Origin of the sequence: Bacillus cereus group sp. N24 (assembly GCF_016483345.1) — a bacterium.
GTDB lineage: Bacteria > Bacillota > Bacilli > Bacillales > Bacillaceae_G > Bacillus_A > Bacillus_A toyonensis.
On record NZ_JAEHCA010000005.1, the window covers coordinates 230,333 to 288,003 of the forward strand.

The window sequence follows — 57,671 nt, forward strand, 5'->3', positions numbered from 1 at the left end:
TAGAAAGTGTGAAGTACGCTTTTGAACAATTCGGTGATGATATTGCTTGTGTAATTGTAGAACCAGTAGCAGGGAATATGGGGGTTGTTCCTCCGCAACCAGGATTTTTAGAAGGGCTTCGTGAAGTAACAGAACAAAACGGTGCACTGCTTATTTTTGATGAAGTAATGACAGGATTCCGTGTTGCTTATAACTGTGGACAAGGTTACTACGGTGTAACACCTGATTTAACTTGTTTAGGTAAAGTAATTGGTGGTGGCTTACCAGTAGGGGCGTACGGTGGTAAAGCAGAAATTATGCGTCAAGTTGCGCCGAGCGGACCGATTTATCAAGCTGGTACTTTATCAGGTAACCCACTTGCAATGGCAGCAGGTTATGAAACGTTAGTACAATTAACGCCAGAATCATATGTAGAGTTTGAGCGTAAAGCAGAAATGTTAGAAGCGGGACTACGTAAAGCGGCTGAAAAACATGGTATTCCTCATCATATTAACCGTGCAGGCTCTATGATTGGTATTTTCTTTACAGATGAGCCGGTTATTAATTACGATACAGCGAAATCTTCAAACTTAGAATTCTTCGCGGCTTACTATCGTGAAATGGTAGAACAAGGTGTATTCTTGCCACCATCTCAATTTGAAGGTTTGTTCTTATCGACAGCACATAGTGATGCAGATATTGAAGCGACGATTGCAGCGGCTGAAATTGCAATGTCAAAGTTACAAGCATAATATATTAGAGAAAATCGCTCTCCATAAGGGGAGCGATTTTTTTTATTCATAAAGTGGGCTTTACATACATAAATCTGTAATGACATATAGTTTGGGAGGGGGAAAAGAAGTGACAACAGATCATTCGTTACGATTTTCATTAAAAGAATCTGTTTGGTTCCAAAAAGGACAGGAAGTCGAAGAACTTTTGTCAATTTCGTTAGATCCAGACGTTGAGATAGAAGAGCTTGATCATGAAGTTATCGTGAGAGGGCAGTTAGATTTAACGGGGGAGTATGTTGCAAGGCAAGATGATTCGGCCTATTCATTAAGAGAACTATCGCCAGCAAAGTCAATTGATTATGTAGAAACAAGGGAAGATGGGGTGAATGAACTTGTTCATTCCTTTCCACTTGAAATATCAATTCCAAGAAATCGAGTGAAAGTAATTGAAGAATTATATGTATCAATTGAGGAATTTGATTATGAATTGAAGGAAAATGGTTGCTTACAATTATTAGCGGATATATCTATTACAGGTTTATGTGATGAGGAAAGAATCGAGGATGAAGAGGAAGAAACGGCGTATGCTGAGTTAGAAGATGATTCAGCTGAAGAGGATGAAAATAGACCCGCGCCGCATGTAGCGGAACCAACCTATAAAGAATCGGATGAATGGGAAGATTACGCATTTGAACCGTTCCAGCTAGAAGAAAGAAAAGAGCAAGAAGAAGCGGAAGAGGAATTGGCAGAACATGAATTTGCGGAGCGTGAAGAGGAGCAAGAAACGACGCTGCAATTTGAATTGTTTGGACGAAAAGATTATCAAAAAGAAAAGGCGAAAAAGCAGGAAGAGCAAGAAGAAGCATACTCACAGCGAGATGAAAATGCGCTTTATTTAACACAATTATTTACGAAAGAACCGGAAGAAGAATTTACGAAGTTAAGAATGTATTTCGTGCAAGAAGGGGATACAATTGAATCTGTTGCAGAACGTTATGACACGTCTGTACAAAACTTATACCGTGTTAATCAAACAGAAGATATATATTTAACTACGGGACAAATTATTTATATTCCCGTTTCAAAAGCAAAGGCGAAATAAGGGGGTGAGTGCTTTCACTCCCCTATTGTCCTAGAGGCTATGTTTTGAATAGAAAGGGTTATTCGTATGGATATTGAATTACGAAATCGCTATGAACCCATTGTAAGGCAATATAGATTGGATACGCAGCATATGGAAGAGCACGGAAGTGTAACGAAAATTTACACGAATCAAGGTCCATATGCGCTAAAGAAAATAGAAGATAGAAAGTTAGAGCGGAATAACTTTCTACATCATATTCAATATTTGAAGGAGAAAGGTTTTTCAAATTATGTACCTATATACCATGCGACGGATGGGAATTATATTTTAAGTGACGGGACTTATAATTATTATTTAATGCCTTGGTTAGAACGTGCGGAAGGAAACGGCGAGGATAATGATCAATACCATAAAATGTTTCAAACACTTGGAACGTTGCACCAAAAAACGGTGAAAGAAGAAACATATACAGAAGAGGATTTAGAAAAACATTACACAAGTATATCCGATCGTTGGGAAAATGATGGTGAGATGTTAGAAGAGTTTCTTGTAGAATCTGAAGCGAAGTGGTATATGTCTCCGTTTGAATTACAATATTGTACGTACTATCATCATGTAATGAGGGCGCGTGAATTTGCAACGAAGCAATTAAATGAGTGGAACGATGCGATGAAAGAAAAAGATAAAACACGCATTACTTTTGTGCATGGTAACGTGTCACTTAATCATTTTTTATTTGACTATGAACGGAATGGCTATTTTATTAGTTTAGAAAAATCGAAGTTTGCAACGCCTGTGCAAGATATTGTAGGGTTTTATTCGCGGTCTTTAAACACATATCCAATTGCGCGAAGTGATCGTTTTGAATGGTATCAAATGTACCAAAAAAACTTCCCGTTTACGAAAGAAGAGCAACTGCTTATGTATGCTTACATGACTTATCCATCGCAATTTATTCGGCAAATTGAGTCTTATAAAAAAAGAAGGCAGAGTCGCAATAAGGAAAATGAGATTCGCGGAGTAAAGAGCTTGCAACAATCACATTGGCTCGTTAGCAATGTAGAATATTTCCTGTCACAATTACAAGCTGCCCAGCAAGGGAACGGATAAAGTGAAACTTTAATCAGTGGCGGGGGTATTACCGCCCGTAAATAGAGGGGTAAAGAAGATAAGTGGAGGATGCTACTTATCTTTTTTATATTCGCCCGGAAAGTGATAGTCTTAAATTTATCTTGACGAATAAGGTTTCGTTTTTTACACTATTGTATATAATAATTAACAATCATATAAATGCCTTGAAGGGGAAGAGTATAACATGAAACGTCTTCAGAGAGGAGAATCATTAGCTGGGAGATTCTCTAGATAGTTATGTTAGAAGGTAGCCCTGGAGCATCTTTTCTGAACGGAATAGTTCTCATTAGGAAAAGACGGATTTGTCCGTTATCAAATTAAGAGTATAAGCAAATTCTGAATTTGTTTGTAAATAAAGGTGGTACCGCGATGTCCCTCGTCCTTTTTTGGATGAGGGGCATTTTTTATTTTAAGGAGGGAAAATAATGTCAAACACGGAAAAGAATTTACCAACTAAATATGATCATATGTCCGTTGAAGAAGGCCTTTATCAATGGTGGCTTGAAGGCAAATATTTCGAAGCAACAGGAGACGAGAAGAAACAACCGTATACAATTGTAATTCCACCTCCGAACGTAACTGGTAAGTTACACTTAGGTCATGCTTGGGATACAACTCTTCAAGATATTTTAACTCGTACGAAGCGTATGCAAGGATACGATGTATTATGGCTTCCAGGAATGGACCATGCGGGTATCGCAACACAAGCGAAAGTAGAAGGAAAACTTCGTGAAGAAGGTATTTCACGTTACGATCTTGGCCGTGAGAAATTCCTTGAAAAAGCTTGGGAGTGGAAAGAAGAGTACGCTTCTCACATTCGTCAACAATGGGGGAAAGTTGGTTTAGGACTAGATTATTCTCGTGAACGTTTCACATTAGACGAAGGTTTATCTGATGCAGTTAATAAAGTATTCGTTCAATTATACGAAAAAGGCTTAATTTACCGCGGTGAATATATTATTAACTGGGACCCAGCAACACGTACAGCTCTTTCTGATATCGAAGTAATTCATAAAGAGGTTCAAGGTGCATTCTACCATATGAACTATCCGTTAACAGATGGTTCTGGTCACATTCGTCTTGCAACTACTCGTCCAGAAACGATGCTTGGTGATACAGCTGTAGCAGTTCATCCAGAAGACGATCGTTACAAACATTTAATCGGAAAAACAGTTACCCTTCCAATCGTAGGCCGTGAGATTCCGATTATTGCCGATGAGTACGTAGAAAAAGACTTTGGAACAGGCGTTGTAAAAATTACACCAGCTCATGACCCGAATGACTTTGAAGTAGGTAACCGTCATGACTTACCACGCATCTTAGTAATGAACGAAGATGGAACGATGAACGAAAAAGCTGGTAAGTATAACGGTATGGACCGTTTCGAATGCCGTAAAGCGTTAGTGAAAGACTTACAAGAAGCGGACGTATTAGTAGAGATTGAGCCTCATATGCATTCAGTAGGTCATAGTGAGCGTAGCGGTGCAGTTGTTGAGCCTTATTTATCAACACAATGGTTCGTAAAAATGGCTCCACTTGCAGAAAAAGCAGTAGCACTTCAACAAAAAGAAGAAGAAAAAGTAACGTTCGTACCAGAGCGTTTTGAAAACACATACTTACGCTGGATGGAAAACATTCATGACTGGTGTATTTCTCGTCAATTATGGTGGGGACACCGCATTCCAGCTTGGTATCATAAAGAAACTGGTGAAGTATACGTAGGTACTGAAGCGCCAGCGGATATTGAAAACTGGAATCAAGATAACGACGTACTTGATACATGGTTTAGCTCAGCGTTATGGCCGTTCTCAACACTTGGTTGGCCAAATGAAGAGGCAATAGACTTTAAAAAGTTCTATTCAACAGATGCTTTAGTAACTGGTTATGACATCATCTTCTTCTGGGTATCTCGTATGATTTTCCAAGGTTTAGAGTTTACAGGAGAGCGTCCATTTAAAGATGTATTAATTCACGGTTTAGTTCGTGATGAACAGGGACGTAAAATGAGTAAATCTCTTGGTAACGGTATCGACCCGATGGATGTTATCGAGAAGTACGGTGCAGATGCAATGCGTTACTTCTTATCAACAGGAAGTGCACCAGGCCAAGATTTACGTTTCAGCATGGAAAAAGTAGAATCTACTTGGAACTTCATTAATAAAATTTGGAACGCATCACGTTTCGTATTAATGAACATGGATGATATGAAGTATGAAGAAATCGATTTAACTGGTGAAAAATCAGTTGCAGATAAGTGGATTTTAACTCGCTTAAACGAAACGATCGAAAGTGTAACACGTAACATGGATAAATATGAGTTCGGTGAAGCTGGTCGTTCATTATACAACTTCATTTGGGATGATTTCTGTGACTGGTACATTGAGATGGCGAAACTTCCACTATACGGTGAAGATGAAGCAGCTAAGAAAACAACTCGTTCTATTTTAGCTTACGTATTAGACCAAACGATGCGTCTATTACACCCATTCATGCCGTTCGTAACAGAGAAGATTTGGCAACATTTACCGCATGAAGGCGAGTCTATTACAGTAGCGGCTTGGCCAACAGTTCGCGAAGATTTACAAGATAAAGAAGCGGCAGCAGAAATGCACCTTCTAGTTGATATCATTCGCTCTGTTCGTAACATCCGTGCAGAAGTAAATACGCCAATGAGCAAAAAAGTTCAAATGCAAATTAAAGCAAAAGATGAGGCTATCCTTGCTCAACTTACGAAAAACAGCTCTTACATTGAGCGTTTCTGTAACCCAAGTGAATTAACAATTCAAACGAATTTACAAGCGCCAGAAAAAGCGATGACTGCAATCGTATCAGGTGCAGAGTTATTCTTACCGTTAGCTGATCTTATCAACCTTGACGAAGAGAGAGCACGTCTTGAAAAAGAACTTGAGAAGTTCGATAAAGAGGTAGAACGTGTACAGAAGAAACTTTCAAACCAAGGCTTCGTAGCGAAAGCTCCTGCGGCAGTTATTGACGGAGAGCGTGCGAAAGAGCAAGATTACCTAGAAAAACGCGAAGCAGTTCGCCAACGTCTAGCAGATCTTGAGAAATAAAGTGTATTTTAGAGACTCACTATATTGGTGAGTCTCTTTTCTTTGCGTATAATAGAATGATGAAGGTTGTCTTTTGAAAGGGGAAAACATACGTGATACATACATACGAAGAAGCGATAGGGTGGATTCATAGTCGATTGAAGTTTGGTATTAAACCAGGATTAGAAAGAATGAGCTGGATGCTAGAAGAACTCGGAAATCCAGAGCGTCATATAAAATGTGTTCATCTTGCTGGTACAAATGGAAAAGGTTCAACTTTAACGTATATGCGCTACATGCTAGAAGGCGCAAAATATAAGGTTGGAACATTTACCTCTCCTTACATTGAAACATTTAATGAGCGTATTAGTGTGAACGGAACGCCAATTGCAGATGAAGAGATTGCGGAACTTGTAAACATGGTAAAGCCAGTCGTTGAAAAACTAGACGAGACGGATTTAGGGGAAGCGACTGAGTTTGAGATTATTACTGTCATGGCAATTTGTTATTTCGGTAAAATCAATTTCTGTGATGTTGTTTTATTTGAAACAGGGCTTGGAGGGCGCTTTGACTCTACGAATGTTATTCATCCTGTTCTCACAATTATTACAAATATCGGTCACGATCATATGCATATTTTAGGGGATACACTAGGAGAAATTGCGTATGAGAAGGCAGGAATTATTAAGTCGGGTGTTCCGGTTATTACAGGCGTGCAAGATGATGAAGCATTGCAAGTCATTCAAAAGGTTGCAAAGGAAAATCATGCAAACTTATATGAACTGGGCAAACATTTTACAGCGTTACATAAACAGTCTAACGAAGATGGGGAACGTTTTGATTTTGCTTGTCCTTTCGCATCTTTTGAAGATGTTCGAATATCAATGAAAGGTGTTCACCAAGTAGGAAATGCCTCACTAGCACTTATGGCAATTATGTATTTAAAAACATATGTATCATTTTTAATTGAGGAAGAGGAAATAAGGGCTGGATTACATGAAGCGTATTGGATTGGCCGATTTGAAAAGCTGAAAAGTAATCCTGATATTATAATAGATGGTGCTCATAATCCAGAAGGTATTGAGAGTCTTGTGAAAACAGTAGAGGCACATTATAAAGATAAAAATATAATAGTTTTATTTACTGCGCTTGGTGATAAACAGTTGCATAACATGGTAGGTCAATTAGAAACAATTGCCGATGAAATTATTTTTACAACATTCGCCTTTGATCGTGCCATTTCTGCTGACAAACTTGCAGCGCATTCGCAAAAAGAATCAAAAATAGTCTTTGAAGATTGGAAAGAAGCAATTGATACAAAGGTTGAAATGATAGGGGGAAATGATGTCTTTATCATAACGGGTTCTCTATATTTCATTTCTGAAGTTAGAAAATATATTCGCGAGAAAAACTAGATAGCCTTTGCTATCTAGTTTTTTTGTTCTACAAATGAAGTCAAATGCATACATATAAGATAATTATATAGGGTTATTTGGCGAATTCCTCTGACAAATATCTCGTTTTTTTGTGGAATGAATATGATATGATGCGGACAACGACAAGAGGTGAGGTGTGAGTGTATGGACAAGCAATCACGAACGATCTCAGTGAAGGTAAATGGAACAGAAGCGAAGTATGAAGAGAAGAAGAAAGATGAGTTTGAATGGATGGTAGTGGAAAGTGAAAGACCGAAAAACGTTGTTCCGTTTCAAAAAAAGAAATCAGCGCCCATGGAAAAATACAGAAAGAAGTGGAGTAATACATTAATTGTAATTGTTGCAACTGCAATTATAATTGGTACGGCGTTTGGAATGGGAATGCTGCAGTTACTTACAGGACAAGGGACAACAGGGGAAAGTACGGTAACGGCTTCGAAGCAGACTGGAAATGAAGAATCAAAGGTGGATGGAACGGCAGAACAAACACCAGTATCAAAAGAGGAAAAACAAAAAGCCCAGACAGGAACGTCATTAGAGCCAATGAAATTATTTTTTGTTCAAGGTGGGCTTTATTCTTCCAAAGAAACGGGACAGGCCGCTCTTGAAGAATGGAAAGGTAACGGAGGGGTCGCTGCTTTGAAACCGAACGGTGATAAGTATGCACTAATTGTTGGTATTGCTAGCGATGAACAGGCTATAAATCAATTAATGACGCAGTATAAAAATGATGATGTCTCCGTTTTAAAAAAGAACTGGGATATTACGGATAAAGCGTTGCTTAAAGATGATAAAGAAATAGGAGCGTTCTTAACAAAAGTACAGCCATTATATACTCATTTAGCAAAATATGCTTCTAGCGTACAAGCTGGTGGGAAAAGTAATGCAAAAGATATAGAAGTAATTGAGAAAGAATGGAAAGCAATTGAAAAAGTAGGGGAAAGTATGAAGCAGGAGGAGGTAAAAAAGCTGTATATGTATACGTCAATAGCTGTGCAAACAGTGAAGGACGGAAAGAGCGATAAAGAATCTTTGGCGAAATTAAATCAAGTTGTTATTGATGGTATACTTTCGTATGAAAAAATTGTTTCACAAAAAGTGAAATGATAAGATAATGAAATGACGAAGAAAGAAGTATAGATACTTCTTTCTTTTCTTTTAAATTTAGAGCAAAGTGCTTTCTCTATAGCTGGAATATAATCGTATGCAGTAAAGAAATATTATTTTGTTTAGAGAAAATAATATTTCTTTCATTTGTGGATAAACTATTCCTTTGATACGATTGATGTAAATTGTTCTGCTTCATGTGAGAAAGGAAGGAGAAAATATGAGAAAAATTATTTTAGCTTCAGGATCACCTCGGAGGAAGGAATTGCTGGAGTTAGCTGGCGTACCATTTGAAATCGTTGTAAGTGAAGTAGAAGAAACGATTGGTGCGTATTCATCACCTCCTGATATTGTTATGTCCCTTGCCTTGCAAAAAGCATCTGCGGTAGCAGAAAATAATAGTGATCACATTGTGTTAGGTGCAGACACAATCGTTACATATGAGTCGCGTATTCTTGGAAAGCCTTCTAATGAGGTTGAGGCGAAAGAAATGTTACAATTATTATCAGGAAAAACACACGAAGTATATACAGGTGTGGCAATTATATCGAAAGAAAAAACGGTCACTTTTTATGAGCGTACAGAAGTTACGTTTTGGGAATTAACAGAAGAGGAAATTGACGTATATGTTGCATCGAAAGAACCTCTTGATAAAGCAGGAAGTTATGGTATTCAAGGAAAAGGGTCTATTTTTGTTCAACATATTCAAGGAGATTACTACAGTGTAGTCGGCTTACCAATTGCACGTCTTGTTCGGGAATTAAAACAATTTGATATTGATGTAACCCATGCGTAAAATCGCATGGGGTTTTCTTTGAGAGAACAGGTAAAAGGGGTGGAGAGATGAACGGTATTCGTGATGTTGTCAGAGAAGAACAGCCACGGGAGCGTTTATTATTAGAAGGAACAGGGAGTTTATCAAATCGGGAGCTTCTTGCAGTGTTACTCAGAACAGGTTCTAAAGAAGAGACAGTTTTAAAGTTGTCAGATAAAATTTTACATCACTTTGATGGTTTACGTATGTTGAAAGATGCAACGTTAGAAGAATTAATTAGTATTCATGGTGTTGGGATTGCAAAGGCATCTCAGCTTATGGCTGCTTTTGAACTAGGTAGAAGAATGGTACGTTTAGAGTATCAAAATCGATATAGCATTCGAAGCCCAGAAGATTGTGCGAAATACATGATGGAAGAACTGCGCTTTTTACAACAAGAGCATTTTGTTTGTTTATATTTAAATACAAAAAATCAAGTTATACATAGGCAAACGATATTCATTGGAAGTCTAAACACGTCAATTGTACACCCAAGAGAAGTCTTTAAAGAAGCGTTCCGCCGTGCAGCAGCCTCTATCATATGTCTTCATAACCATCCCTCAGGAGATCCTACGCCGAGCCGAGAAGATATTGAAGTAACAAAACGTTTAGTAGAATGCGGCCAGATTATCGGAATTGAAGTGCTTGATCATATTATAATAGGTGACCATAAATTCGTGAGTTTAAAGGAAAAAGGTCATATTTAAGACTATGCTTTTTACTTATTTTGTTTTATAATGTGATTTATGAGTTTTTTGTAGAAAATTATCTGCAAAAAGGATATAGATATAAAAAACGTACTGTTTTTATAATATAAAATAAGAAAAAAATGAGTCCGTGAAAACAAGAAAGGAAGATAAAAAATATGTTTGGATTTGGTGGCTTTACTCGCGATCTTGGAATAGATTTAGGAACTGCGAACACGCTTGTATATGTAAAAGGAAAAGGTGTAGTTTTACGTGAACCTTCAGTAGTAGCATTACAAACTGATACGAAACAAATCGTTGCTGTAGGTAGCGATGCAAAACAAATGATTGGTCGTACACCAGGAAACGTAGTAGCACTTCGTCCGATGAAAGATGGTGTAATTGCTGATTACGAAACAACAGCAACAATGATGAAATATTACATTCAACAAGCTCAAAAATCAAACGGCTTCTTCTCACGTAAACCGTATGTAATGGTATGTGTACCGTCTGGTATTACAGCTGTTGAAAGACGTGCAGTAATTGATGCGACTCGTCAAGCGGGTGCTCGTGATGCATATCCAATCGAAGAACCATTTGCAGCAGCAATTGGTGCGAACTTACCTGTTTGGGAACCAACTGGTAGTATGGTTGTTGATATCGGTGGTGGTACAACAGAAGTTGCAATCATCTCATTAGGTGGTATCGTAACAAGTCAATCAGTTCGTGTTGCTGGTGATGATATGGATGATTCAATCATTCAGTACATTAAGAAAAGCTATAACTTAATGATTGGTGAAAGAACAGCAGAGGCATTAAAATTAGAAATCGGTTCTGCAGGCGAGCCAGAAGGTATCGAGCCTATGGAAATTCGTGGTCGTGATTTAGTAAGTGGTTTACCAAAAACAGTACTAATTCAACCAGAAGAAATTGCGGATGCATTAAAGGATACAGTAGATGCAATTGTAGAATCAGTTAAAAATACGTTGGAAAAAACTCCACCTGAATTAGCGGCAGATATTATGGACCGCGGTATTGTATTAACAGGCGGTGGTGCATTACTACGTAACTTAGATAAAGTGATTAGTGAAGAAACAAATATGCCAGTTCTTGTTGCAGAAGATCCATTAGATTGCGTAGCAATTGGAACAGGAAAAGCATTAGATAATATCGATCTTTTCAAAACGGCTGCTCGATAATATTGCAAAATAAAAATCAATGGAATTAAGAGGGTGTGAACGTGCCACAGTTTTTCTTAAACAAAAGATTAATTGTTTTGTTAGTTAGTATTATTCTTCTCGTGGCATTGATTGGAATCTCATTGAAAGAACGGAACAGTTTAACATGGCCAGAGCAGTTTGTTAAAGACACTGTCGGTGTTGTAGAACGTGTATTCCAAAAGCCAGCGAAATATGTAGCTGGATTCTTTGAAAATGTAGAGGATGTAAAGCGCACGTATGAAGAGAATAAAGAATTAAAAGCAAAAATAGATAACTATGCGAGTTTATCAGTTAAAATGAAGCAATTAGAGGACGACAACAATAAATTAAGACAGCTAACTGAAAAAAAAGAGTTGCCGAGCGATTTTTCTGAAATTCCAGCTACTGTTGTTTCTCGCAATCCAGATAAATGGTACGATTTAATTGGAATTGATAAAGGAGCACAACAAGGGATTAAAAAGGATATGGCTGTTATGACTTCAAAAGGTTTAGTTGGACGCGTGAAAAGTGTATCTCAGTTTACATCATCAGTAGAGTTGTTAAGTTCTATGAGTCGAACAAATCGTGTTTCTGCTGTTGTACATGGAAATGAAAATATCTTCGGATTAATCGAAGGTTATGACAAAGAAAAAAAATTGTTACTTTTCACAAAGATTGGTTCTGATGCACCAGTAGCTAAAGGTCAAATGGTTGTAACGTCTGGACTTGGTGGGGAGATTTTCCCGAAAGGTCTTGAGATTGGGGAAATCGTTGATGTTCAACCAGATGCATACGGCTTAACAAAAACAGCTTATGTAAAACCTGCCGCTGATTTAAATGACGTAGAGCATATTATAGTAGCTAAACGTGATATGAAATCAGCGCCATTAGAATAGGAGGAGGAGAAGAGATGATGAAGATTTTAAAAAGAGCAGCTCTTCCTCTTTTGCTCCTTTTTGTTTTTCTATTTGAAAATATGTTTGCTACTATTGTTCCAACAGAAGTTTTTTGGAAAGACAGTATAGCAGCGCCGCATTTCTTTATCATTGTGTTATGTTTTGTTACTGTGTACTATGGTCCGGTCCAAGGGATTTATTACGGGCTATTATTTGGTTTCTTATTTGATACCGTATACACAGAACTTGTCGGTATATATATATTTGCTTATCCGATTTTAGCTTATTTAGTTTATAGTGTGATGAAGGTACTACAATTGAATTTATTCATTGTTGTGTCTATCGTATTAGCTAGCATTGCAGCATTAGAATATTATGTGTATGGATTTTTAACTTTGTTAGGACGTACTCATATGTCGGCGTATGTCTTTTTCACGGATCGTCTCCTTTCTACTTTATTGCTGAATGGAATTTTCATATTGATAGTTTGTTTCCCACTGAGACGATATTTAGTGCGTCTTTCAAGAGCGATGGAAGAAAAAGAAAAAAGGATTTTCTAATTTTATGTCGAATTGAATCGGTGGGGTGAACTTTAGTGGAAGAAAAAAAGCAACAAAATGTAACGATAAAAGGGACAAAAGACGGGATAACGCTTCATTTAGATGACTGCTGTTCATTCTCTGAATTACTGAAAGAATTGGACGAAAAACTATCTACACATTACTATGATGGCGATGGGCGTTCTTTAATTGAAGTGCATGTGAAAGTGGGAAATCGTTATTTAACAGAAGTCCACCAAGAAGAGCTTCGTACGTTAATTCGTAATAAAAAGAATCTTGTTGTGGATTCAATTGAAAGTGATGTTATAACTAAATCGGAAGCAATAGCATGGAAAGAAGAAACAGAGATTGTCCCTATTTCCAAAATTGTTCGCTCTGGACAGGTTTTACATGTAAAAGGAAATTTATTGTTAATTGGAGATGTTAATCCAGGCGGAACGGTTATCGCTGGGGGGAATATTTTTGTCGTAGGATCATTAAGAGGGATTGCACATGCTGGGTATTATGGGGATTCAGAGGCTGTAATCGCTGCATCTGTTATGAACCCGATGCAACTTCGAATTAGTGATGTGGCAATGCGGGCTCCGGAAGAGAAAGAAGACGGAGCGGAGACGGCAGAATGTGCGTATATTAATGAGGACAATCACATTGTTGTCGATCGCCTGCAACTTCTCACTCATCTTAGACCTAATTTAACAAAGTTAGAAAGGGGAATTGTATAGCTGTGGGAGAGGCAATAGTAATTACATCTGGAAAGGGCGGAGTAGGTAAAACTACAACGTCTGCGAACATTGGTACAGCCCTAGCCTTATCTGGAAAGAAAGTGTGCTTAATTGACACAGATATTGGTCTTCGAAATTTAGACGTAGTAATGGGGCTGGAAAATCGTATTGTATTTGATCTTGTTGATGTCGTTGAAGGGCGTTGTCGTTTACCTCAGGCTCTTATTAAAGATAAACGTTTTGATGATCTTTATTTATTACCTGCAGCACAAACGAGTGATAAATCAGCGGTAACACCTGAACAAATGGATGAATTAATACAAGTATTACGTCAAGATTATGATTACATATTAATTGATTGTCCTGCGGGGATTGAGCAAGGATTTAAAAATGCGGTAGCTGGTGCGGATAAAGCAATCGTTGTTACGACGCCAGAAGTATCCTCAATGCGTGATGCAGATCGTATTATTGGGCTTTTAGAAAAAGAGGATATTGAACCACCGAAACTTGTTATTAACCGTGTGCGTAGTCATATGCTTCATGAACAGGATATGTTAGATGTTGATGAAATCGTACGTACATTATCAATCGAGCTTCTTGGTGTTGTTGAAGACGATGATGAAGTTATTCGTGCTACAAATACAGGTGAACCTGTAGCGTTGCAACCTAGTGGAAAAGCAGCGTTAGCTTATCGTAATATTGCAAGACGCTTGTTGGGTGAGAATGTACCATTACAAGCATTTGAACAAGAAAAGGTATCGGTATTTACAAAGATGAAAAACTTCTTTGGCATCCGTTAAGAGCACTTCGCACATATGCGAAGTGCTTTCTTTTTTTCTTCATACGAATATCTTTCTTTCCTAGCTCATACATATGTACAAACTGTATACAACTGTTTCTATTTAAATAAGGTTAGCGAAAGAAGGGAGACAGTATGAAGAATAGAAGTGTAGAAGAAATTAAAAAGCGGATTGCGAAAAGGAAGGCAGAGCAAGAAAGAATGGAGGAAGAGCAGTATTTTGCCGGGGGGAATTTTGATAGTGAAGGGGTATTTATTGAAGAGGGAGAAAAGGAAATTCATCCTTTGTTTCGAAAGGAAGTCTTTTTTTTCAAAGTTTTATTATCAGCAATCTTAGTTCTTTCAATTGCTATTTTGTATAAGAATGCGCCCTCTTCTTTCGATGGTGCTAAAGCTGTTACAGAAAAAGTGATGAAAGAGGAGTTTCAGTTTGCTACTGTAGCGAAATGGTATGAAAAACAGTTTGGAAAACCTCTCGTCTTCTATTCGCCTAACGAGAAAAAGGAAGGGACTATTCAGCAAAAAGACTATGCAATTCCTGCTTCAGGAAAGGTAATGCAAGGATTTCAAAAAAATGGCCAAGGTGTATTTGTCCAAACGGCTACAAATGCAACAGTTGAGTCAGTAAATGAAGGATTAGTTGTTTTTGCGGGTAAGAAAGAGGAACTTGGAAATACAGTTCAAATTCAACATGCAGATGGCACGGAGTCGTGGTATGCAAATTTAAATGATATGTCAGTAAAGTTATATGATTACGTTTCAAAGAAACAAAAAATTGGAACGGTGAGTAATGATGCAAATAATAAAAATGGGAAATTTTATTTCGCAATAAAAAAGAATGAAAAATTTGTTGATCCGATTCAGGTGATTTCATTTGATTAAATATAAGGAAGTTTTAACGAAAATTTCAGTGCATCCGTTGTTTTGGGTTATTATAGTTATTGGTATTTTTACGGCGCGTTTTAAAGAGTTACTATTGTTGTTTTGTATCGTACTCATTCATGAACTCGGTCACGCTTTTGCAGCAGCGCATTATAATTGGCGTATTAAAAAAATTCAACTGTTACCGTTTGGTGGTGTGGCTGAGCTTGAGGAACATGGAAATAAATCATTGAAAGAGGAACTTGTTGTCGTAATTGCAGGACCTATTCAACATATTTGGATGATGCTAGTAGGGTATATATTGTTTGAGATTGGCTGGCTGAATGCGGAATTATATTATTTTTTTATGTGGAATAATATAATTATTTTAGCCTTTAATTTACTCCCTATTTGGCCACTTGATGGCGGGAAAGTGTTGTTTAATGTATTATCATATCGTTTTCCTTATTTACAAGCACATGAAAAAATGATGCAATTGTCATGTGTTTTTTTTAGTGTCATATTAGGATGGCAGTTACTTTGGAATAGTAACAATATTATGATGTGGGTACTACTCATATTTTTAGCAATATCGTTATATCAAGAATGGAAGCAAAGACGTTATGCGTTTATGCGCTTTTTATTAGAGCGTTATTACGGAAATAAAAGAGGGATTGAAAAGATTGCACCTATAGAGGTGCAATCAGAAGATCGTTTATATACGATTTTCACCAAATTTCGTAGAGGATATAAGCATTCTATTATCGTCCATGGAGAATATAAAGAGCATTACACATTGGATGAAAATGAATTACTCTATGCGTATTTTACTGAAAAACGAACAACTTCATCTGTTGAAGAATTAATCGGTTAGTGTTGACGATAGCACTAACCTTTTATTATTGTAAAAACAAAGAAGATTATAAAGTGAGGAAAGAAATTTGAAAACCTTATACATGAACTATGCTGGATCGGAAAAGCGCGTTGCAATTGAAGAGAAGAACAAAATTGTTGAATTTTTATGGAAACGTAATGAAGAACAAGAGATTGTTGGGCATATTTACGTTGGACGTATCGTAAGAACAATTGCTGGTATGAATGCAGCATTTGTAAACATCGGTTTAGAAAAACATGCGTACCTTTCATATGATGATGTACCGTCTTCTTATCGTATACATGAAGGACAAGCAGTACTCGTACAAGTTGTGAAAGAGGCAATTGATACGAAAGGACCGAAATTAACAGCGAATATAGAATTTACCGGGAAATATGTCGTTTATATGCCATATGATGAAATGCGCGCTGTTTCTCGGAAAATAAAAAATAATAAAAGAAGACAGCAGTTACTCGAAATCGAAGTAGAAGGGACAGGAGGGTATATTTTCCGCTCCGCTTCTGAAAAAGGAGAAATTGAAGAAATACAAACTGAAATGCAAAGGTTACAGCAGTTATATGAAGAGTTAAAAAGAAAAGAGGGTCAAGGAAAAGCACCGCTATTACTTCATCGACCAGCGACTTTTTTAGATCGTGTATTTCAAGAGAATCCAATTGAAACGATCGAAAAAATAGTTGTAGATACAAGAAGTGTAGTAAAAGAATTAGAAGACAAGGTCGGAAAAGAAAAAGTATCTTTTTATAATGAAAAATCTTCGATGTTTAATCATTTCGGAATAGAGCGAGAAATTGAAAAAGCACTTCAAAAAATTGTGTGGCTCCAAAACGGTGCTTATTTGATTGTGGAACAAATGGAGACGATGACTGTAATAGATGTGAATACGGGGAAGTTTACCGGAAAACAAAATTTACAAGATACAGTACTTCGTACAAATGAAATGGCCGCTGACGAAATCGCTCGCCAATTAAGACTTCGTGATATTGGTGGAATGATATTAATCGACTTTATTAATATGAAAAAACGAGAAGATAAAGAAAAGGTAAGAGAACGTCTCATAGCTGCTATGCAAAATGATCGCACTTATACAAGAGTACTTGGGTTTACTGAGTTAGGGATTTTGGAGATGACACGTAAACGTAAAAAACATTCTTTACGTGACGTATTGCTAGAAGAGTGTGTACCGTGTAAGGCGACGGGGTATGTAATGTCGTATGAAACGATTGCTTATGAGTTAGAGCGAGAACTCATTACATATGGCAATATAGAGGATGAAGCAGTATTAATTGCTGCACCTCAAGATCTGCAAAAACAATTTTTACAAAAAGAATTACAAAAAAATATTCCATTTGAAATTTATTTCAAAGATGATACTATCGAAAAGTACACTATTATAAGATTTGGAAGTAAAAAAGAAATTGTAGAACGGAAAAAATAGTTAGCAGAACATTTATTGACAACCGTCTATGATTCATGATAACATCTTTATGTTATAGTTTATAGCACCTAAACGGCTATATGCTACAACCGCACAAGACAGGTTCCCTAAAGGCATTTATGTCTACCTCGTTTTTGGCGAGTCTTAGTAATTAAGAGGAGGTGCAAGTATGTACGCAATTATCGAAACAGGTGGAAAACAAATTAAAGTTGAAGCTGGTCAAGCAATCTACATTGAAAAATTAGATGTTGAAGCTGGTGAAACTGTTACTTTTGACAAAGTTCTTTTCGTTGGTGGCGAAAACGTTAAAGTTGGTAGCCCAGTTGTAGAAGGCGCAACAGTGACTGCTAAAGTTGAAAAACAAGGTCGCGCTAAGAAAATCATCGTTTTCAAATACAAAGCGAAAAAGAACAATCGTAAGAAACAAGGTCATCGTCAACCTTACACTAAGCTAGTTGTTGAAGCTATCAACGCTTAATTCAGGTTAACATGATTAAAATTACGATAAGTCGCACGAAATTAGGAAGTATCCAATCATTTAAAATGACTGGACATGCCGATTATGCGCCACATGGACAAGACCTTGTCTGTGCTGGAACTACAGCGGTTGTGTTTGGTTCTATAAATGCAGTGGAAGAGCTTTGTAATGTGCAGGCAACTATTGAACTCGGAAGCGATGGTGGATTCTTAACGTATGAATTGCCTAATGATTTAGACGTTCATGCAGCAGAAAAAGCTCAAACGCTTTTAGAAGGATTAGTTGTTTCGCTAAAGACGATCGAACTTGATTACGGAAAGTATATCCGTTTAATAGAAAAAGTGCAGGAGGTGTAACGTATGTTAAGATTAGATCTTCAGTTTTTCGCATCTAAGAAAGGTGTAGGTAGTACAAAGAACGGTCGTGACTCTCAGTCAAAACGTCTTGGTGCTAAACGCGCAGATGGTCAAACGGTTTCAGGTGGTTCAATTCTTTACCGTCAACGCGGTACAAAAATTTATCCAGGTGTTAACGTTGGTCGTGGTGGCGATGACACTTTATACGCGAAAGTTGACGGCGTAGTACGCTTCGAGCGTCTTGGCCGTGACCGCAAACAAGTGAGCGTATATCCTGTTGCTCAAGAAGCATAAGAACTCACGGAAAACTCTAACCTGAGTGCAGGTTAGAGTTTTTCTATATTAAGGGGTATCTAAATGAATGAAAAATGGACAATTATAGATGCGTTGCGTCATTCAAGACATGATTGGCTCAATCGTATGCAGATGGTTAAAGGAAACCTTTCCCTTGGAAAAGTGGAAGAGATTCATCGGCTCATCGATCGTTTTGTCCAAGAAGCGAGACAAGAATCCAATCTGATGGGGTTATCAATGCCTTTATTTTCAGAGTGGATTTTAACATATAATTGGAAACAGCAGCCGTGCTTATTGGAGTACGAAGTATTAGGAGAATTACATAACTTATCTCACTTAGATGAGACTGTATGTACATGGGCGAATCAATTCTTCTCAATGCTTCAGCATAGTTTAGACGTATATGTTGAAAATTATGTTTGTATCACAATTGAATGTGACGCGGAGAATGCTCGTTTCTTTTTTGATTTTCGTGGTAAGCTAACGAGTGTAGAAGAACTACAGAATTGGCTTGCGAACCAAAACAATAAATGGTATTCCATTTCTTATACAGTACGAGACGAAGAAGTCTCAGTTATATTACAACCAATCGAAAAAAGTGTGGTGAAATAATGTTTGTAGATCAGGTCAAGATATATGTAAAAGGCGGCGACGGTGGTAACGGAATGGTTGCGTATCGTCGTGAGAAGTATGTTCCAAAAGGTGGCCCAGCAGGTGGCGACGGTGGTAAAGGCGCAGATGTTGTTTTCGTTGTTGAGGAAGGCTTACGTACATTAATGGACTTCCGCTACCAACGTCATTTCAAAGCTGATCGTGGTCAGCACGGAATGAGTAAAGGTCAGCACGGACGTAAATCTGAAGATTTAATCGTAAAGGTTCCACCAGGAACAATAGTAAAAGATGAAAAAACAGGTCAAATTCTTGCCGATTTAGTAACGCATGAACAAACAGCTGTAATCGCAAGAGGTGGCCGTGGTGGCCGTGGTAACTCACGTTTCGCAACAGCTACGAATCCAGCACCTGAAATCGCTGAGAACGGAGAACCAGGTCAAGAACGTGATGTCATTCTAGAACTTAAAGTGCTAGCAGACGTTGGACTTGTTGGATTCCCAAGTGTAGGTAAATCTACATTATTATCTGTTGTATCATCAGCGCGTCCGAAAATTGCAGAGTATCACTTTACAACAATCGTTCCTAATCTTGGTGTTGTTGAAACTGGTGATAACCGCAGCTTCGTTATGGCTGACCTTCCTGGACTAATTGAAGGCGCACATGCTGGCGTCGGACTTGGACACCAATTCTTACGTCATATCGAACGTACACGTGTAATTGTACATGTTATCGATATGTCTGGTTTAGAAGGCCGTGAGCCATATGAAGATTATGTCACAATTAATAATGAATTAAAAGAATATAATATGCGTTTAACAGAGCGTCCACAAGTTGTTGTAGCAAACAAAATGGATATGCCAGATGCAGAAGAAAACTTACAAGCATTTAAAGAGAAAGTGGGAGACGAAGTAAAAATCTTCCCAATCTCAGCTGTAACGAAACAAGGTGTTCGTGATTTACTATTTGAAGTAGCGAACTTATTAGAAACAACACCAGAATTCCCAATGTACGATGTTGTCGAAGAGTCTGAAGCAAGTGTAATGTATAAATTTGATGCTGAAAGTCTTAAATTTGAAATTACACGTGAAAGTGACGGCACGTTTGTTATTTCTGGTTATGATATCGAGAAGACATTCAAAATGACAGACTTCTCACGTGATGAATCTATACGTCGTTTCGCTCGCCAAATGCGCGGAATGGGTATTGATGAAGCGCTTCGTGCACGTGGTGCAAAAGACGGAGATATTGTAAAAATTCTTGAATATGAATTTGAATTTATCGATTAAGACTGCCAAAGTATGGCGGTCTTTTTTTTATTCTGCTATTTGCAAGTAGTAAGATTCCCGCCTCAAAATTCAGCTGAAGCAAAGAAGTTAGCTGTGAATCAGGCTGCTAGTTAAAAATTACGAAGATAGGAAAAAATCCCCACTAATTAAATTTTCAATTTATAATAGAAAAAGAAGTAATTTTAGAAGAATATTTATGGGGAGAAAGAGAACATGTATAAAATATTAATTGTAGAAGACGATGAGAAAATTGCGGGAATATTAGAGGAGCATTTAGAAAGGTATGGCTATCAATCATTTAGAGCAATTGATTTACGTCATATAAAAGATGAATTCGTAAAAGTGAATCCACATCTCGTATTACTGGATATCAATTTACCATATTTTGATGGTTTCTATTGGTGTCGTCAAATCCGCACTGTATCGAATGCGCCGATTATTTTTGTTTCTGCAAGAACAGGGGAAATGGATCAAGTAATGGCAATTGAAAATGGCGGAGATGATTACATTACAAAGCCATTCCATTTAGATATTGTCATGGCTAAGGTGAAAAGTGCACTTCGACGTGGGTATGGTGAGTATGCTTCTGCGGCAGAAAGTGACTGTTTAGGTGTGAATGGACTTTTGTTATTCCCGTCCCAACACGTTGTTGAGTGGCAAGGGCAACAAACAGAGCTGACAAAAAATGAATTTTACTTATTAGAGTGTTTAATGAAACAAGCGAATCAATATGTAACGCGTGAAGAATTGTTAGAAGCTCTGTGGGATGAAGTAGCTTTTGTTGATGATAATACACTGACTGTGAATGTAAAGCGCGTAAGGAAGAAACTAGAGGAGCTAGGTATTAAAAATGCGATTGTAACGAAACGTGGATACGGTTATGCGCTTCTTACAGAGTGGAGTGAAGGGCATGCAGGTTAAAAGTTACCTCATAGACCGCTTTGCTTTACTTCTTTCTTATGTTGTAAGTCTTTGTTTATTTGGACTCGTATTGCAGTTGCAAAGTCTTTTAGAAAAAAGATCAATTGATTGGAGTACGTGGTTATACGGACTTTTATTAGGGACAGTTGTGTTTACTGTATACCTCATTTACGATTACCGAAAAAGAAGTGTTTTTTTAAAGAGAATCGAAAAATATGTTGCTGATGGAAATACATTACATGATTCTTTACTTATTGATACTTCGTATACGACAGAACAAGAGATAATCGTTGAATCTTTTACGCTATTAAGACAGCAATATATGAATGAGGTTCATAAACAGCATGCGAAAGAGCAACAGCAAATGATATTTATGAACCAATGGATTCATCAAATGAAGACACCAGTATCTGTTATTGAATTGTTATTGCAGAAATTTGGTAAAGAGCATCGTGAAGCGAGAGCGACAGTTGAAAGTATTCGTGAAGAAAATAACCGCATACTAAATGGTTTAGATTTAGCGTTACATATGGCAAGGCTAGAGCAGTTTGCGAAAGATTATAAAGTAGAAGTAGTAAATGTGATAGATGTCGTACGAGGGATTATTAATGAAAATAGAAAATCTTTCATTCAATCTTCTGTATTTCCGAAAGTGATGTTTGAAGAAGAGGCGTGTATGGTTGCATCCGATACAAAATGGCTAAGTATTGCTATAGGTCAAATTGTTGTAAATGCAATTAAGTATACAAAAATTTCAGAGGAAGAGAAAAAAGAAATTCAATTTCAAATTGAAGAGAAAGATCAAAAGGTGTTATTACATATTAAGGACAATGGAATTGGTATTCCTGAGCAAGATATAAAACGTATATTTGATCCATTCTTTACGGGGATAAACGGCCGTAAAACGAGAGAAGCGACTGGAATGGGTTTATATATTACGAAGGAAATTTGCGATAATTTACACCATGGAATGTATGTTCAATCGGCTGAAGGAGAAGGAACGATATTCACATTCCAATTTGCAAAAGATGAAGAATATCATACATTGATGAGAAAAATGACAAAACTGTAAGATAACAAAACGTTTTGTAAGGGAAATCACTCGTTTCTTTTTCTTATTTTTCTTATAGTAAATGTAAGAAGAAAACACATAGGGGGATTAGAAATGAGTGTTCTTGAAGTAAAAGGATTAACGAAGGTGTACCAATCGAAAGGTTCAGTAGCGACGACTGCTTTAAACGATATAAATTTTAAAATAGAAGAAGGCGAATTTGTAGGAATTATGGGTCCTTCAGGAAGCGGAAAAACAACGCTTTTAAATTTATTAGCAACAATAGATAAGCAAACTTCAGGTCATGTGCTTGTAAATGGTGAAGAAATTAATCAAATGCGTGCTGCAAAATTAGCAGAGTTTCGCCGTACACATTTAGGATTCATCTTCCAAGATTTTAACTTACTTGATACGTTATCGATTAAAGAAAATATTATTTTACCGCTTGTAATGGCGAAAAAATCTGTAAATGAAATCGATGCGAAAGTACTGGGAATTGCGAAGTTTTTAAACATCGAAGAAATATTAAATAAAAAGGTATATGAAGTATCAGGCGGACAACAACAACGTGCAGCAGCTGCGAGAGCGATCATTCATGAACCGACGTTAATTTTAGCAGATGAGCCAACGGGGAATTTAGACTCGAAGTCAGCGAAATCATTAATGGGTGCATTGCAAGATTTACATGAGCAAAAGAAAGTAACAATTGCAATGGTAACGCACGATCCAGTAGCTGCTAGTTATTGTGAACGCATTCTCTTCATACGTGATGGAGAAATTTTCTCAGAAATACATAAAGGGAGAACGAAACAGGCCTTTTTCCAAGAAATTTTGGACGTACTTGCGATGCTAGGAGGGGAATATCATGAACTTTCGCCAGCTCGCGCTTAATAACGTAAAAGGAAATTGGCGTAATTATAAAGCGTTTCTTATTAGTAGTTGTTTATCGATTGTCGTATTTTTCATGTATGCTTCCTTCATTTATCATCCAGATGTCGTAAGCGGTAATATTAGTATGAAGACGATGATTTCAAAAGGGTTAGAATCGATGAATTATATTGTAGTCATCTTCTCAGCGCTCTTTATTTTATATGCAAATTCAACATTTTTACGAGCAAGAAAAAAAGAGTTTGGTCTATTAACATTAATAGGCGGAACGAAATATCAACTTGGCCGAATGATTATATTAGAACAACTGATGTTAGGTAGTATTGCAATTGTAGTAGGTATTGGACTTGGTATGCTTTGTTCAAAATTATTTTTCCAAGCATTAAGCGTAATATTGAAAATAGATAAAACACTTCCACTCGTATGGAATAGTAAAGCAGTTTTTATTACAGCGGGTGTATACTTTATTCTATTTTTAATCCTATCATTGTTTAGCGTTTGGACAGTAGGACGCTTGCAAATTATTGATTTATTAAGAGAAGCAAGAAAACAAAAAGTAGAACCTTTTGCATTTACATCGTTATGTGTAGCAGGAATAGGATGTATTATTGCCGCATATGTGCTTAGCTTCCAAGTGACATTTATGAATTTTATCATGCTGTTTTTACCGATTGTAGGGCTGACGATAGGCGGAACATATTTACTGTTTACACAAGGTAGTACAGTCGTATTAAAGGCGTTGCAAAAACGAAAAAAATCTTTTTATACATATCCAAACATGTTCGTACTTAGCAATCTTATTTATAAAATGAAAGATAATGCTCGCTTTCTATTTGTAATTTCTATTATTACGGCGGTTGTATCTTCAGCAGTCGGTACACTGTACGTATTTTTTGAGGATATGAGTTATAAGACAGTAACTAGTACCCCGCATGCTATTTCGTATGAGGAAAAGGGAATCAATACGCATAATGTTATAAAAGAAGGAAAAACAAAAGAATTAATAAAAAAACACGGATTTGAAGAAGCGCGAGAAGTAACGTATGTAAAACTTCCTGCAACTCAAAAGGTAACGATGTTTAACGGTGAACATGAGATGCCTTTAGGGATTATATCTGAAAAGGAATATAATAAAGAAGCGCGTAAACAGAACGTGCCAGAAGTGCAAAATAAGCCGGGAAGTGCAACGATGGTTGTAATTGATATGATGAATGATATTGTCAAGCCGGATCTTACGAAGCCATTTGAATTTACATTGAACGGACAAAAACAGTATATTAAGCTAAATGATCCAGTATCAAAGTCTGTTTTTAATGATGATAGTTATTTAATTGTGAATGATGAGGATTTTGTAAAATATTCACAGCTCACAGCAGATGAAGAAAAGACGAAATATTATGGATATTATATTGAAGATTGGAAAGAAACAGAAAATCTTGTACTAGACTTAAAGAAAGAAATTATGCAAGAACAACAACAGAATTTCCACAATTCCATCCTTGCGTATAAAGCGATAAAAGAGCAAGGAGCAATTACAATGTTCATAGGCTTCTTTGTAGCTGTACTGTTCTTCTTCTTCGCTTGTAGTATGACATACTTTAAATGGTTTAACGATAAAGAACAAGATCGTATTCAATTTAAATCGTTAAAGAGAATCGGTATGACAGATAAAGAAATTCGTAAAATTGCAATTCGACAAATGGGCGTTATCTTCTTTATCCCAATTGTAATCGGTGCAATCCATAGTGGATTTGCTCTTCATACGTTAGGAAAAATGCTTTATATTGATTTATGGAAATCAGGTGCGATTGTAATTGGGGCATACATTGTAGCTTCTGCAATTTACTTTATGATCGCGCAAAGAGGATATTTAAAACACGTAAAAAGCTAGGGAAACCTCTAGCTTTTTGCCTATGTAGTAAGTTACAGGGGGACGATAGATGAACATTCGGCAACTAGCGCTGCAAAATATAAAAGGAAATTGGCGTAATTATAAAGTATTTTTCTTAAGTAGTTGTTTTGCAATATTTGCGTCTTTTGCATATATGTCGGTTATTGTGCATCCGTATATGCAGGAGACGATGTGGTATCAAAACGTACGCTGGGGACTTATTATATGTAATGTTATAATCATTTCTTTTTTCGTTATATTTATTTTGTACTCTACTTCTATTTTCATAGAGGCACGTAAGAAAGAATTAGGGTTATATATGTTAATGGGAGCAACGAAATCTAACGTAATTGGAGTGATTATGACCGAGCAAATATTGATCGGGGTATTTGCTAATATTTTCGGTATTGGGCTTGGCATGATCTTTTTAAAGCTCTTCTTCATGGTGTTTAGTATGTTACTGGGGCTTCCGAAAGAACTCCCTGTCATATTTGACGTGAGAGCAATTGGGGGAACGTTTGTTACATATATGGTCGTTTTTATTGTCTTATCTTTTATAAGTGCTTTACGTATATGGAATATAAAAATCATTCGGTTATTGAAAGAATTTCGAGCAGATAAAAAAGAGAAGAAAACATCAATGTGGTTTTGTATATTTGGCTTTATTTGTTTAGGTATAGGATATGCGTTAGCGTTACAAACGACGATGCCAACGATAGCATTATACTTTTTCCCTGTGTCTATACTTGTCTTTTTCGGAACGTATTTTTCTTTTACACATGGTGTTAGCCAATTGTTAGAAGTGATAAAACGAAATAAAAAGATTATGTATACATATCCGTATTTATTTATAGTAAACCAATTGTCACATCGAATGAAGGAAAATGGACGCTTTTTCTTTCTGATGTCTATGGCAATGACGTTTGTAGTTACGGCAACAGGTACGGTGTTCTTATATTTTTCCGGTATGCAAGATATGTGGCGGGGCGGAGGAGTGCACTCATTTTCATACATAGAAAAAGGTACTTCTTCTCATGAAGTCTTTGCGGAGGGTACGGTTGAACAATTATTACACCAATATGGGTATAATGATTTTCAATCTATGAGTTTTGTTGGAGTGTATGCATCATTTCAGTCCAATAAAGGAGAAACAGAGGTAGCGTCGCTTATAAAGGAAAGTGAATACAATCAAGAGGCGAGAAAACAAAAACAGAAAACGTATCACCCTAAAAAAGGAACCGTTACGCTTGTTTATTATAATGAACGTAATGATCCGAATGTATATAATCAAAAAGGAATCCAATTACAAGTAATGAAACAAACGTATCAATTCGCATTTAACGGTCAGAAAGAAGGGGTGCAATTTAACCATCATCCTTCGTACATTAATGGTCTATTTTTCGTCATGAATGATGAAGATTTTGCTAGTATAGCAAATCAGGTTCCTGAATCTGAAAAATTGATATATAGAGGCTACACATTACCGAATATCGAAAATACGAAGGAATTAAACGCTGATTTACGGAAACATATGAACAAAGATACAAATGATGCATTTCGAAGTAATATGGAGCTATATGTGAATATGAAAGAGTTTGGCGATGTTACTCTATTTGTAGGCTCATTTATTAGTATATTATTCTTCCTTACTTCATGTAGCATCGTATATTTTAAATGGTTTCATAATATTGCATCGGATCGAAAACAGTACGGTGCACTTTCTAAACTTGGAATGACGAAGGAAGAAGTGTGGAAGGTTTCTCGTTGGCAATTATGTATGTTATTTTTTGCACCTATTATAGTAGGGAGTATGCATAGTGCAGTTGCGTTATATACATTTCATAATACGATTTTTATGGACGGCTCATTAAGAAAAGTAGGCTTGTTTATTCTGTATTATATCGCTGCATGCATCGTTTATTTCTTCTTCGCTCAAAGAGAATATAAGAAACATTTAGACTAGCGAATGCTAGTCTTTTTTTAATATTCGAAATTTACATAGAAGAATATAAAAAAGTATGGTATAACAGTAAGAAAACGAAAAAGAGGGGAAAAGACGATGATTCGAGTAGGATATTTAGGACCAGAAGCAACATTTACAAATATGGCGGTGAGTCGTTTTTTTCCGGAAGCAGAGCATGTACCGTATCGAACGATTCCGGATTGTATAGATGCAGCCGCAAATGAAAGTGTAGATTTCGCAGTCGTGCCGTTAGAAAACGCAATAGAAGGTTCAGTAAATATAACGGTCGATTACCTCGTGCATGAGCAACCACTTTCTATTGTAGGAGAAATTACAGTACCAATTCAGCAACATTTACTCGTACATCCGCAGTATGCAGAAGTGTGGGGAGAAGTATATGCAGTGCATTCACATCCGCATGCTATCGCACAATGTCATAAGTTTTTAAATGAAGAATTAAAAGGGGTAACTGTTCGAGACATGACATCAACAAGTGCTGCTGCACAATATGTGAAAGAACATCCTGAAGAAAAAATCGCTGCCATTGCAAATGAAGCAGCCGCAGAAAAATACGGATTAACAATTGTAAGACGTGACATTCATACGCATAAAAACAATCATACACGCTTCCTAGTGCTCCATAAGAAAAAGAAAGCAATACTCTCAAATAACGGAGAAAACCGCGGGGAGAAAACGACGCTTATGATAACGTTACCTGCAGATTATGCAGGGGCACTATATCAAGTGTTATCAGCTTTTGCATGGAGAAAATTAAATTTATCAAAAATCGAATCGCGCCCGATGAAAACAGGACTCGGAAATTACTTTTTCTTAATCGATGTCGATAAAGCATACGATGACGTATTATTGCCAGGCGTAACGATGGAACTTGAAGCGCTCGGTTTTTCTGTTACTGTGCTGGGGAGCTATTCTTCTTATTGGTTGTAAAGGGTAAGGGAGAGTATTTGTCGTATTTTGTAGTTAAATCGATATAATTTCAGTCGATAATATACCGTCTGATAGATAAATAAAATCCCACCATTTATAGGTGGGATTCTTTACTTTAACTTAGCAAGACGATCCTCTAACTGACCACGCCAAATATTGGCTAGTTCAGGAACAGCAAGAATCTTTTCAATGCCATCTTTATCTTTTCTATTATGAAAATAAATTTCGTTAGAAAACAAAACAGATACATTGTTTGATGGACGTTTTAGCAATGTGATTTTAGAATCTTTACGTACAGTACCTTCTTGAAGAACGCGGCATAGGTAGCCAGTAAATCCAGTTGCTACAATGCGCGGCAGTATGCCAGGAATACCGAGGCGTTTTGAAATAGTGCTACAAGGTACTCTTGCTTGTGTCACTTGAATGATTGCTTCACCAAGTTGATATGTATCTCCGATGCAAACATCACGCTCTAACATATTTGTTACGGTAATGTTTTCGCCAAATGTGGAAGCTGGAAGCGTAGTTTGAAATTCCTCTTCCCATAGTGCGTAATGCTCGTGTGGGTACACACAAACAGCGCGATCAGGACCGCCGTGATGTTTTAAATCCGCTACGTCATCACCACGAAATCCGTCTTTTGAGAGAAAGGCCTCTTCTGTAGGATCTTTACATATACCTGTTATCATTTCTTTATCTTCGCCATATTTCATTTGCTTCGGTTTACCAGTACTAAAGTGAACGAGTTCAATTCCCATATTCGATCTCCTTTACGATTGATTACAATATTATAGCATTAAAAAAGCACAGAGAATTATAAAAACTCTGTGCTTTACATTAATAAACGAGAAATCCTGCTTTATCTAAAGCCTCGCAAGCAGCGTCTAATTTTTCTTTAGAATCTGCTTCAATTGTATGTAAGTGAATACCATCTGTTAGTTGCGAAAGGTAAGAGGCATTTGTGTTTTCGATTTTTTGTAAATATTGCTCTACATCAAATCGATTACTTACCATAATTGATGCTGTTAAGTCGCCGTATACAGGGTGCTCAACTTTTACGTCTTTAATCGTAACGCCATGATCAACAAGCATTGTAAGTTCTTGACGTACTTCTGCTGGTTTATGTTGGCATACAATCACGCGTTCAAAAGCCTGTTGCTTCTCCTGTGGTTTTAAATATAAATAGCCTTGAGCAGTTGCAATAATTGGCTCGTTTCTTGCTTTTAGTAAGGAGATATCTTGCACAATAACTTGTCTACTTACGTTTGTCTTCTTAGATAGTTCGTTTCCAGATAACGGTTCATTTGCAGCAAGAAGCCACTGAAGGATAAGTTGTCGTCTTTCTTCACCTAAAATCTTTTTTTGTTCATTTTGTTTCATTATGATTTAACACCTCTATAAAATTGATTTCCAATTGTGTGTAGTGCATGAATAGTAGTATCAATTTGTTCTTTCGTTGTTTGTTGTCCGAAAGAGAAGCGGACATATTGTTTAGCCTCTTCATACGTTCTTCCAATTGCAAGCATTGTTTTCGAAGGTTCTTGTTTACCAACTTGGCAAGCACTTCCGGTCGAGATGGCAATACCGCGGCGGTTGCATTCTAGCATTGTATATTGACCTTCTATTCCTTTTATTGTAACCCCAATAATATGTGGTAAACAAGAAGTAGAATGACCTTCTACTTCAATTTCTAGCGGAAGTGTTTGTAATTCCTCTAAAAAGTAGGATCGTAACTCTTTAAAACGTAAACTTTCTACCTGTTGATTTTTCAATATATTTTCAGCAGCTGTTAAAAAAGATGCGATGCCAGGAACGTTCACTGTGCCTGGGCGAAATCCTTTTTCGTGAGAAGTTCCCGGGAATATTTGTGCCCAGCGAACTTGTGGATTTATATAGCAAGCGCCGACACCTTTTGGACCGTATATTTTGTGTGCTGAAACAGAAAGACTATCAATTCCCATCTCAAAAACATGGATAGGCAGTTTACCAAACGTTTGCACACAATCCGTATGAAATAAAATATTATATTTTTTTAAAAGGGCCCCAATTTCTGCTATGTTTTGAACAGTCCCAATTTCAGAGTTTCCATGCTGTATACTTGCTAGCACAGTATCTTCTGTAATAGCTGCCTCTAAATCTACTAAACAAATGAGTCCGCTTTTATCAACAGGAATTTCAGTGATCGTATAGCCTTTTGATTTTAGAGATTGAAAATAACTTCGAATGGATGCATGTTCCATAGGTGTCGTAATAATATGCTTCTTATTTCGGGCATTTAGAAGTGATTGAATCGCAAGATAGTTCGATTCCGATCCACCGCTTGTGAAAAATACTCCTTGTTCTTTGCCTCCAATCATTTCCGCAAATGTTTTTCGGCAAACTTGTAATAAAGAAGAAGCCGTTCCTCCAATATCATGTAAACTTTGTTCATTTCCGAAGTATTGCGAAGCTGCTTTCATATATGTTTGTAACGCTTCCTCGCTCATAGGTGTAGTAGCTGCATAGTCAAGATATATCATCATGTAAGTTCCTCTCTCTAGTAAGAGTTACATTTCTTTTACTTTTTAAATGGTAGTAGTGAAAATAAGAATTATAAAAAAACTCTTGTCATTATTTTAAAACTATGTAAATATAGGTGTCAAGACAGTTGAAAAGTGTAAAGTAGGAGGCAACAATTATGCCAAGTGCAGATGTCTTAATTATTGGAAGTGGCGTTGCGGCACTTCGTGTTGCAAAAGAGATTTGTCACGAAAAGAATGTGATTATTATCACAAAGGAGACGAAGCGTAATAATAATACACATTTAGCTCAAGGTGGAATTGCCGCAGCGGTAGCGACATATGACAATCCTAATGATCATTTTGAAGATACGTTAGTAGCAGGGTGTCATTATAACAATGAAGAAGTGGTCCGTTATTTAGTCGAGGAAGGACCGAAAGAAATTAATAACCTTATTGAAAGAGGAATGAAATTTGATGGAGATGAAACAGGTCCTCATCTTGGAAAAGAAGGGGCGCATCGAAAACGTCGTATTTTACATGCAGGTGGCGATGCAACAGGAAAGAATTTATTAGAGCATCTTATTCAAGAAGTAGCTCCATACGTTACGGTAGTGGAACAGGAAATGGTGCTCGATTTTATTATAGAAAAAGATAAATGTGTTGGGGCTTTAACTCGCAACAATAAAGGAGAACTGAAACGTTACAATGCAGATTATACGGTGTTAGCTTCAGGCGGTATTGGCGGTTTATACGCCTTTACTTCTAATGATGAGACAATTACAGGCGATGGACTTGCAATGGTGTACCGTGCAGGCGGAGAGCTTGTAGATTTAGAGTTTATACAATTTCATCCGACGATGTTATACGCGGGTGGGCGTTGTTCCGGTCTCGTGTCCGAAGCTGTTCGCGGAGAAGGAGCTGTCCTTATAAATGGAAAAGGGCAGCGTTTTATGATGGATATACATTCCGAACAGGATCTAGCGCCTCGTGATGTAGTCGCAAGGGCTATTCATGAACAGCTACTTGCGGGCGAAAAAGTGTACTTAAACATCGAAATGATTCAAAATTTTGAACAACGCTTTCCGACCGTGTCATCGATATGTAAAACAAATGGAGTCGATATAAATAAAAAACTTATTCCGATCGTGCCCGGTACTCATTTTCACATGGGCGGCGTGAAAACGAACTGTGATGGAGAGACGTCTATTCTGAACTTATACGCAGTCGGTGAAGTAGCTTGTAACGGGGTTCATGGTGCAAATAGATTAGCGAGTAATTCATTATTAGAAGGTCTTGTGTTTGGAAAAAGAATCGGACGACACATTTTATCTAGAGAGACAAAAGAAAAGGTGAACATGCTAGCCGAAAAGGAAGCAAAGTTTATCGTTCTGAATCATTTACCGACGAAAGAAGAAATACAAAAATGCATGATGAACTATGTTGGAATTGTGCGAACAGAGCAAAGTTTATCTTATGCGAAGAGATGGCTTAGTAAGTACGGTGTTCAAAATATGATATTGCAACATAATGTTCTTACAAATGAAGAGATAACACTTATTAATATGTTAACAGTTTGTGAGCTTATAGTTGTATCGGCTCTGCAAAGAGAAGAGAGTATAGGTGGTCATTACAGAAGTGACTATCCAGATAGAAATAAAGTAAAGAAAGAGATTGTTCGAGTGAAAAGAAAACTACAACTTGTGTGATGAGGGGAAGAGGGGTTTTATGAACACGATAAAAGTGAAAGAAGCATTAAATCGATTTTTTCTAGAAGATATAGGAGAAAGAGATGTAACATCTCAGCTTATTTTTCCAGATAACTTGCTTTCGAAAGGAACGTTTCTTGCGAAGGATACAGGGGTCTTTGTAGGACGTTTAGTAATTGAGGTAGGATTTACATTAATTGATGAGAGAATTGAAGTTGAGCTTCATAAAAAAGATGGAGATCTTGTAGAAAAAGGCGAAATCATTGCAACTGTGCAAGGCCCGATTGCCTCGTTATTAACAGCAGAGCGCGTTATATTAAACGTTATTCAGCGTATGAGTGGGATAGCGACGATGACACGTAAAGCGGTTCTTGCGTTAGATAGTAGTCATACTCGCATTTGTGATACGCGAAAAACGATGCCTGGGCTACGTATGTTTGATAAATATGCAGTCGTGTGCGGAGGTGGATTTAACCACCGCTTCGGTTTATATGACGGTGTCATGATTAAAGACAATCATATTGCGTTTGCTGGTTCTATTACAAAAGCTGTTACATCGGTGAAAGAAAAATTAGGACATATGGTGAAAGTAGAAGTGGAAACAGAAACGGAGGAGCAAGTGAGAGAGGCGGTAGCAGCGGGTGCGGATATTATTATGTTTGATAACCGTACGCCAGATGAAATTCGAGAGTTTTCAAAGATTGTGCCAAGCGCCATTGTTACGGAAGCGTCAGGTGGCATTACAGTTGAAGATTTATCGAAATATGGAAAAACAGGGGTAGATTATATTTCACTTGGATTGTTAACACATTCAGTGAAAGCACTTGATATTAGTTTCAATATTGAAGCGTAAGGAAAGTGGCTTAGAGGGGGAGAAAGGTATATGAGTATTTTAGAAAAAGTACAGCCAATTGAAACGATGTTACCAGAGCGTTATTACACAATGTCAACGGAAAATATGGAAAAGCGTGTTCGTGAAATTAAAGAAAAAATGGGGAAAACGTTATTTATTCCAGGGCATCATTATCAAAAGGATGAAGTTGTACAATTTTCTGATGCAGCAGGGGACTCACTTCAGCTTGCGCAAGTTGCAGCGAGTAATAAAGAAGCAAAATACATTGTGTTTTGTGGTGTGCACTTTATGGCAGAAACAGCAGATATGTTAACGACAGATGAACAAGTTGTCATCTTACCAGATATGCGCGCAGGTTGTTCAATGGCGGACATGGCAGATATTGAACAAACAGAAAGAGCGTGGAAAGAGCTCACGAAGTTATTTGGAGATACGATGATTCCGTTAACGTATGTAAATTCTACAGCTGCAATTAAAGCGTTTTGCGGTCGTAATGGTGGAGCGACAGTAACTTCTTCAAATGCAAAACAAATGGTTTCTTGGGCGTTTACACAAAAAGAGCGTCTTGTCTTTTTACCAGACCAACATTTAGGAAGAAATACAGCGTACGATTTAGGTATTCCGTTAGATAAAATGGCGGTATGGAATCCACATACAGATTCATTAGAATACGATGGAAACATAGAAGAAATCCAAGTGATTTTATGGAAAGGACATTGTTCAGTTCATCAAAACTTTACAGTGAAAAATATTGAAAGTGTGCGGAAAAATCATCCGGATATGAATATTATTGTACATCCAGAATGTTGCTATGAAGTTGTAGCCGCTTCCGACTATGCAGGTTCAACAAAATACATTATTGATATGATTGAATCAGCTCCAGTTGGAAGTAAATGGGCAATTGGTACAGAAATGAATTTAGTGAACCGAATTATTCAGCAACATCCAGATAAAGAAATTGTTTCACTTAATCCATTTATGTGTCCGTGCTTAACGATGAATCGAATTGACCTCCCTCACTTACTATGGGTGCTTGAAACGGTAGAAGGCGGAGAAGAGATTAACGTTATTAGCGTAGACAAACAAGTAACGAAAGAAGCAGTTCTCGCATTAAATCGTATGTTAGAGCGTGTTTAAAGCAACGGGAATACCGTTGCTTTTTTTCATACATATAATCATAACGAGAGCGAAATGGGCATACATTGTTTTGAAGAAATCATTGTGGTTTTTATGCCTATTCCACTTCCAACTATATTGAAAATAGAAGAAGTGATAAAAGTGAAAAGAAGTTAATGTTATTTAGAAAGGGTTACTTCATGAGATTTGTTACTTATAGATAAGTTATACAGGAGGGGGAAAATTTGAAAATTCATATCGTGCAAAAAGGGGATACCCTTTGGAAAATTGCGAAAAAGTACGGAGTGGATTTTGACACGCTGAAAAAAACAAATACACAGCTTAGTAATCCAGATTTAATCATGCCAGGTATGAAAATTAAAGTACCATCAAACGGCGTCAACGTGAAACAGCAAGCTGGAGCAGGATCAGCACCTCCAAAGCAATACGTAAAAGAAGTGCAACAAAAAGAATTTGCAGCAACACCAACGCCGCTTGGAATAGAAGATGAGGAAGAAGTTACGTATCAATCGGCACCAATTACCCAGCAGCCCGCTATGCAACAAACACAAAAAGAAGTGCAAGTAAAACCGCAAAAAGAAGTACAGATAAAACCACAAAAGGAAATGCAAGTGAAGCCGCAAAAAGAAGTACAGGTGAAACCACAAAAAGAAGTGCAAAAAGAACAGCCAATTCAAAAAGAAAAACCAGTTGAAAAACCGTCTGTTATTCAAAAACCACCTGTTATAGAAAAACAAAAACCGGCGGAAAAAGAAAATACGAAGTTTTCGATAAATGTATTACCACAGCCGCCGCAACCGCCAATAAAAACGAAAAAAGAATATAAAATTTCAGATGTAATTAAAAAAGGAAGCGAGTTAATTGCTCCACAAATTACGAAAATGAAACCTAACAACGTCATTTCTCCGCAAACGAAAAAGGATAATATAGTATCACCGCAAGTAAAGAAAGAAAATGTAGGAAACATAGTATCGCCGCAAGTGAAGAAAGAAAATGTAGGAAACATAGTATCGCCGCAAGTGAAGAAAGAAAATGTAGGGAATATAGTATCGCCGCAAGTAAAGAAAGAAAATGTAGGAAACATAGTATCGCCGCAAGTAAAGAAAGAAAATGTAGGGAATATAGTATCGCCGCAAGTGAAGAAAGAAAATGTAGGGAGCATAGTATCACCAAATGTATCGAAAGAAAATGTAGTTATCCCACAAGTCATACCGCCAAATATTCAAGTACCAAATATAATGCCAATGCTGGATAACAATCAACCACCAAATATAATGCCAATGCTGGATAACAATCAACTACCAAATATAATGCCAATAATGGATAACAACCAACCACCAAATATAATGCCAATAATGGATAACAACCAACCACCAAATATGATGCCGATTATGGATAACAATCAAATGCCGAATATGATGCCGATTATGGATAACAATCAAATGCCGAATATGATGCCGATCATGGATAACAATCAACCACCGAATATGATGCCATATCAAATGCCGTATCAACAGCCGATGATGCCGCCGAATCCGTATTATCAACAACAAAACCCATATTACAATATGCCGTATCAGCAAGGGGCGCCGTTTGGGCCGCAATATACGTCTATGCCAAATCCAAATATGATGCCGATGGATAATAATATGCCGCCACTCATACAAGGTGAGGAAGATTGTGGATGCGGAGGAGAGAGTAGGTTATATAGTCCACAACCTGGGGGTCCACAATACGCTAATCCTTTATATTATCAACCAACTCAGTCTGCATATGCACCACAGCCAGGAACGATGTACTATCAACCAGATCCACCAAATGTATTTGGAGAGCCCGTCGCAGAAGAAGAGGACGACGAAGAAGTTTAAAAAAAGGTGGGATTATTCCCACCTTTTTTGTATGTAGAATTGTTTTAAAAACGGAAGATTTACATTAAGTGTTAGAAAATTCCCAGTGAAATATTAACAGTGTAAAAACCTTCTCTGTTACTCATCATAAGAGGGAGCTTTTCAGAAGAGAAGTTCATTCTAACAGAGGGGGTTTTTGTATTGAATACGAAAGTAAAAGTGATTGCTGCTTCTTTGTTAGTTACCAGTGCATTAGCTGCATGTGGTACACCAAAAGATAACAATGCGATGGATGGACGTAACTACAATTACGAGCGTACATCTTATAATGATACACATCAGTATCGTGATAATGTAGCACGTAACGATCGTTATACAGATTATGTCACATATAGAAACGGTCGTAACGATACAGGATATAATAATTATTACCGTGATGTAAATTACAACGGGCAAATTGCTAATCCGCATCCAACTCGTAATATTACAATGAACAATTCATACATTAACAATGATGGTAAAACTGCAGAAAAAATTACAAATCGTGTGAAACGTATGAATAACGTAGACCGTGTGTCTACAGTTGTATATGGAAACGACGTAGCGATTGCGGTAAAACCACGTAATCCAGTATCGAATGAAACAGCGCTTGCAAACGAAATTCGCCAAGCTGTTGCAAATGAAGTTGGAAACAGAAATGTTTACGTTTCTGTAAGAAATGATATGTTTACTCGTGTCGATGCAATGAATACACGTTTACGTAATGGTACCGTTACAAACGATTTTAATCGTGACATAGTGAATATGTTCCGAGACATTCGTTACGGTTTAACTGGTACAGTGCGATAGCAAAACAAAAGAGGAAGGGATTGCCCTTCCTCTTTATTCATCGTTATCTTGTAAACGACGTTTTTTAATAAAATAACTGACGGAATAAGAAACTAAAAAGCATATGAAGAAAATACTACCTGTTAGAAGTGCTTCAAACGGAGGTCTTTCTGGACTGAAAATGATATAAATAATAACTATGATAGTTGCTACAATAAGAGAGCGTACGACAAGTTTGTAATAAGGAGTTAATTTTATTTCTTTTTCGCCTTCTTCTACATCGATTGAAACACTTAACTGTAAATAAGCAAGTAAAATACTCGTAAGCATAAATAATAGCCACAATGGAGATTTCGTAATTTGATCCATTCCTTCAGTGAATCTGATATAACCTAAAATTCCAACTACGCCAATGTATTGAAAAAGAAAGACAATACGTATGTTTTTCAGCGTTTGAAGAATGAGACGTTCATCCATTATTTTTTTCATAATATCCATCTCCTGTTTATTATGATTTCTCTAGTGTATACATTGTAACGTGTATATATTGCATTAATTAATTTATAATTTACATCTAATCTGTTTAGAGAAAAAAGGAAATAAAATATTTTTTATAAATATGTTGCACTTATACATTATTAATGTTATATTAGCAAAGCGATGAGCTAATTTACGTAAGACGAGAGATATGCTTAAGTGCTAAACACGCGAATGTGGTCGCCTGGTCTCTCGCCGTAAACGCATCAAGACGCCTGCTTTGCAGGCGTCTTTCATTTTATATACAAATAAATGCTAATGCAGATAAGGATAAAACCTTATCTGCATTTTTTATTTTTGAGAGAAATGTAATATGGTTGTTTATATGGATAAAACCTCCACTTCCGGCAAAACTACTAATGAAAGTTTGATTTTGCCTAAAAGAGGTGAATGGAAATGAAGTGGATACTGATTGCAGTACAAGCTTTCGTTATGATGTTTTGTTTAGCTTATGAAACGAGTGTGAGGGCGGAAGGGCCAGTACCAGAAGTAACAGAAAAAGAACCTGAAGTTACAATTTTATTAGAGCGTATGTATGTTGATGGAGAAGTAAGTGAAGAAATATTTACAGAAAAAGTAGCGGATTTAGAAAAGTTTTTACAGCAATATAAAGAATGGCAACTCGTTGATCGTGATGATGTACAAATTGTATTGCAAAAGAAAGTGGACGATATTTCTCCCTTATTGAAGACGAGCGGTTATTTTGGTGTTTCAGAGGAAGGGATATTACAAATTTTCAAGGGTGTACCGAAAAATGATAATGCGATTCATTCCTTCTTTCAAATTGACATGAAAAAGCTTGAGAGTTATGAGCGTGCGAAATTGAAGCGTGGTATTCGTATAAAATCAAAAGAGAGTTTTGTGAAGACGATTGAAAAAATGAAGCAATATGCAGTGCAAAATAAGAAAAAAAGCAGCTCATGGTGAGCTGCTTTTTCTTACTTGTTTTTAGCTAAAATTTCTTTTGCGATTTCATCAATTAGCATATCTTTTCCAATTGGATTGAATGCTTTCGTATTGAAGATTTCATTCGATACTTCATATACGTGATTGTTTTTTACTGCTTTATTGTCTTTCCAAACGGCACTATTTTTATAGTCTTCGTACACTTTATCTGCCTCGCCGCCGAAGTTTACAATAAACATTTGATCAGGTTGGAATGCAACAAGCCCTTCTAATGATACTTGTGCCATTGTTTGTTTTAAATCTGTACCTTTTGTTGCTGGAAGTTTTAAGTCGTTAAAGATGATGTCACCGTATCCGAAGCTACCGTATACACGGAAGTTTTGTGGTGTAACTGCGACAAACATAAAGTTTTCATCTTTTGTTTTTTCTTTAATTTTTTTAGATAAAGAGTCTGCTTTTTTATCGTAGTCGGCAATCCATTTGTCAGCTTTCTTTTCTTCATCAAATAGTTTACCTACTTCTTTAAACTTACCGCGCCAGTCTTCTAAGTTAGTTTCTAGAACAACAGTCGGTGCAACCTTTTCTAATTGATCATAAATTTTTAATTGACGATTATTTAAAATAATTAAGTCCGGTTTTAAAGCTGTAACAGCTTCTAAATCAACTTTAGGTGCCCAGTACCAGCCAACTGCTTTTACGCCATCTAGCTTGTCTGTTAAGTGGTTTTGGATTTTATCTTTATATGTATTTGCTGTACCAACAGGTTTGTGTCCAAGAAGTAATAACTCTTCTGTTGATCCAGATAAGTCAACAATTCTCTTTGGATTTACTGGAATGGTAGCTTCCCCTTTAGCGTGTTTCACAACTTTTGTTTTCGGTTGTTCTTTTGCTTTTGACTCTTCTTTTTGAGAAGAACAGCCAACGATAGAAAGAACGACTAGCATAATAGTTAATAAAATAAATAACTTACGTTTCATCCTGATGTAACCCCTTTAATTAGTATTGATAATCATTATCGACTTCTGTATATTAAGGTGCTTTATCCTTTCTGTCAATGGAAAATAACAGAAGTTTTAAACAGAGAACATTTGTTGGGGTAGTCTCGCTTTTCCATCATTAAATATGTTAAAATGGAATACATGATTTAAGAGGGAGAGATCGTATTTTGTTTGAATATGTTACAGGTTACGTGGAGTATGTAGGACCGGAATATGTCGTAATTGACCATAATGGAATTGGCTACCAAATTTTCACACCAAATCCGTATGTATTTCAAAGAAGTAAGCAAGAAATCCGTGTCTATACATATCATTATGTGAGAGAAGATATTATGGCACTTTACGGGTTTAAAACACGTGAAGAGCGTTTATTATTTACAAAATTGTTAGGTGTGTCTGGCATTGGGCCAAAAGGTGCTCTTGCAATTTTAGCTTCTGGTCAAACAGGACAGGTCGTTCAAGCGATTGAACATGAAGATGAGAAGTTTTTAGTGAAATTCCCGGGCGTCGGAAAGAAAACAGCGCGCCAAATGATTTTAGATTTAAAAGGAAAACTAGCAGATGTTGTACCAGATGCATTTGTTGATTTGTTCTCAGATGTTGAAAGTTTTGATGAGAAGAAAGGTTCCTCAGTTGAACTTGATGAAGCACTGGAAGCACTGCGTGCACTTGGTTATGCAGAACGGGAAGTTTCTCGTGTTGTACCAGAGTTATTAAAAGAATCATTAACGACGGATCAATATATTAAAAAGGCACTTAGTCTTTTACTAAATGGTAAGAGGTGAGTATAATGGACGAACGTCTCCTTTCAGGGGAATCTGGATACGAAGATGCGGATTTAGAGTATTCATTACGGCCACAGACGCTCCGTCAGTATATTGGCCAAGATAAAGCGAAACATAATTTAGAAGTGTTTATTGAAGCGGCGAAAATGCGTGAAGAAACGTTAGATCACGTACTTTTATATGGACCACCTGGACTTGGTAAAACGACGCTTGCGAATATTATTGCCAATGAAATGGGTGTTAACATTCGAACGACGTCAGGTCCCGCAATTGAAAGACCAGGAGATTTAGCAGCGGTATTAACAGCACTTCAGCCTGGAGATGTATTGTTTATTGATGAAATTCATCGTTTGCATAGATCAATTGAAGAAGTACTATATCCTGCGATGGAAGATTTTTGCCTTGATATCGTAATTGGAAAAGGACCGTCAGCACGGTCTGTACGTTTAGATTTACCTCCATTTACATTAGTTGGAGCGACAACACGTGCTGGAGCATTATCAGCACCGCTTCGTGACCGTTTCGGTGTACTTTCAAGATTAGAGTATTATACAGTGGATCAGCTTTCTGCGATTGTTGAACGTACAGCGGAAGTATTCGAAGTGGAAATTGATTCGTTAGCCGCATTAGAAATTGCAAGACGTGCCCGTGGTACACCTCGTATTGCGAATCGTTTATTACGACGTGTACGTGACTTCGCACAAGTTCGCAGCGACGGAACAATTGCAATGGAAATTACACAAATGGCATTAGAACTACTGCAGGTAGATAAATTAGGACTCGATCATATTGATCATAAATTATTGCTCGGTATAATTGAGAAATTCCGTGGTGGCCCAGTTGGGTTAGAGACAGTTTCGGCAACGATTGGAGAAGAATCTCATACAATTGAAGATGTGTATGAGCCGTATTTATTACAAATTGGCTTTTTACAACGAACGCCAAGAGGCCGAATCGTAACGCCACTTGCGTATGAACATTTCGGAATGGAGATGCCAAAAATATGACGGAGATACCGAAATTGCTTATAACAGCAGGTATCTTACTCATTGTTGTTGGCTTAGCTTGGAAGTTCATTGGAAGGCTTCCAGGCGATATTTTTGTGAAAAAAGGTAACGTTACCTTTTATTTTCCTATCATTACATGTATTGTGTTAAGTATTGCATTATCTTTTATTATGTATATAATAAATCGATTCAAATAAGAAATAGGTGGATACAGTTATGGATATTAATCTGTTTGATTTTCATTTACCAGAAGAACTTATTGCACAAGTCCCGTTAGAGGATCGTGAAACATCAAGATTAATGGTGTTAGACCGTGAAACTGGTGATATTGAGCATAAACATTTTACGGACATTCTTTCTTACTTACACGAAGGGGATTGCTTAGTTTTAAATGAAACGAAAGTTATGCCTGCTCGCTTGCACGGTGTGAAAGAAGATACAGGCGCACACATTGAGGTGCTTCTCTTGAAACAAGAGGAAGGCGATAAGTGGGAAACGCTTGTTAAGCCAGCGAAACGTGTAAAAGAAGGAACTGTAATTTCTTTTGGTGAAGGGAAATTAAAAGCAACTTGCACAGGGACTGCAGATCAAGGTGGACGTCAGCTTGAATTTTCATATGACGGCATCTTCTATGAAATTTTAGATGAACTTGGGGAAATGCCACTTCCTCCATATATTAAAGAGACACTGGAAGATCGCGATCGCTATCAAACAGTATATGCGAAAGAAATCGGTTCAGCAGCAGCGCCGACAGCGGGACTTCACTTTACAGAAGAGTTACTTGAGAAGTTAAAGAAAAAAGGCGTTCAGTTAGCATTTATTACACTTCACGTAGGGCTTGGAACATTTAGACCAGTTTCTGCAGATACGATTGAAGAGCATCATATGCACGCAGAATATTACCATATGTCTGAAGAGACAGCGGCATTATTAAATCGTGTGAAAGAGAATGGTGGACGTATTATTACTGTAGGTACGACATCAACTCGTACGTTAGAAACGATTGCGACTGATCATAGTGGTAAGCTTTGCGCAGCTTCTGGCTGGACAGATATTTTTATGTACCCAGGATATGAATTTAAAGCAATTGATGGTTTAATTACAAACTTCCATTTGCCGAAATCAACATTAATTATGCTTGTAAGTGCATTTTCAAATAGAGATAATGTACTTCATGCTTATAATGAAGCAGTAAAAGAAAAATATCGTTTCTTTAGCTTTGGTGACGCAATGTTCGTTGCATCTCACGCTAAAATGAGAAACAAATAAAAGGAGTAAATTATGACAGCAATTCGTTATGAATTTATTAAAACTTGTAAACAAACGGGTGCGCGTTTAGGTCGTGTACACACGCCGCACGGTTCATTTGATACACCAACATTCATGCCAGTTGGTACACTTGCAACAGTTAAGACAATGTCACCAGAAGAATTAAAAGCAATGGATTCTGGCATTATTTTAAGTAATACGTATCATTTATGGCTACGTCCAGGTCACGAAATTGTTCGTGAAGCAGGTGGTTTGCATAAATTTATGAACTGGGACCGTGCGATCTTAACGGATTCTGGTGGTTTCCAAGTATTCAGTTTAAGTGACTTCCGCCGTATTGAAGAGGAAGGCGTTCACTTCCGTAACCACTTAAATGGAGATAAATTATTCTTATCACCAGAAAAAGCGATGGAAATCCAAAATGCATTAGGTTCAGATATTATGATGGCATTTGATGAGTGTCCACCGTTCCCAGCTACTTTTGAATATATGAAGAAATCTGTAGAACGTACAAGCCGCTGGGCAGAACGTTGCTTAAAAGCGCATGAACGTCCACAAGATCAAGGTTTATTCGGTATCGTACAGGGCGGAGAGTTTGAAGAGCTTCGTCGCCAAAGTGCAAAAGACCTTGTTTCAATGGACTTCCCTGGTTATGCTATAGGTGGTTTATCTGTTGGTGAACCGAAGGATATTATGAATCGTGTGCTTGAGTTTACAACACCACTTCTTCCAGATGATAAGCCACGTTACTTAATGGGAGTAGGTTCTCCTGACTCGTTAATTGATGGGGCAATTCGCGGCGTTGATATGTTTGACTGCGTACTTCCAACTCGTATCGCTCGAAATGGTACATGTATGACAAGTGAAGGCCGTCTAGTTGTAAAAAATGCGAAATTCGCAAGAGACTTCGGTCCGCTTGATCCTAATTGTGATTGCTACACATGTAAAAATTACTCTCGTGCGTACATTCGTCACTTAATGAAATGTGATGAAACGTTCGGAATTCGTTTAACGTCTTATCACAACCTTCATTTTCTGTTAAACTTAATGGAGCAGGTGAGACAAGCTATTCGTGAAGACCGTCTTGGCGATTTCCGCGAAGAGTTCTTTGAACAGTATGGCTTTAATAAACCGAATGCTAAAAACTTCTAATACATAATTTAAAAGGAGGAACAAAAGATGAATGCAGGTATGATGAATATCGTTATGATCGTTGCGATGTTTGCGATTTTCTATTTCTTATTAATTCGCCCGCAACAAAAGCGTCAAAAAGCAGTTGCTCAAATGCAAAACGAATTAGCAAAAGGTGATGCTATCATAACAATTGGTGGCTTACACGGTACAATCGAATCAGTAGATGAAACGAAAATCGTTGTTAAATCTGGTGGTGCACACTTAACTTTCGATCGCAATGCGATTCGTGAGGTTGTGAAAAACTAATGAGGAAGGCCCTGCATGAAATGTGCAGGGCCTTTTTTTAATTATTTTGCTTTGACATATTTACACCGAAAATACCACCGAGTGTACTCGCGCCCATTAATGCCAATTGGTAAAGTAACTGTGAGTTCGATAAAGTTTGAGAGAAGCCTAAATAGTTAACTAGAAAAACGAGTATGGCGAATGTGAGTCCTGTTGTAAAACCTACTAGCCAACCTTTCCCTTGTGCTTTTTTACCAGCAATAAACCCAGACATAAGCATAGATAAAAGAGCTAGTATCAAAATAGTGACGATTAATGTACCTTCATTCATGTTCGTAAACTTTAATAATAGAGCCATAACCATGCTAGTAATAGATGCGAGAATTAGTAGGGTAATAATACCGAAACCAATTGCAGTTGATAATTTTTTCGTTCCATCCATTTATGCATTCCCCCTTTTTAATACAAGCATATTTCTCTTTTGCTTAAGTTAGACTATTTTCTTTTCTATAGGGGAATCTATAAGTAAAAAAGGAGATGTAGAAATGGAATGGGTATCGATAATTGGCCGGACGATGCTTTTGTATATCATTATCTTAATTATTTTCCGTCTTATGGGTAAACGTGAAATTGGAGAGCTAAGTGTATTAGATTTAGTCGTATTCATTATGCTTGGTGAAATGGCTGTAGTAGCAATTGAAAATACAGATAAATCACTTTGGCATCAATTAGTTCCGATGACTTTCCTTATGTGCATACAAATCATTTTGTCGGTTATTTCTTTGAAGTTTCAACGATTTCGGCATTTAATAGAAGGGGAGCCTGCTATTCTTATAAATGCGGGGAAAATTGATGAAAAAAAGATGAGAAAACAGCGCTATAACATAGATGATTTAATGATGCAATTAAGGGAGCAAGGGGTCGGAGACGTGCGGGATGTGGAATACGCTATTTTGGAACCATCAGGGAAGTTATCCGTTTTTCAAAAACAAAAAAGTAAAAAGAGTAAAAATGATACGCCTATTTTTACTCTCCCATTAATTATTGATGGAGAAATTCAATCTAATCATTTGCAAATGATTGAACATACAGACGAATGGCTCATTGAAAAACTAAAAAACTTAGGTTATAACGATATAACACAAATTTTATACTGTAGTTTTCAAAATGGACAATTTTTTGTTGATTTGAAAGAAAACTAAAGGCTTACCATTTTAAATAGTAAGCCTGGAAAAGTCTCGCTAATGAAAGTTTTACTTTATTTCAAAAATGAAAGTTTACGAATGATAGGGAGGCGACGTAACTCCTCTTTTCGAATTAGTTTAAAGATGAAGAGGAGAACGACATAAACAATTGTTGTTAAAGTGATTTCCCATAATGTTTGTATACCAAGAGAATGAGAGAAAATAATATACTTATGAAGGTAAAAACCGAAGGCACCTGCAATACCGATGGCAAGTCCGCCGAAAATATAGTCTTTTGCGTAAATGGTAAATGTAATCTTTTTTAAAACGGTAGCGTAGTGAAGGAATGTTACTGTTACTATATTTGCTGCAATAGCGAGAGCAACCCCCATCATTTGAAATTCTGGCTTTGAAGCTAGTACAAAAATAACGATTAATTTCACGATGGCGCCAATAAATGTGTTCATCATAGCAGCGCGTGCTAAATTTAAAGCTTGCAATACAGATGTAAGTGGACTTTGAAAATAATGAAATAAAAAGCAAGGTGCAAGTAGCTGAATGAATGCTGTTGCGCTGTCTGATCCGTACATAAGAGTTAAAACAGGGGAAGCGAATACGTATAATATAACGACAGACCACCCACCAGTAATTAATGAAATTCGAAGTGCTTGTTGTAAACGGTGCTCCACTAATTTATGTTGCCTTTTTGCCATTGCTTCACTAATTGAAGGAACGAGCGCTGTAGAAAGAGCGTATGTAATGAAGGCGGGTAGTGATAGGAGCGGGAATGCATAACCGTTTAATATACCGTATTGCTGGGTTGCGACAGAAGCGGCAACACCGGCAATTGCTAAACTTTGCATAACGACGATAGGTTCAAAAAAATAAGAAACAGAACCGATTAAACGACTTCCTGTAGTTGGAAGGGCAATATCCATAAGAGAATAAAATGTACCTTTGCTCTCCTTTACGGTAGTGAAAAATCTAGAGCGTATAGATAAGTGTTTTTCACGTTGGAATAAAGTGAGTAAGAATAATAAGGATGCAATTTCGCCGAGAACGGCTGATAACATAGCGCCGGCTGCAGCATATTCTACGCCATAAGGTAAAAATATTCGAATACATACAGCGATAATTGTAATGCGGACAACTTGTTCGATCACTTGAGCATAAGCGCTAGGTTTCATATTTTGTTTCCCTTGGAAATAACCGCGTAAAACAGAAGAAACAGCAATAACAGGAACGACAGGTAAAATGGCCATTAATGGATAGTACGTTCTTTCATCGGTTAATAATGTTTTCGCTAAAATAGGTGTGAGGAGCATAATGCCAATTGTTAAAATGATGCTAATAAAGGAAGTGACAGCTAGTGATACGGTTAATATTTTTTTTATTTTTTGTTTATCGTTCACCGCTTCCGCTTCTGCTACAAATTTTGCGATTGCGACAGGAAGACCGATTTGTGTTAATGTAATTGCTAAAATGAATGTGGGAACGGCCATCATATAAAGGCCAACGCCTTCTTCTCCTAGTATACGTGCCATTACAATCCGGTTAATAAATCCAAGGATTTTGGTAATAAAGCCGGCAATCATTAAAATAAATGCGCCTTTTAAAAAGCTTTGTCTCGTCATGGTCTTCTCCTACCTTCTCAAAATCAGTGGAATGATTTACAATAATTTATATGCACGTACGAGACAAGAATGACAAGCATTTAAGAGAGTGAAGTATGATAGTGCTCTTGAAAGTAGTTATTGCTGTCCATTAGAGCGGGAATAAAAGCGACTTTTCGTGCTGAAATTATAAGGAGATGTTACGTATGTTAGAAAAAGAAGATTTGGTAGAATCATACCGCGGACAGTTACAAGTCGTTTTAGTTAGTAAAGTAGAGGAGTTTCAAATGTTCGGTTATGACAGAGTGACAGATGATGACATTTGGAAGTTTCTTAAAGTGAAAAAATGGAAAAAGATAGACAGTAATGTTAGGTTGTATGAATTAGTGAACGATGTATTAAGAATAACACCTAATGAATATATGACATATTTAACTGTTGAAGCATACCAAGCGCCACTTTGGTCATTTGATGAGTATGAAAATAAATAACTGACTGCAATTGGTTTGTTCTTCCTTTTGCAGTATAATGATAGGTATTGATAAAGAGGAAATAACGATGTCTAAGATTATATGTAAAGGAGGTAGTGAAGAAGAAAAATAAATAATGAAAGTGTAGGTATTGCGTAAGGTTTACCGACACAGCTAGTGATGAACTAGCAAAAAACAAATGTATTTTATAGAAAGGAAGTCTACTAACTAGGTGTATGCACACGTATAGCAGTGAATCGTAAGAGATTTATTGAAAGTGTTAGTAGCAGAAAGAGGGTACATATGGCAAAGCGTGGTACGAGAATTGCCGCCTTTTTCCTCATCGTTTTATTAATCGGTGGCGTAATTGGTGCGGCAGGAAAAGACATAGCAAAAGGAATTAGTCTAGGACTAGACCTTCGCGGTGGTTTTGAAGTTCTGTATGAAGTAAAACCAGCCAAAAAAGGCGATAAAATTGACCGAGAGGCACTTGTAAGTACAGTAGGTGCTCTTGAAAATCGTGTCAATGTTCTCGGTGTAAGTGAGCCGAACATCCAAATTGAAGGAGAAAATCGAATTCGGGTACAGCTTGCTGGTGTACAAGATCAGCAAAAAGCACGTGAAATGTTATCAACACAAGCGAAATTAACTTTCCGTGATGTAGATGACAATCTTCTTATGGATGGAACGGATTTAAAAGGCGGCGGAGCGAAGCAAACATTTGATGAGCAAGGCCGTGCGAGCGTAGGTCTTACATTAAAAAGCGCTGAAAAATTCCGTGATGTAACTGAAAAAATTTCAAAAATGCCACCACCAACGAATTTAATGGTAATATGGCTTGATTTTGAAGAAGGAAAAGATTCGTATAAAGCAGAATCTGCAAAACCGAATCCGAAGTTTTTATCAGCAGCAACAGTAAGCCAAGTGTTTAACCAAGCTGAAGTATCTATCGTAGGTGGAAACTTTACAGTTGAAAGTGCGAAAGAACTTTCATCTTTATTAAATGCAGGTGCACTTCCTGTTGATTTAAAAGAAATGTATTCAACATCTGTTGGAGCGAAATTTGGTCAACAAGCATTAGAGCAAACGATTTTCGCTAGTGCAATCGGTATTGCTATTATCTTCTTATTTATGCTTGTATTCTACCGTTTACCAGGGCTTGTAGCGGTTATTATGTTAGGTTTATACATTTTCGTTACATTACTTGTCTTTAACTGGATGCATGCGGTTCTTACGTTGCCAGGTATTGCGGCATTAGTGCTCGGGGTAGGTATCGCAGTTGATGCGAATATCATTACGTACGAGAGGTTAAAGGAAGAACTGAAAATTGGTAAGTCAATGATGTCAGCATTTCGTGCTGGTAACCATCGTTCATTAGCGACAATTTTAGATGCGAACATTACAACAATTGCAGCAGCCGGTGTATTATTTGCTTACGGTAATAGTTCTGTAAAAGGTTTCGCAACAAGTTTAATTGTTAGTATTTTAGTCGGTTTCATTACGAACGTATTCGGTACTCGTTTCTTACTAGGTTTACTTGTAAAGAGCCGTTACTTCGATAAAAAACAATCTTATTTTGGTGTTAAGGAAAAGGATATTATTCCATTAACAAAAGGTGTAGTACATCCGCCAACGAGATTTGATCGTATTAACTTCGTAAATATCGGTCATAAATTCTTCTTATTCTCAATTGTAGTCGTAATTGCTGGGGCAATTATATTACCGATTTTTAAAATGAATCTTGGTATTGACTTTGCGAGTGGTACACGTATCGACTTGCAATCAAAACAAGCAGTTACTGTTGCTGATGTTCATAAAGATTTTAAAGAATTGAAAATCGATGTGAAGGAAGAAAATATTGTACCGACTGGAGATGACAATAAAGGTTTCGCAGTTCGTACATTAGGTGTTCTATCAAAAGATGAAATTGCGAAAACGAAAACATTCTTCCACGATAAATACGGTACAGATCCGAATGTAAGTACAGTTTCACCGACAATCGGTAAAGAGATTGCACGAAATGCATTTATCGCAGTATTAATTGCTTCTGCAGTAATCGTTTTATACGTAAGTATTCGTTTCCGTCTTACGTACGCAGTATCTGCAGTAATCGCATTATTACATGATGCCTTCGTTATGATTGTTGTATTTAGTCTTTTCCGAATAGAGGTAGACTTAACGTTTATCGCTGCGGTATTAACCATTATTGGTTACTCTATCAATGACTCAATCGTTACGTTTGATAGAAACCGTGAATTATACAAACAGAAAAAACGAGTTCGCGATTTAAAAGATTTAGAAGAAATCGTAAACTCAAGTATTCGTCAAACAATTGGTCGTTCAATTAATACTGTTTTAACAGTGTTGTTCCCAGTAATTGCACTACTTATTTTCGGTAGTGAATCACTGCGTAACTTCTCACTTGCGTTATTAATTGGATTAGTTGTAGGTACGTACTCTTCTATTTTCGTTGCTTCTCAAATTTGGTTAATGCTTGAAAACCGTCGTTTGAAAAAGGGCAAAAACAAGAAGAAGGTTGAGAAAGAAGTATCTGAACCGCAAGTATAAAAAGGTGATGCCTCATTAGGAGGCATCTCTTTTTTCGTTTGTGGATACAATAAGATAGCAACTTTTTACAGAAGAAAGATGGAAGAAAGTGGTGATGTTATCGTTGTTTTTGATACAATAAATCGGGATAACAAGATAGGTTAAGAAAAGAAGGGATTTTAATTATGGAAAAAGATGAACGTTTTAAACAGGCCGAGTTTGGTGCTATTGTCGGGATCGTTGGTAATATTATATTAGCGATTGTAAAGGCGGTAATTGGTTATATCGGGAACAGTAAAGCACTATTAGCGGATGCGGTGCATTCTGCATCAGATGTAATTGGTTCGCTAGCTGTACTTTTTGGATTGCGAGCAGCAAAGCAACCACCAGATGAAGATCACCCGTACGGTCATGGTAAAGCGGAATCGATTTCAGCGATTATTGTTGCAGTATTATTATTTATTGTGGGAATCGAGATAGCGATTTCGTCTATAAAAGCTTTTTCGCAAGAACTAGAACCACCGAAAGGAATTACGATTTTTGCTGTTATTCTTTCGATTGTCGTGAAAGAAGGAATGTTTCAATATAAATTTCGATTAGGGAAGAGGGTAAATAGTGATGCAATTATTGCAAATGCATATGAGCACCGTTCGGATGTATTTTCTTCAATTGCAGCTTTAATCGGTATTTGTGCAGCTATTATCGGTGGTAAGCTAGGTTTAGATTGGCTTGTATATGCGGATCCGGTTGCGGGGTTATTTGTTTCACTCCTTGTTGCAAAGATGGCGTGGAGTATTGGGGCGGAAGCGATTCATGCAACGCTTGATCATGTACTTCATGAGGAAGATGTTATTCCGCTTAGAGAAGCTGTCCTGCAAGTAAATGGTGTGAAAAAAATCGGTTCTTTATATGCGAGAGAACATGGTCATTATGTTATTGTCGATATTAAAGTTTCTGTAGATCCATACATTACTGTAGAAGAAGGACATAGCATTGGAAAGCATGTGAAAGAAACGCTTATGAAACAAGATAATGTACAAAATGTGTTTGTACATATAAATCCGTATTCTCCAAATTAAATATCATTAACATTTTAGTATATAGATGTTGCATCGTAGTTTGCATTATATTGTCACCCCTTAATCTGTCTTGTATAATAAACAGGTTAAGGGGTGATTTCGTGTTACAACCGAAGACGCGTTGGAAAGAAAAAGAATATAATGAAGAGCGAGTGAGTGAATTAGCAAATAAATTACAATTGTCACCACTTGTCATTTCGTTATTCCTCGGTAGAGGATTAGATACAGAAGATAAGATTTTAGATTTTTTAAATACAGAAAATCAAGAATTTCACGATCCGTTTTTATTAGAAGGAATGGATAGAACGGTAGAACGTGTAAATAAGGCGATTCAAAATGGAGAGCAAATATTAATATTTGGTGATTATGATGCGGACGGAGTAAGTAGTACAACGGTTTTATATCTTGCTCTGCAAGAATTAGGTGCAGAGGTAGAATTTTATATTCCAAACCGTTTTACAGAAGGTTATGGACCGAACGAAGAAGCGTTTCGTTGGGCGCATAGTGCAGGGTTCTCACTTATTATTACTGTCGATACTGGTATCGCAGCGGTACATGAAGCGAAGGTAGCGAAGGAACTTGGAATAGATCTTATTATTACGGATCACCATGAGCCACCGCCAGAATTACCAGAAGCACTCGCGATTATTCATCCAAAACTAGATGGCGGTGTGTATCCGTTTCATTATTTAGCCGGTGTAGGTGTTGCGTTTAAAGTTGCGCATGCACTATTAGGTCGTGTGCCAGAACATTTATTAGAAATTGCAGTAATCGGTACGGTAGCCGATTTAGTATCACTTCATGGCGAAAATAGATTGCTAGTGAAGCGCGGTTTAAAACATATGCGGATGACGAAAAATATTGGTTTAAAGGCATTGTTTAAAGTTGCTAACGTTTCGCAAAGTGAAATTACAGAAGAAAGCATTGGATTCTCAATCGCACCGCGTATTAATGCAGTTGGGCGTTTAGAAGATGCTACGCCGGCTGTACACCTATTATTATCAGATGACCCAGAGGAAGCGAAAGAACTGGCTGAAGAAATTGATGAGCTGAACAAACTTCGAAAAGATATTGTAAAGCAAATTACAGAAGAGGCTATCGCTGAAGTGGAAAATAAATTCCCATCAGAAGAAAATAAAGTGTTAGTGCTTGCAAAAGAAGGCTGGAATCCAGGTGTAATTGGAATTGTCGCTTCTAAATTAGTTGAACGTTTTTATCGTCCAACAATTGTATTAAGCATTGATCCTGTCAAAGAAACAGCAAAGGGTTCAGCACGTAGTATCGCGGGATTTGATTTGTTTGCAAACTTGTCGGATTGTAGAGAGTTATTACCGCACTTCGGAGGGCATCCGATGGCCGCGGGAATGACGCTACATATGAATGATGTAGATGAGTTACGTCGCCGCTTAAATGCGCAAGCGGATGCAATTTTAACAGAAGCGGATTTTATTCCAATCACAGCAGTTGATACATTTTGTAAAGTGGAAGATGTAACACTTGCAGCAATTGAGGATATGCAAAAGTTAGCGCCATTTGGTGTTGGAAATCCGAAACCACGTCTTGCAGTGAAAAATGCTGAATTAGAAAGTATTCGTGCAATCGGATCAGATGGTTCACATTTGAAAATGGCACTTCGTGACGGACAGGCAACACTGGATACAATTGGATTCGGATTTGGTGCGTATGCAAAAGAAATTTCGCCAGTTGCTAAGGTATCTGTAATAGGAGAGGCATCCATTAATGAATGGAATAATTTTAAGAAGCCACAATTAATGGTACAAGATATTGCTGTAGAGGCATGGCAATTATTTGATTGGCGTAGTATGCGTAATGTGGAAGCAAATTTAGCAGAACTTCCGAAAGAAAAAATAACAATGGTGTATTTTTCTGAAGAGGTATTGAATAAGTTTTCTTTAGAAGACTATAAAGAACATCTTGTGCATGCATCAGAGGTAACTCATTTAGATGATCAATACATCGTGTTACTCGATTTGCCAAAAGGAACAGATGAATTACGTGACTTATTTAAAGTAGGATTCCCATCTAGAATCTATACGTTATTTTATCAAGAGAACAATCATCTATTTAGTACAGTCCCAACGAGGGAACATTTTAAATGGTACTATTCTTTCTTAAACCAAAAATCACCATTTTCTTTAAGACAATATGGGGAACAACTATGTCGCCATAAAGGTTGGTCAAAAGATACAGTAAATTTCATGACACAGGTGTTTTTTGAGTTAGAATTTGTTACAATAAAAGACGGTGTCATTTTTATGGCCGAACAAAAACAAAAGCGTGATTTAATTGAATCGAACACATATCGTGAGAAAATGAACCACTTACAATTAGAAAAAGAATTGGTTTATAGCACATATCAGCAACTATATACATGGTTTGAAACGATTCGTAATCATAAATAAGTAGAACAGTTAGGGTAAAGGATTTGTATTTACAAACCTTTTATATCTGAGGAGGATTCAGAAATATGGATTTCAAGCAACATATCGCAATTGTACCGGATTATCCGAAAGAAGGTATTGTGTTTAAAGACATTACACCTTTAATGAACGACGGTAAAGCATACAAAGCAGCAACAGATGCAATCGTTGAGTATGCAAAAGAAAGAGATATCGATGTTGTAGTAGGACCAGAAGCTCGTGGTTTTATTATCGGTTGCCCAGTTTCTTATGCATTAGAAGTAGGATTTGCGCCAGTTCGTAAATTAGGAAAATTACCACGTGAAGTAATTACAGTTGACTACGGCAAAGAATATGGTACAGATGTTTTAACAATCCATAAAGATGCAATTAAACCAGGTCAACGCGTATTAATTACTGATGATCTATTAGCTACAGGTGGAACAATTGAAGCAACAATTAAGCTAGTTGAAGAACTTGGCGGAGTTGTAGCAGGGATTGCGTTCTTAGTAGAGCTTACTTACTTAGATGGTCGTAAAATGTTAGATGGTTACGATGTATTAGTATTAGAAAAATACTAATCACTATATAGGTAAAACTACGGTGATAAAAAGTACCCGTGAATCTCTTGGAGAGGAGCGGGTACTTTTGTATAATTGAACAAAAAAATAAGGTGAAATGTCAGTAAAATCTTTTCCTTTTCACAATTCACAATCATTGGGTTATAATGATAGAATATAATTTATTCTATTTAATAAATACAAAGTCAATTTTCAATAAAAGGTGATTCGATGGCAAATGAGCAAGTACTAACAGCTGAACAGGTACTCGAGAAAGCAAGTCAATATTTAGCGGTTGAAGATATTGAGCTAGTGGCACGTGCTTATGAATATGCACGCGATGCACATAGCGAACAATATAGAAAATCGGGTGAACCATATATTATTCACCCAATTCAAGTTGCAGGTATTTTAGTTGATTTACACATGGATCCAGCTACAGTATCGGCAGGTTTCTTACATGATGTAGTGGAAGATACAGAGATTACATTAGAAGATATTGAGCGAGAATTTAATAAAGAAATCGCTATGCTTGTCGATGGTGTTACAAAGCTCGGAAAGATTAAATATAAATCTCATGAGCAGCAACAAGCAGAAAACCATCGCAAAATGTTTATCGCAATGGCTCAAGATATTCGAGTTATTTTAATTAAACTAGCTGATCGTCTTCATAACATGCGTACATTGAAACATTTGCCTCAAGAGAAGCAGCGTCGCATTGCGAATGAAACGTTAGAAATCTTTGCACCTTTAGCACATAGACTCGGAATCAGTACTATTAAATGGGAGTTAGAGGATACGTCACTTCGCTATTTAAATCCGCAACAATATTATCGTATTGTAAATTTAATGAAGCGTAAACGTGCAGAGCGTGAAGAATATTTAGATGAAGTAATGACTGGTATTCGTGAGAAATTAAAAGAAGTTTCCATTCAACCTGAGATTTCTGGAAGACCAAAACATATTTACAGTATTTATCGTAAAATGGCATTGCAAAATAAACAGTTTAATGAAATTTACGATTTACTAGCTGTACGTGTCGTTGTAAATAGTATTAAAGATTGTTACGCGGTGCTTGGAATTATTCATACTTGCTGGAAGCCAATGCCAGGTCGTTTCAAAGATTATATTGCAATGCCGAAAGCAAATCTATATCAATCTCTTCATACGACGGTAATTGGACCGAAAGGTGATCCGCTAGAAGTGCAAATTCGTACGAAAGAAATGCACGAAATTGCAGAATTCGGTATCGCGGCACATTGGGCGTATAAAGAAGGAAAGACCGCAGAAACAACAGGTACATTAGAGAAGAAACTAACTTGGTTCCGTCAAATATTAGAATGGCAAAATGAAGCTTCTAATGCAGAAGAGTTTATGGAGTCATTAAAAATTGATTTATTCTCTGACATGGTATTCGTCTTCACACCGAAAGGCGATGTAATGGAATTACCACTTGGATCTGTTCCAATTGACTTTTCTTATCGTGTCCATTCAGAAATCGGGAATAAAACAATTGGTGCAAAAGTAAATGGGAAAATGGTGACCCTTGATTATAAATTAAAAACGGGTGACATCATTGAAATTTTAACATCGAAACATTCGTATGGCCCAAGCCAAGATTGGGTGAAACTTGCTCAAACATCTCATGCGAAAAATAAAATACGTCAATTCTTTAAGAAACAGCGTAGAGACGAAAATATTGAAAAAGGCCGTGAACTTGTTGAAAAAGAAGTACGTGGTCTAGAGTATGAGATGAAAGAAGTGTTAGCTCCTGACAATTTAAAACGTGTTGCTGAGAAGTTTAATTTTGCAAATGAAGAAGATATGTTTGCAGCAGTTGGATATAGCGGAATTACAGCGTCGCAAATTGTTACGCGACTAACGGACAAGTTCCGTAAGCAGCGTGAAGAAGAAGAAATTGTTGAAGTTAAAGAAGTTCGTAAACCGATGAAAATTCGAAAATGGGATTCTGGTGTAAAGGTAAGTGGTGCTGACAATTTATTAATTCGTTTGTCAAAATGCTGTAACCCAGTTCCAGGTGATGATATCGTTGGGTATATTACGAAAGGTCGGGGCGTATCGATTCACCGTCGTGATTGTGTAAATATTCATACAGAAGAAGCTGTAGAGCGCTTATTAGAAGTAGAGTGGGAAGGTAGCCCTGAAAAAGAAATTGAATACAACGTTGATATCGAAATTTCAGGCTATGATCGCCGTGGTTTATTAAATGAAGTATTGCAAGCTGTTACAGAGACGAAAACATACATTTCAGCTGTTTCTGGTAGAAGTGATCGTAATAAGATGGCAACGATTAATATGTCGATCTCGATTCGTAACTTACAACACTTGAAAAAAGTAGTAGAACGCATTAAACGTGTTCCTGAAATTTATGCAGTACGACGTATGATGCACTAATAGGGAGTGTAGAAAAGATGAGAGTTGTTTTACAACGATCAAAAGAGGCGTCTGTCACAGTAGATGGTGAGATTGTAGGACAAATTCCATTCGGTTTAACATTACTAGTTGGCATTACGCATGAAGATACTGAAAAAGATGCAACGTACATTGCGGAAAAAATCGCGAACTTACGCATCTTTGAAGATGAGAGCGGAAAGATGAACCATTCTGTACTCGATGTAGAAGGACAAGTTCTATCAATTTCGCAATTCACATTATATGGCGATTGCCGCAAGGGAAGACGTCCAAACTTTATGGATGCTGCGAAACCTGACTATGCAGAGCATTTATACGATTTCTTTAATGAAGAAGTTCGTAAACAAGGATTGCATGTAGAAACAGGGAAGTTCGGTGCAATGATGGACGTTTCTTTAATCAATGATGGTCCGGTGACCTTAATTGTAGAAAGTAAATAGTATGGCCCAAGAAGAGAGGATTATATAATCCTCTCTTTTTTATACTTTGTTGTATATTTTGTTCATTTATCCCGCTATTTGTGGGCAGTAAGACCCCCACCTCAAAATTCAGCGGAAGCAAAGAAGTTAGGTGGGGGTCGGGCTGCCCGGAAAAGCCCAATTGGTGAGGGCTGATAATCAGTGGAGGATGAATAAAACCCCCACTGATTAAAGTTTCACTTTATCATAGGATTAATTCGAAGGGGAATAAAAGGAAAAGAAGGTGTAGCATGCTTCAAGAATTCAATATAACTTTACGTTTTATGCTAGAGTTATGTGTTCTTGGGATTGTTGGATACTGGGGATTTCGGGTAGGAACAATAACGGCTATAAAAATTACACTTGCTATTATTTTTTCGATTGTTGTTGCAGTCATTTGGGAGCTATTTGGAGCTCCGCATGCAGAATGAGAAGTACAAGGTATATTGCATGTATTGTTAGAGATTATCATGTTTGGAGCGGGTGTTGCAGCGTTGTATCATTTGAAGCATCCTATGCTGGCGAGTGGATTGGTAACTATTATTGTTATAAATCGAATGCTGATGTTGATTTGGAATCAATAGCTTGGGTTATCCATTATATAGTATAATGTAAAAAATGGTAAAAACATTCGGATGTATGTGTGAAAAGGGGAGATAGTATATGAATTGGTCAATCTTTAAAGATTTGAAATTTTCATTGCGATTTAGCTTAGCTATTTTTTTACATGCATTAGGAGTTACTTTCGCAGTGCTAAGTTACAGTACTTGGGTAGTATTTGTAATAATAGCAATGGTTGTAACAACCTTTATGATTCAAAGAGCGGATTATTTATATAAAAGTGGTATGGAATAACGTTATTCGTTTATACGTATAACTACCTCATCAATATGGAACAATAAAAAGTAAAACATCCATATTGAATGTGAGGGATATACGTATGCGTATGAATGAAAAAGGGCATTCTGTTACAAACGGTGCAAATCAACTGTTTAACGTGAATTTTCATGATTTTATTTCAAAAGAACAAAACAATAC

At 37.0% G+C, this 57,671-nt stretch carries 55 protein-coding genes, 2 pseudogenes and 2 other annotated features (2 of these 59 running past the window's edge); of the genes and pseudogenes, 50 read left to right on the forward strand and 7 right to left on the reverse strand.

All coding sequences use genetic code 11. From position 1 onward, the window contains the following. From hemL to pheA, 27 genes are all read left to right on the forward strand, one after another. Positions 1-731, forward strand: partial view of a glutamate-1-semialdehyde 2,1-aminomutase gene (gene hemL / locus JDS95_RS10795; protein ID WP_000712944.1) — the 3' portion only. Its footprint begins 559 nt before the window's first position; 731 of the gene's 1,290 nt are visible here — the last part of the coding sequence; the start codon falls outside the window, past its left edge; it ends in the stop codon at positions 729-731. Positions 732-810: 79 nt separating this feature from the next. Then, complete coding sequence (spoVID, locus tag JDS95_RS10800; protein ID WP_002045157.1) at positions 811-1,815, forward strand: stage VI sporulation protein D; 1,005 nt, start codon at positions 811-813, stop codon at positions 1,813-1,815. 66 nt (positions 1,816-1,881) lie between these two features. After that, positions 1,882-2,907: a spore coat protein YsxE gene (gene ysxE, locus JDS95_RS10805; RefSeq protein ID WP_000350668.1), complete on the forward strand. Its 1,026-nt coding sequence runs from the start codon at positions 1,882-1,884 to the stop codon at positions 2,905-2,907. A gap of 176 nt (positions 2,908-3,083) precedes the next feature. Further along, positions 3,084-3,315 (forward strand) — a binding site (T-box leader). A gap of 38 nt (positions 3,316-3,353) precedes the next feature. Further along, positions 3,354-5,999, forward strand: coding sequence for a valine--tRNA ligase (locus tag JDS95_RS10810; RefSeq protein ID WP_000072226.1), 2,646 nt, complete (start codon positions 3,354-3,356; stop codon positions 5,997-5,999). 92 nt (positions 6,000-6,091) lie between these two features. Further along, on the forward strand, positions 6,092-7,393 hold the full coding sequence (locus tag JDS95_RS10815) for a bifunctional folylpolyglutamate synthase/dihydrofolate synthase (RefSeq protein WP_000582090.1): 1,302 nt from the start codon (positions 6,092-6,094) through the stop codon (positions 7,391-7,393). A 165-nt stretch (positions 7,394-7,558) separates the two neighbouring features. Continuing rightward, on the forward strand, positions 7,559-8,521 hold the full coding sequence (locus tag JDS95_RS10820; protein WP_000361019.1) for a hypothetical protein: 963 nt from the start codon (positions 7,559-7,561) through the stop codon (positions 8,519-8,521). A 220-nt stretch (positions 8,522-8,741) separates the two neighbouring features. Beyond that, positions 8,742-9,317, forward strand: coding sequence for a Maf family protein (locus JDS95_RS10825; protein WP_001226282.1), 576 nt, complete (start codon positions 8,742-8,744; stop codon positions 9,315-9,317). A 47-nt stretch (positions 9,318-9,364) separates the two neighbouring features. Next, complete coding sequence (gene radC / locus JDS95_RS10830) at positions 9,365-10,042, forward strand: DNA repair protein RadC (protein ID WP_001013401.1); 678 nt, start codon at positions 9,365-9,367, stop codon at positions 10,040-10,042. Between the two features lie 158 nt (positions 10,043-10,200). Further along, the gene (mreB, locus tag JDS95_RS10835) at positions 10,201-11,220 is read left to right on the forward strand and encodes a cell shape-determining protein MreB (RefSeq protein ID WP_000466737.1); all 1,020 of its coding nucleotides are present in this window, start codon (positions 10,201-10,203) and stop codon (positions 11,218-11,220) included. 41 nt (positions 11,221-11,261) lie between these two features. Next, positions 11,262-12,116, forward strand: a complete 855-nt coding sequence (gene mreC, locus JDS95_RS10840) for a rod shape-determining protein MreC (protein WP_001135474.1) — start codon at positions 11,262-11,264, stop codon at positions 12,114-12,116. 14 nt (positions 12,117-12,130) lie between these two features. Continuing rightward, a complete protein-coding gene (gene mreD, locus JDS95_RS10845; RefSeq protein WP_000975759.1) occupies positions 12,131-12,676 on the forward strand; it encodes a rod shape-determining protein MreD in 546 nt (181 codons plus the stop codon). A gap of 35 nt (positions 12,677-12,711) precedes the next feature. Then, positions 12,712-13,398 (forward strand): septum site-determining protein MinC, encoded by a 687-nt coding sequence (minC, locus tag JDS95_RS10850; RefSeq protein ID WP_000391516.1) that lies wholly within the window; start codon positions 12,712-12,714, stop codon positions 13,396-13,398. 2 nt (positions 13,399-13,400) lie between these two features. Continuing rightward, the gene (gene minD / locus JDS95_RS10855) at positions 13,401-14,198 is read left to right on the forward strand and encodes a septum site-determining protein MinD (RefSeq protein ID WP_000503310.1); all 798 of its coding nucleotides are present in this window, start codon (positions 13,401-13,403) and stop codon (positions 14,196-14,198) included. A gap of 134 nt (positions 14,199-14,332) precedes the next feature. Next, a complete protein-coding gene (gene spoIVFA / locus JDS95_RS10860; RefSeq protein WP_000797540.1) occupies positions 14,333-15,079 on the forward strand; it encodes a stage IV sporulation protein SpoIVFA in 747 nt (248 codons plus the stop codon). After that, positions 15,072-15,932: a stage IV sporulation intramembrane metalloprotease SpoIVFB gene (spoIVFB, locus tag JDS95_RS10865; protein ID WP_000598976.1), complete on the forward strand. Its 861-nt coding sequence runs from the start codon at positions 15,072-15,074 to the stop codon at positions 15,930-15,932. The genes spoIVFA and spoIVFB overlap by 8 nt, the downstream gene beginning before the upstream one ends. 67 nt (positions 15,933-15,999) lie before the next feature. Continuing rightward, the gene (locus JDS95_RS10870) at positions 16,000-17,388 is read left to right on the forward strand and encodes an Rne/Rng family ribonuclease (protein ID WP_000855443.1); all 1,389 of its coding nucleotides are present in this window, start codon (positions 16,000-16,002) and stop codon (positions 17,386-17,388) included. Between the two features lie 77 nt (positions 17,389-17,465). Continuing rightward, positions 17,466-17,543: a sequence feature (ribosomal protein L21 leader region), on the forward strand. A 14-nt stretch (positions 17,544-17,557) separates the two neighbouring features. Beyond that, a complete protein-coding gene (rplU, locus tag JDS95_RS10875) occupies positions 17,558-17,866 on the forward strand; it encodes a 50S ribosomal protein L21 (RefSeq protein WP_000270907.1) in 309 nt (102 codons plus the stop codon). A gap of 11 nt (positions 17,867-17,877) precedes the next feature. Next, positions 17,878-18,222 carry a ribosomal-processing cysteine protease Prp gene (locus JDS95_RS10880; RefSeq protein WP_001973720.1) on the forward strand — a complete coding sequence of 115 codons (345 nt, stop codon included), beginning with the start codon at positions 17,878-17,880 and terminating at the stop codon, positions 18,220-18,222. A 3-nt stretch (positions 18,223-18,225) separates the two neighbouring features. After that, positions 18,226-18,516, forward strand: coding sequence for a 50S ribosomal protein L27 (rpmA, locus tag JDS95_RS10885; protein WP_000944957.1), 291 nt, complete (start codon positions 18,226-18,228; stop codon positions 18,514-18,516). A gap of 63 nt (positions 18,517-18,579) precedes the next feature. After that, complete coding sequence (locus JDS95_RS10890; RefSeq protein ID WP_001003572.1) at positions 18,580-19,128, forward strand: sporulation initiation phosphotransferase B; 549 nt, start codon at positions 18,580-18,582, stop codon at positions 19,126-19,128. Next, on the forward strand, positions 19,128-20,414 hold the full coding sequence (gene obgE / locus JDS95_RS10895) for a GTPase ObgE (protein WP_000497121.1): 1,287 nt from the start codon (positions 19,128-19,130) through the stop codon (positions 20,412-20,414). The genes JDS95_RS10890 and obgE overlap by 1 nt, the downstream gene beginning before the upstream one ends. Positions 20,415-20,627: 213 nt before the next feature. Further along, positions 20,628-21,335 carry a response regulator transcription factor gene (locus tag JDS95_RS10900; protein ID WP_000276708.1) on the forward strand — a complete coding sequence of 236 codons (708 nt, stop codon included), beginning with the start codon at positions 20,628-20,630 and terminating at the stop codon, positions 21,333-21,335. Further along, a complete protein-coding gene (locus JDS95_RS10905; protein WP_199690463.1) occupies positions 21,325-22,407 on the forward strand; it encodes a HAMP domain-containing histidine kinase in 1,083 nt (360 codons plus the stop codon). The genes JDS95_RS10900 and JDS95_RS10905 overlap by 11 nt, the downstream gene beginning before the upstream one ends. A gap of 93 nt (positions 22,408-22,500) precedes the next feature. Next, positions 22,501-23,277 carry an ABC transporter ATP-binding protein gene (locus tag JDS95_RS10910; protein ID WP_199690465.1) on the forward strand — a complete coding sequence of 259 codons (777 nt, stop codon included), beginning with the start codon at positions 22,501-22,503 and terminating at the stop codon, positions 23,275-23,277. Then, positions 23,252-25,165, forward strand: a complete 1,914-nt coding sequence (locus tag JDS95_RS10915) for an ABC transporter permease (RefSeq protein WP_001011387.1) — start codon at positions 23,252-23,254, stop codon at positions 25,163-25,165. Before JDS95_RS10910 ends, JDS95_RS10915 begins: the two co-directional genes overlap by 26 nt. A 49-nt stretch (positions 25,166-25,214) precedes the next feature. Beyond that, positions 25,215-27,128 carry an ABC transporter permease gene (locus JDS95_RS10920; RefSeq protein ID WP_001026336.1) on the forward strand — a complete coding sequence of 638 codons (1,914 nt, stop codon included), beginning with the start codon at positions 25,215-25,217 and terminating at the stop codon, positions 27,126-27,128. A 96-nt stretch (positions 27,129-27,224) separates the two neighbouring features. Further along, positions 27,225-28,076, forward strand: coding sequence for a prephenate dehydratase (gene pheA / locus JDS95_RS10925; RefSeq protein ID WP_000621711.1), 852 nt, complete (start codon positions 27,225-27,227; stop codon positions 28,074-28,076). A 110-nt stretch (positions 28,077-28,186) separates the two neighbouring features. Here the strand turns inward: pheA and JDS95_RS10930 are convergent, their stop codons facing one another. The 3 genes from JDS95_RS10930 to JDS95_RS10940 all read right to left on the reverse strand — a co-directional run bounded on the left by JDS95_RS10930 (position 28,187) and on the right by JDS95_RS10940 (position 30,598). After that, on the reverse strand, positions 28,187-28,834 hold the full coding sequence (locus JDS95_RS10930; protein ID WP_000510705.1) for an MOSC domain-containing protein: 648 nt from the start codon (positions 28,832-28,834) through the stop codon (positions 28,187-28,189). A gap of 79 nt (positions 28,835-28,913) precedes the next feature. Beyond that, positions 28,914-29,456 carry a transcription repressor NadR gene (locus tag JDS95_RS10935; RefSeq protein WP_000812272.1) on the reverse strand — a complete coding sequence of 181 codons (543 nt, stop codon included), beginning with the start codon at positions 29,454-29,456 and terminating at the stop codon, positions 28,914-28,916. Next, positions 29,456-30,598: an IscS subfamily cysteine desulfurase gene (locus tag JDS95_RS10940; RefSeq protein WP_000973779.1), complete on the reverse strand. Its 1,143-nt coding sequence runs from the start codon at positions 30,596-30,598 to the stop codon at positions 29,456-29,458. Before JDS95_RS10940 ends, JDS95_RS10935 begins: the two co-directional genes overlap by 1 nt. Before the next feature lie 155 nt (positions 30,599-30,753). On the opposite strand from JDS95_RS10940, the gene nadB reads away from it, so the two are divergent. The 5 genes and pseudogenes from nadB (at position 30,754) to JDS95_RS10965 (ending at position 36,969) form a co-directional block, all read left to right on the forward strand. Beyond that, positions 30,754-32,283 (forward strand): L-aspartate oxidase, encoded by a 1,530-nt coding sequence (nadB, locus tag JDS95_RS10945; RefSeq protein WP_001138538.1) that lies wholly within the window; start codon positions 30,754-30,756, stop codon positions 32,281-32,283. Positions 32,284-32,302: 19 nt separating this feature from the next. Beyond that, complete coding sequence (gene nadC / locus JDS95_RS10950; protein WP_001092240.1) at positions 32,303-33,136, forward strand: carboxylating nicotinate-nucleotide diphosphorylase; 834 nt, start codon at positions 32,303-32,305, stop codon at positions 33,134-33,136. 30 nt (positions 33,137-33,166) lie between these two features. Then, positions 33,167-34,273: a quinolinate synthase NadA gene (gene nadA, locus JDS95_RS10955; protein ID WP_144467179.1), complete on the forward strand. Its 1,107-nt coding sequence runs from the start codon at positions 33,167-33,169 to the stop codon at positions 34,271-34,273. Positions 34,274-34,497: 224 nt separating this feature from the next. Next, positions 34,498-34,660 (forward strand): annotated as a pseudogene (gene safA, locus JDS95_RS32115) (SafA/ExsA family spore coat assembly protein); the annotation flags it as partial. 1,661 nt (positions 34,661-36,321) lie between these two features. Continuing rightward, a complete protein-coding gene (locus tag JDS95_RS10965; protein ID WP_001093524.1) occupies positions 36,322-36,969 on the forward strand; it encodes a YhcN/YlaJ family sporulation lipoprotein in 648 nt (215 codons plus the stop codon). A 33-nt stretch (positions 36,970-37,002) separates the two neighbouring features. Here the strand turns inward: JDS95_RS10965 and JDS95_RS10970 are convergent, their stop codons facing one another. Further along, the gene (locus JDS95_RS10970; protein ID WP_000723274.1) at positions 37,003-37,437 is read right to left on the reverse strand and encodes a hypothetical protein; all 435 of its coding nucleotides are present in this window, start codon (positions 37,435-37,437) and stop codon (positions 37,003-37,005) included. 444 nt (positions 37,438-37,881) lie between these two features. On the opposite strand from JDS95_RS10970, the gene JDS95_RS10975 reads away from it, so the two are divergent. Further along, on the forward strand, positions 37,882-38,412 hold the full coding sequence (locus JDS95_RS10975) for a BofC C-terminal domain-containing protein (protein ID WP_000871204.1): 531 nt from the start codon (positions 37,882-37,884) through the stop codon (positions 38,410-38,412). An 11-nt stretch (positions 38,413-38,423) separates the two neighbouring features. On the opposite strand, the gene JDS95_RS10980 is transcribed toward JDS95_RS10975, so the two are convergent. Next, a complete protein-coding gene (locus JDS95_RS10980; protein ID WP_144467573.1) occupies positions 38,424-39,368 on the reverse strand; it encodes an iron-hydroxamate ABC transporter substrate-binding protein in 945 nt (314 codons plus the stop codon). Between the two features lie 188 nt (positions 39,369-39,556). On the opposite strand from JDS95_RS10980, the gene ruvA reads away from it, so the two are divergent. From ruvA to yajC, 6 genes are read left to right on the forward strand one after another with little or no spacing between them, the layout of a single operon-like run. Continuing rightward, positions 39,557-40,174: a Holliday junction DNA helicase RuvA gene (gene ruvA / locus JDS95_RS10985; protein ID WP_000464514.1), complete on the forward strand. Its 618-nt coding sequence runs from the start codon at positions 39,557-39,559 to the stop codon at positions 40,172-40,174. 5 nt (positions 40,175-40,179) lie between these two features. Next, positions 40,180-41,181, forward strand: a complete 1,002-nt coding sequence (gene ruvB, locus JDS95_RS10990; protein WP_085450573.1) for a Holliday junction branch migration DNA helicase RuvB — start codon at positions 40,180-40,182, stop codon at positions 41,179-41,181. Then, positions 41,178-41,378, forward strand: a complete 201-nt coding sequence (locus JDS95_RS10995) for a DUF2905 domain-containing protein (RefSeq protein WP_000136158.1) — start codon at positions 41,178-41,180, stop codon at positions 41,376-41,378. The genes ruvB and JDS95_RS10995 overlap by 4 nt, the downstream gene beginning before the upstream one ends. A 19-nt stretch (positions 41,379-41,397) precedes the next feature. Then, positions 41,398-42,450: a tRNA preQ1(34) S-adenosylmethionine ribosyltransferase-isomerase QueA gene (queA, locus tag JDS95_RS11000; protein ID WP_000354012.1), complete on the forward strand. Its 1,053-nt coding sequence runs from the start codon at positions 41,398-41,400 to the stop codon at positions 42,448-42,450. Between the two features lie 12 nt (positions 42,451-42,462). Next, on the forward strand, positions 42,463-43,602 hold the full coding sequence (gene tgt, locus JDS95_RS11005) for a tRNA guanosine(34) transglycosylase Tgt (protein WP_000125368.1): 1,140 nt from the start codon (positions 42,463-42,465) through the stop codon (positions 43,600-43,602). A gap of 27 nt (positions 43,603-43,629) precedes the next feature. Continuing rightward, positions 43,630-43,890 (forward strand): preprotein translocase subunit YajC, encoded by a 261-nt coding sequence (yajC, locus tag JDS95_RS11010; protein ID WP_000991114.1) that lies wholly within the window; start codon positions 43,630-43,632, stop codon positions 43,888-43,890. 37 nt (positions 43,891-43,927) lie between these two features. Here yajC and JDS95_RS11015 read toward each other — a convergent pair whose 3' ends face one another. Beyond that, complete coding sequence (locus JDS95_RS11015; RefSeq protein WP_085450574.1) at positions 43,928-44,311, reverse strand: TIGR04086 family membrane protein; 384 nt, start codon at positions 44,309-44,311, stop codon at positions 43,928-43,930. 103 nt (positions 44,312-44,414) lie between these two features. Here JDS95_RS11015 and JDS95_RS11020 point away from each other — a divergent pair, with 103 nt between their 5' ends. Beyond that, complete coding sequence (locus tag JDS95_RS11020) at positions 44,415-45,071, forward strand: DUF421 domain-containing protein (protein WP_000455378.1); 657 nt, start codon at positions 44,415-44,417, stop codon at positions 45,069-45,071. Between the two features lie 56 nt (positions 45,072-45,127). On the opposite strand, the gene spoVB is transcribed toward JDS95_RS11020, so the two are convergent. Beyond that, positions 45,128-46,687: a stage V sporulation protein B gene (spoVB, locus tag JDS95_RS11025; RefSeq protein WP_085450575.1), complete on the reverse strand. Its 1,560-nt coding sequence runs from the start codon at positions 46,685-46,687 to the stop codon at positions 45,128-45,130. Between the two features lie 185 nt (positions 46,688-46,872). Here spoVB and JDS95_RS11030 point away from each other — a divergent pair, with 185 nt between their 5' ends. The 10 genes and pseudogenes from JDS95_RS11030 to JDS95_RS11075 all read left to right on the forward strand — a co-directional run. Then, on the forward strand, positions 46,873-47,157 hold the full coding sequence (locus JDS95_RS11030; protein WP_000890217.1) for a post-transcriptional regulator: 285 nt from the start codon (positions 46,873-46,875) through the stop codon (positions 47,155-47,157). Between the two features lie 282 nt (positions 47,158-47,439). Next, positions 47,440-49,704, forward strand: a complete 2,265-nt coding sequence (gene secDF, locus JDS95_RS11035) for a protein translocase subunit SecDF (protein WP_085450576.1) — start codon at positions 47,440-47,442, stop codon at positions 49,702-49,704. A 164-nt stretch (positions 49,705-49,868) separates the two neighbouring features. Continuing rightward, positions 49,869-50,762 carry a cation diffusion facilitator family transporter gene (locus tag JDS95_RS11040; RefSeq protein WP_000409732.1) on the forward strand — a complete coding sequence of 298 codons (894 nt, stop codon included), beginning with the start codon at positions 49,869-49,871 and terminating at the stop codon, positions 50,760-50,762. Positions 50,763-50,863: 101 nt separating this feature from the next. Then, positions 50,864-53,185: a single-stranded-DNA-specific exonuclease RecJ gene (gene recJ / locus JDS95_RS11045; protein ID WP_144467574.1), complete on the forward strand. Its 2,322-nt coding sequence runs from the start codon at positions 50,864-50,866 to the stop codon at positions 53,183-53,185. 65 nt (positions 53,186-53,250) lie between these two features. After that, positions 53,251-53,763: an adenine phosphoribosyltransferase gene (locus JDS95_RS11050; RefSeq protein ID WP_000346217.1), complete on the forward strand. Its 513-nt coding sequence runs from the start codon at positions 53,251-53,253 to the stop codon at positions 53,761-53,763. Between the two features lie 210 nt (positions 53,764-53,973). Then, on the forward strand, positions 53,974-56,157 hold the full coding sequence (gene relA / locus JDS95_RS11055) for a GTP diphosphokinase (protein WP_001262805.1): 2,184 nt from the start codon (positions 53,974-53,976) through the stop codon (positions 56,155-56,157). Positions 56,158-56,174: 17 nt separating this feature from the next. Next, positions 56,175-56,615, forward strand: coding sequence for a D-tyrosyl-tRNA(Tyr) deacylase (locus JDS95_RS11060; protein WP_001266954.1), 441 nt, complete (start codon positions 56,175-56,177; stop codon positions 56,613-56,615). A gap of 269 nt (positions 56,616-56,884) precedes the next feature. Further along, a pseudogene (locus tag JDS95_RS11065) lies at positions 56,885-57,217 on the forward strand (YrdB family protein). 79 nt (positions 57,218-57,296) lie between these two features. After that, on the forward strand, positions 57,297-57,488 hold the full coding sequence (locus JDS95_RS11070) for a hypothetical protein (RefSeq protein ID WP_001104580.1): 192 nt from the start codon (positions 57,297-57,299) through the stop codon (positions 57,486-57,488). Between the two features lie 85 nt (positions 57,489-57,573). Then, positions 57,574-57,671 carry the 5' portion of a hypothetical protein gene (locus JDS95_RS11075; protein WP_001242605.1) on the forward strand. Its footprint extends 79 nt past the window's final position, so only the first 98 of its 177 coding nucleotides appear in the window; its start codon is at positions 57,574-57,576; the stop codon falls past the right edge of the window.

Bases quoted from the DNA above. Each gene is read 5' to 3' on its own strand.
- spoVID (WP_002045157.1), top strand. From the start codon at position 811: ATGACATATAGTTTGGGAGGGGGAAAAGAAGTGACAACAGATCATTCG.
- ysxE (WP_000350668.1), top strand. From the start codon at position 1,882: ATGGATATTGAATTACGAAATCGCTATGAACCCATTGTAAGGCAATAT.
- JDS95_RS10810 (WP_000072226.1), top strand. From the start codon at position 3,354: ATGTCAAACACGGAAAAGAATTTACCAACTAAATATGATCATATGTCC.
- JDS95_RS10820 (WP_000361019.1), top strand. From the start codon at position 7,559: ATGGACAAGCAATCACGAACGATCTCAGTGAAGGTAAATGGAACAGAA.
- JDS95_RS10825 (WP_001226282.1), top strand. From the start codon at position 8,742: ATGAGAAAAATTATTTTAGCTTCAGGATCACCTCGGAGGAAGGAATTG.
- radC (WP_001013401.1), top strand. From the start codon at position 9,365: ATGAACGGTATTCGTGATGTTGTCAGAGAAGAACAGCCACGGGAGCGT.
- mreB (WP_000466737.1), top strand. From the start codon at position 10,201: ATGTTTGGATTTGGTGGCTTTACTCGCGATCTTGGAATAGATTTAGGA.
- mreD (WP_000975759.1), top strand. From the start codon at position 12,131: ATGATGAAGATTTTAAAAAGAGCAGCTCTTCCTCTTTTGCTCCTTTTT.
- spoIVFA (WP_000797540.1), top strand. From the start codon at position 14,333: ATGAAGAATAGAAGTGTAGAAGAAATTAAAAAGCGGATTGCGAAAAGG.
- rplU (WP_000270907.1), top strand. From the start codon at position 17,558: ATGTACGCAATTATCGAAACAGGTGGAAAACAAATTAAAGTTGAAGCT.
- JDS95_RS10880 (WP_001973720.1), top strand. From the start codon at position 17,878: ATGATTAAAATTACGATAAGTCGCACGAAATTAGGAAGTATCCAATCA.
- rpmA (WP_000944957.1), top strand. From the start codon at position 18,226: ATGTTAAGATTAGATCTTCAGTTTTTCGCATCTAAGAAAGGTGTAGGT.
- JDS95_RS10890 (WP_001003572.1), top strand. From the start codon at position 18,580: ATGAATGAAAAATGGACAATTATAGATGCGTTGCGTCATTCAAGACAT.
- obgE (WP_000497121.1), top strand. From the start codon at position 19,128: ATGTTTGTAGATCAGGTCAAGATATATGTAAAAGGCGGCGACGGTGGT.
- JDS95_RS10900 (WP_000276708.1), top strand. From the start codon at position 20,628: ATGTATAAAATATTAATTGTAGAAGACGATGAGAAAATTGCGGGAATA.
- JDS95_RS10905 (WP_199690463.1), top strand. From the start codon at position 21,325: ATGCAGGTTAAAAGTTACCTCATAGACCGCTTTGCTTTACTTCTTTCT.
- JDS95_RS10910 (WP_199690465.1), top strand. From the start codon at position 22,501: ATGAGTGTTCTTGAAGTAAAAGGATTAACGAAGGTGTACCAATCGAAA.
- JDS95_RS10915 (WP_001011387.1), top strand. From the start codon at position 23,252: ATGAACTTTCGCCAGCTCGCGCTTAATAACGTAAAAGGAAATTGGCGT.
- JDS95_RS10920 (WP_001026336.1), top strand. From the start codon at position 25,215: ATGAACATTCGGCAACTAGCGCTGCAAAATATAAAAGGAAATTGGCGT.
- pheA (WP_000621711.1), top strand. From the start codon at position 27,225: ATGATTCGAGTAGGATATTTAGGACCAGAAGCAACATTTACAAATATG.
- JDS95_RS10930 (WP_000510705.1), bottom strand. From the start codon at position 28,834: ATGGGAATTGAACTCGTTCACTTTAGTACTGGTAAACCGAAGCAAATG.
- JDS95_RS10935 (WP_000812272.1), bottom strand. From the start codon at position 29,456: ATGAAACAAAATGAACAAAAAAAGATTTTAGGTGAAGAAAGACGACAA.
- JDS95_RS10940 (WP_000973779.1), bottom strand. From the start codon at position 30,598: ATGATGATATATCTTGACTATGCAGCTACTACACCTATGAGCGAGGAA.
- nadB (WP_001138538.1), top strand. From the start codon at position 30,754: ATGCCAAGTGCAGATGTCTTAATTATTGGAAGTGGCGTTGCGGCACTT.
- nadC (WP_001092240.1), top strand. From the start codon at position 32,303: ATGAACACGATAAAAGTGAAAGAAGCATTAAATCGATTTTTTCTAGAA.
- nadA (WP_144467179.1), top strand. From the start codon at position 33,167: ATGAGTATTTTAGAAAAAGTACAGCCAATTGAAACGATGTTACCAGAG.
- JDS95_RS10970 (WP_000723274.1), bottom strand. From the start codon at position 37,437: ATGAAAAAAATAATGGATGAACGTCTCATTCTTCAAACGCTGAAAAAC.
- JDS95_RS10975 (WP_000871204.1), top strand. From the start codon at position 37,882: ATGAAGTGGATACTGATTGCAGTACAAGCTTTCGTTATGATGTTTTGT.
- JDS95_RS10980 (WP_144467573.1), bottom strand. From the start codon at position 39,368: ATGAAACGTAAGTTATTTATTTTATTAACTATTATGCTAGTCGTTCTT.
- ruvB (WP_085450573.1), top strand. From the start codon at position 40,180: ATGGACGAACGTCTCCTTTCAGGGGAATCTGGATACGAAGATGCGGAT.
- JDS95_RS10995 (WP_000136158.1), top strand. From the start codon at position 41,178: ATGACGGAGATACCGAAATTGCTTATAACAGCAGGTATCTTACTCATT.
- queA (WP_000354012.1), top strand. From the start codon at position 41,398: ATGGATATTAATCTGTTTGATTTTCATTTACCAGAAGAACTTATTGCA.
- tgt (WP_000125368.1), top strand. From the start codon at position 42,463: ATGACAGCAATTCGTTATGAATTTATTAAAACTTGTAAACAAACGGGT.
- yajC (WP_000991114.1), top strand. From the start codon at position 43,630: ATGAATGCAGGTATGATGAATATCGTTATGATCGTTGCGATGTTTGCG.
- JDS95_RS11015 (WP_085450574.1), bottom strand. From the start codon at position 44,311: ATGGATGGAACGAAAAAATTATCAACTGCAATTGGTTTCGGTATTATT.
- JDS95_RS11020 (WP_000455378.1), top strand. From the start codon at position 44,415: ATGGAATGGGTATCGATAATTGGCCGGACGATGCTTTTGTATATCATT.
- spoVB (WP_085450575.1), bottom strand. From the start codon at position 46,687: ATGACGAGACAAAGCTTTTTAAAAGGCGCATTTATTTTAATGATTGCC.
- JDS95_RS11030 (WP_000890217.1), top strand. From the start codon at position 46,873: ATGTTAGAAAAAGAAGATTTGGTAGAATCATACCGCGGACAGTTACAA.
- secDF (WP_085450576.1), top strand. From the start codon at position 47,440: ATGGCAAAGCGTGGTACGAGAATTGCCGCCTTTTTCCTCATCGTTTTA.
- JDS95_RS11040 (WP_000409732.1), top strand. From the start codon at position 49,869: ATGGAAAAAGATGAACGTTTTAAACAGGCCGAGTTTGGTGCTATTGTC.
- JDS95_RS11050 (WP_000346217.1), top strand. From the start codon at position 53,251: ATGGATTTCAAGCAACATATCGCAATTGTACCGGATTATCCGAAAGAA.
- relA (WP_001262805.1), top strand. From the start codon at position 53,974: ATGGCAAATGAGCAAGTACTAACAGCTGAACAGGTACTCGAGAAAGCA.
- JDS95_RS11060 (WP_001266954.1), top strand. From the start codon at position 56,175: ATGAGAGTTGTTTTACAACGATCAAAAGAGGCGTCTGTCACAGTAGAT.
- JDS95_RS11070 (WP_001104580.1), top strand. From the start codon at position 57,297: ATGAATTGGTCAATCTTTAAAGATTTGAAATTTTCATTGCGATTTAGC.